Below are 55466 nucleotides of genomic sequence, written 5' to 3'. Positions count from 1 at the left end.
GGCGACCGCACCATAGTCATTTGACACAGTCGGTCCGCATTCAGAGACTCGCTGTATGGACATGGGGGATACTCGTTCGACCCTGCACGGGATGCGCGCTCTCGCGCACCCGCTGCGGATGCGCATCCTGTCCCTGGTGACCGACCGCGCGATGAGCGCGGCCGAGGTCGCCAGGGAGCTCGGCGACAGCCAACCCAACATCAGCTACCACCTGCGCAAGCTCGCCGACGCGGACTTGGTGGGGATCGTGGAGGAGGTGCCGATCCGGGGTGGCATCGCCAAGCGGTACCGGCACATCCCGCCCGCGGTCGCCGCACCCCGCGACCCCGGCGACGACCACCTGCTCGCCTCGGCGCTGGCGGCGGGGCTCGGCGCCCGGACCGCGCGGCGGGCACCGGGCACCGAGACGGCCACCGACGCCGAGCTGTGGGTGGACCCGCAGGTGTGGCGGGACACGGTGGCGCACGTGCGGGAGATGAGCCTGCGGCTGCAGCACGCCGCGCAGCCGCCGCGGACACCGGGCACGGTCCGGGTCAGCACCACGATCTCCATGTTCGAGATGGACCGCTGTTGACCGCGTCGGCCGGGATGCTCGCCCCGCTGCGCGTGCCGATGTTCCGCAGGCTGGCCATCGGCCGGGTGACCACCTACATCGGCAACGCCGTCGCGCCCGTCGCGCTGGCGTTCGCCGTGCTCGACCTGACCGGGTCGGTGGTGGCGCTCGGCATCGTGGTCGGCGCGCGGTCCATCGCGAACGTGCTGCTGCTGCTCATGGGCGGCGTCCTGGCCGACCGGCTGCCCCGCGGGGTCATCCTGCAGGGCGCCAGCCTCGCCGCCGCCGTCTCCCAGGCGGCGACGGCGCTGGCCGTGCTGCTCGACTTCGCCTCGGTCCCGCTGCTGGTCGTGCTCAGCGTGCTCAACGGCGCCGTCGCCGCCGCGTCGCTGCCCGCGGCCTCGGCGCTGACCCCGCAGACGGTGCCGCCGGGCATGATCCGGCAGGCGAACGCGGTGGTCCGGATGGGGATCAACACCGCGCTGATCACCGGCGCCTCGCTCGGCGGCATGCTGGCCGCGCTGACCAGCCCAGGCTGGGCGATGGCCGCGACCGCCCTGGTGTTCCTGGTGGCCTCGTTCTGCTACGCGCGGGTCAGGGCCCCGGAGATCGCCGCGAGCGAGCCGACCCGGCCGCTGGCCGACCTGCGCGCGGGCTGGGCCGAGTTCACCGCCCGCACCTGGGTCTGGGCGATCGTGCTGGCCTTCATGGTGGTCAACGCGGCGGTCACCGGCGGGATGCAGGTGCTGGGCCCGTCCATCGCCAACTCGACCTTCGGCCGCCTCGCGTGGGGCTTCATCCTGGGCGCGCAAACCGTCGGCGCCCTCGTCGGCGGCATCGTCGCCAGCCGCTGGCAACCCCGCCGCGCCCTGCTGTTCGGCACCGCCCTCATCGCCGTCGAGGCCGTGCCCCTGCTCGTCCTGGCGCACGCCCCGGCCGTGATCCCCATGCTCATCGCCATGTTCGTCGGCGGCATCGCGATCGAGCAGTTCGGCATCGCCTGGGACGTGTCGCTGCAGGAGAACGTCCCCCAAGACCGCCTGGCCCGCGTCTACTCCTACGACGCCGTCGGCTCCTTCGTGGCCATCCCCCTGGGCGAGATAGCCGTGGGCCCCCTCGCCAACCACTTCGGCACCTCAGCGACCCTGACCGGCCTCGCGATCCTCGTCCTCCTGGCCATCCTGGCCGCCTCGGTGACCCCCAGCATCCGCGGCCTCATCCGGCAACCGAACCCCGCACCTTCGGTTTAGCGGCTCGCCCCAGGGCGTTGGCCTGTATCGGGGTGCTGGCGGTGACGGCCGCCCTGGTGGCGAAGTTCCGAGGCGCGCCACTAGCAGGGTCTGGGCTCGGCTTCCGCGCAGGGATCCACGGGGTTGTCCTGGCGGGTGGCGAGTTTGCGCAGGAGGTCGCGCAGGAGGTCGCGTTCGGGGGCGGCCAGCGGGGCCAGGACCTGCTCCTCGACGCCGCGGAGGGACTCGGTGGTCTCGGCGAGGCGGGCCTTGCCCACGTCGGTGGCCGAGAGCAGGCGCGCGCGCCGGTCGGCGGGGTCCGGGCGGCGTTCGACCAGGCCGGAGCGCTCGAGGTCGTCGATCAGGTAGGTCATCACGGTCTTGTCCAGGCCGAGGCGGTGGGCCAGGGTCTGCTGGCTGCACGCCTCGCCCGCGGTGGCGCTGGTGAGGACCTGGTAGCCGCGCGGCCCACCGGGCAGATCGGCGAGCACCCCCTCGGCGGCGCGCACGTAGCCGCGGAAGACCACGCCCAGCGCCCATCCCAGATCGGACTCGACGGCGGGTGTGCTCACCATCGCATCGTACCGAGGGGGATGGACAGCAGAGTCACTCTGCGGGCAAGATAGTCTGCAGTACAGACGATCTGCCTTCCGGAGGAATCTCGTGAACCTGTTCCGCCTCGACAGCAGCATCCGCGTGGCAGGCTCGGTCAGCCGCGCCGTCGCCGACACGGTCACCGAGAACTGGCTGGCCGCCCACCCGAACGGCACCGTCACCCGCCGGGACCTGGTGGCCGACGAACTGCCCCCCACGGCCTGGACCGACTCGCTCGCCGCCGCGACCACCCCCGCCGACCAGCGGACCCCGACCCACCTCGGCGCCCTGTCCCTCGCGAGCACCATCGCCGACGAGGTAGCCGCCGCCGACTCCCTGGTCATCGCGACGTCGCTGTACAACTTCGGGATCTCCCAGCACCTGAAGGCGTGGATCGACCTGCTGATCACCGACCCCCGCTTCGCCCCGGGAACCCAACCCCTGGTGGGCAAGCAAGCCGCCCTCATCATCGCCCGCGGCGGCGGCTACGGAGCAGGCACGCCGCGCGAGGGCTGGGACCACGCCACCCCCTGGCTAATCCGAATCTTCCAAGACGTCCTCGGCGCCGAGGTGACCTTCGTGGCAGCCGAACTAACCCTCGCCACCACAGTCCCGTCGATGGCCGAACTGATCCCCTTGGCGCAGGAGTCCGCGACCGCCGCCCACGACCTGGCCGCCACCACAGGCCGAGCCTTCGCCACCAAACTCCCCGTCTGACCACTGCCCCGGGGCGGCGACAACGAGCCGCCGCCCTACGACCCTCCATAGAGGACTACAAGAACAACATCACGACTCGGACACGCCGGTAACGCACCGATACCGACCCCCGACTCTCCGCACAGTGAAATAGGGCAACCGTCCGTGTCGGGACGGACCCCGAACGCACACGAGCGGAAGGCTTTTCGACCATGGACATCGCCGAGCGGGCGCAAGCGTTGGCACTGAAGATCCGCAAGCACAAGGCGTCGATCGAGACCGAGGAAGCGACGAAGAACGCCTTCGTGATGCCGTTCATCAGCCTGGTGCTCGGCTATGACGTGTTCAACCCGGCCGAGGTCATCCCGGAGTTCACCGCCGACGTGGGGACGAAGAAGGGCGAGAAGATCGACTACGCCCTCGTCCACAACGGACAGGTGCAGGTCCTGGTCGAGGCCAAGAAGGTCAACGACCCGCTGCGCGTGGAGCACGCCTCCCAGCTGTTCCGCTACTTCTCGGTGACCAACGCAAGGATCGCCATCCTCACCAACGGCGAGGTCTACCAGTTCTACACCGACCTCGACGCGCCGAACCGGATGGACGCGAAACCCTTCCTGGTCCTGGACTTCAGCGACGTCGACACCACGCTCCTGCCGGAGCTGGCCAAGCTGAGCAAGGAGTCGTTCGACCTGGACTCGGTGATCAGCGCCGCCGGGGAGCTCAAGTACATCGGCCAGATCAAGCGCGTCTTGGCCACGGAATTCCGGGAACCCTCCGAGACCTGGGTCCGCTACTTCACGACCAAGGTCTACGACGGGTCGTTCACCCAGAAGGTGCGCGAACAGTTCACCACCCTCGTCGACAAGGCCATGCGGCAGTTCCTCAACGAACAGGTCAACGACCGCCTCAAGAGCGCCCTGGGCGGCCCGGACTCGTTCGTCAGCGTGTCGAACGCGGTCGAGCCCGCACCCACCGCGGTCGAGGCCGAGGCCCCGGCCGCGGGCGAGTCGGACCTGGTCACGACCGAGGAGGAGCTCGAAGGGTTCCGGGTGGTGCGGGCGATCGTGTGCGGTGAGGTCGCCAGCAACCGAGTGGTCGCACGGGACACCAAGACCTACTTCGGGGTGCTGCTGGACGACAACAACCGCAAACCGATCGCGCGGCTGTGGTTCAACCGGACGAAGAAGTACCTCGGGGTGTTCGACGAGAACAAGGTGGAGACGCGGTACGCGTTGGAACGGGTGGAGGACATCTACCAGTACGCGGACCGACTGCGGGCAACGGTGGCGCGGTACAGGGATGGCGTGGCGATCCCGAGCCCCGCTGGCGAAGTGTTGGTGCCTGCGGTCGCGGAGTAAGTGGACTGTTGACCCCTTGTTGTGGTGAGCCGCTTCTGCTGCGCCGGTTGCATGCAGGGCGGCTTTCCACGACGGTTCTGTTTGTCCACAACGGGTTTGGTTGTCCACAGGCTGCTGCTTGCTGCTCCCGTTGTGTCGGTCTGCCTCGGTAAGCTGTATATCGGGGGCTTTTGGTTGAGTTGATCTTGCGGGGGTGGCTGGTTGTCCACAACGGTTCTGGCTGTCCACAGGGCCTTGCTTGGTGCTGCCGGTTTGTCGGTGCGTCTCGGTAAGCTGTGTATTCGGGGGCCTTCGATCAGGTTGATCTTGGCGTGAGCCGTTGCTGGGGGTGCGGGGCAAGGGATGGGGTCGGCCTCGTCGCCTGGCGGCGACCTCGGCGACCCGGTTCGGACGCCTCGTTGCCTGGCGGCAACATCGGGCCCGATCCGCGATTTTCGAGCTTTGCTCGATGCGGTGGACCTGTTTTGTGCGGGGCCCCTACGACACCCGTGGCAGGACCGCACAGCAGGGGCCGAAAAGACTGGCCCTGCCGCGAGGCGACGCTACGGGTGTCGTCCCCCCACACAAAACAGGTCCACCCCATCGAGCAGTTGGCACCAGCGAGTCCGACTGTCCAGGTGCTGGGAAGGTGGGCTGGGGCGGACCTGACGGGGTGCGGGTTGGCACCGCTGGGTCCGAGTGTCCAGGTGCTGGGTTGGCAGGACTGGCGAGAGCGGGCTGGGATGGCACCGGCTGGTCCGAGTGTCCAGGAGCTGGCACTGTGGGTCGGGGCCGGTCCTGACGGGGGGCAGGTTGGCACCGCTGGGTCCGCGTGTCCGGGGACTGGGCTGGCGGGTGGTTGTCCACAACGTGTTCTGTTGTCCACAGGCCCTGATCGCTGCCCCGGTTCTGTCGGTCTTCCTCAATAGGCTGTATATCGGGGGCTCTTGCGACAGATGATCTTGCGTAGGGTGGTTGGCGCCGCTGGGGCTGGGTGTCCATGGACTGGGTTGGTGACTTGGGTCGAACCTGAGGGCAGCCGGGTTGGCCAGCGGCGGCTTCCGAGTGTCCAGGTGTACCCGGTGGACTGGGGCAGGCCTGACGGCAGCTGGGCTGACACCGTCGGGTCTGGGTGTCCGGGGCTAGCCAGGCGGTTCAAGTCGGGGCAGGTGGGTGGTGGCGCGAGCTTGGGCAATCGGTGGTCGGCAGTGCATGGGAGGCGAGGATTGACGGGGGTGAGGGAGGGGTGCGGTTAGTCAGGGGTGTTGTGACGCGGCAAGAGAAGGGGCGTGGCTAAGAGCAGGGCTCCGGCTAGGGCGATGGCGGTGCGCGGGGTGGTGAGTTCCGCCAGGAAGCCCCACAGCACAGTGGTTGCGGCGGTGGCTATAGCGCTGGTGATGGCCCAAGCCGTGAGGAGGCGGGTGTGGTGGGTGGGGGTGGTGTTGGTCAGGCGGTAGGCCGAGAGGGTGGGGGTGAAGATGCTTATGGAGACGATCAGGGCTAGTTGGGTGGCGATCACTATTGCCAGGCCTGGGATGCCTGGCTGGACGAAGGCGAGGCACAGGGGCCAACAGCTACGGGCGATTCCGGAGGCTCGGAGGACCGCTTGTTGGCCGTAGCGGGAAGTCAGGCGGGGGGCTAGGCGGGAACCTAGTAGGCCGCCGAGGCAAGGGGTGGCGAGGGCTAGGGCGTATTGCCAGGCGGGGAAGTTCAGGTGGGAGAGCATCAGGACGGCCAGTAGGGGTTCGGTGGCCATGATCAGGGCGTTGACCAGGACCGCGTTGAGGAAGTACCGGCGGAGCTGGCGGTGGGTGATGAGGTAGCGCCAGCCCTCGATGAGGTTGGTGCGCTGGCGGGTGGGGGTTTTCGGGGGTTCGGGGGCTTTGATCGCGGCGATGCCGAGGGCGGAGAGGAGATAGCTCGCGGCGTCCAAGGCAACCGTGATCACTGGGCCTAAGAGGCTGACGGCGGCGCCGCCGAGGGGTGGGGCGATTGTGGTGGCTGACCAGGTAGTGGACTCGAGGCGGCTGGTGGCCAGCAGGAGTTTGTCCGGCGGGACAAGGGTTCTGAGGTGCGCGCCGCTGGCGGCGGAGGAGGCGATCTTGGCCGCCGCGGTGACGACGGAGATCAGCAGGAGGTGGGGGTAGGAGAGGGCGTCCAGGGCGTAGGCGAGGGGGATGGACGAGAGGGCCGCGAAGCGGGTCAGGTCCATGGCGATCATGACGGGGCGCTTGGCGCGGCTTTCCATCCAGGGGCCCAAAGGGACCGCCAAGAGGGCTCCGATCACCAGGCCTGCGGACGACAGGGTCGCCACCTCGGCGGAGGTGGCGTTGAGCACGGTGATGGCGACGAACGAGAAGGCGCCGAAGCTGAGGCCGGTGCCGTAGGCGCTGACGGCGTACGCGGCCCACAGCCAACCGAATGAGCGGCCTAACACCCAGCGGCTCCCACTCGTCGATGAACGAAGTCGGTGGAGTCAAACCGGTGGCCAGGGGACAGCACCAACAACGGGGCGAGCGGCGTGTCACAACCGGGAGTTGTGGGCGTAGGTTCTGGCCGTGGATCTGGACGCGGTTCGCACCTTCGTCGCCGTTGCCGGGAGCGGGCAGTTCCAGGCGGCCGCGGACGACCTGGAGATCACCCAGCAGGCGGCCTCGAAGCGGGTGGCCGCGCTGGAGCGGGAGCTCGGGGTGCAGCTGTTCGCGCGGATCGCCCGGGGTGTCCGGCTGACCGTCGACGGGCAGGCGTTGTTGCCACACGCGCGCGAACTCCTGCGCGCCGCCGAACGCGTCAAGACGGCGGTGACGCCGGGGCGCAGGGCGTTGCGGATCGATGTCGTCAGCCGCAGGATCGCGCCGTCGAACGTCTTGCACGCGTTCTACCAGCAGCGCCCCGGCATCGAGCTCCACGTCGTGGCGCTGACCAACGCCGACGCCGCGACGGCGCTGGCGGAGGTCAACGCGGGCACCCTGGACGCCACTTTCCGGTCACTGCGGACCGTCGAAGTCCCCAGTGGACTCCGCTCGGCGCGGGTCATCGATGACCGGCACCAACTGCTGATCGGACCACGGCACCCGTTGGCGGACGCCGCGACCGTGACACCCGCCGAGCTCGCCGACCATCCCGTTTGGATGCCCGGCATGTCCGACGCCGAGCCGGTGGGCTACTACGAGGACCTGGCGAAGGCGTTCGGGCTCACCATCGACACGGTCGGGCCGATGTTCGGCATCGAGGCGCTGCTCGCCGAGATCGCGGACTCCGCCCAGCTCGCCATGCTCGTCGGCGAGGGTTCGCGCTACCTCTGGCCGGAGAGCTACGACCTGCGCCGGATCCCGGTCACCGACCCGACCCCGGTCTACCCGCTGTCGGTCATCTGGCGGGCCGACAACCCGCACCCCCTGCTCGCCGACCTGCTCGAGCACCTCCAAGCCCGGTACCGGACGACGGCGACCGAGGGCACCTGGGCACCGGGCTGGGCGCGCTGAGTCAGCGGATGCCCGCGGCGTCCATCCCCCGCAGTTCCCGTTTGAGGTCGTGGATCTCGTCGCGCAGCCGGGCGGCCAGTTCGAACTGCAGGTCCCGAGCCGCGTTCATCATCTGGTCGGTGAGCTGCTGCACCAGGTCGGCCAATTCCGCGCGCGGCATGGACTTGACGTCGCGGTCGGCGACCAGGCCCGCGGACTTGCCGGAGCCCGCCTCGCCGGTGGCGCGCTTGCCCCGGGAGGTGTTGCGGCCGGAGCCGCCGATGGGGACGGTGTCGGTCTCCTCGGCCTCGGTGTAGACGCGGTCGAGGATGTCGGCGATCTTCTTGCGCAACGGCTGCGGGTCGATGCCGCGCTCGGTGTTGTAGGCGACCTGCTTGGCGCGCCTGCGGTTGGTCTCGTCGATGGCGTGCCGCATCGAGTCGGTGATCTTGTCGGCGTACATGTGGACCTCGCCGGAGACGTTGCGCGCGGCGCGGCCAATGGTCTGGATCAGCGAGGTGCCGCTGCGCAGGAAGCCCTCCTTGTCCGCGTCGAGGATCGCCACCAGGGACACCTCGGGCAGGTCGAGGCCCTCGCGCAGCAGGTTGATGCCGATCAGCACGTCGTACTCGCCGGAGCGCAGTTGGCGCAGCAGCTCGATGCGGCGCAGGGTGTCCACCTCGGAGTGCAGGTAGCGCACCCGGATGCCCAGCTCCAGCAGGTAGTCGGTGAGGTCCTCGGACATCTTCTTGGTCAGCGTGGTGACCAGCACCCGTTCGTCGCGCTCGGCGCGCACCCGAATCTCGTGCACCAGGTCGTCGATCTGCCCCTCGGTCGGCTTGACCACGACCTCCGGGTCGATCAGGCCGGTCGGGCGGATGACCTGCTCGACGAACTCGCCAGCGGCCTGGCCGATCTCGTACGGGCCGGGCGTCGCCGACAGGTACACCGTCTGGCCGATCCGCTGGGTGAACTCCTCCCAGGTCAGCGGCCGGTTGTCCACCGCGCTCGGCAGCCGGAAGCCGTGCTCGACCAGGTTGCGCTTGCGGGACATGTCGCCCTCGTACATGCCGCCGATCTGCGGGACCGTCACGTGCGACTCGTCGATGACCAGCAGGAAGTCGTCCGGGAAGTAGTCGATCAGGGTGGCGGGCGCGGTGCCCGCGGCGCGGCCGTCGACGTGGCGGGAGTAGTTCTCGATGCCCGAGCAGAACCCGACCTGGCGCATCATCTCGATGTCGTAGCTGGTGCGCATGCGCAGCCGCTGGGCCTCCAGCAGCTTGCCCTGGCGCTCGAGCTCGGCGAGCCGCTCCTCGAGCTCCTGCTCGATGCCGCCGATCGCGCGCTCCATCCGCTCCGGACCGGCCACGTAGTGCGTCGCCGGGAAGATCCGCAGCTCCTCGCACTCGCGGACGATGTCACCGGTGAGCGGGTGCAGGTAGTACAGCTTGTCGATCTCGTCGCCGAAGAACTCGACCCGGATGGCCAGCTCCTCGTACGCCGGGATGATCTCCACCGTGTCGCCGCGGACCCGGAAGGTGCCGCGGGCGAAGGCGATGTCGTTGCGGTTGTACTGCACGTCGACCAGGGCGCGCAGGAACGTGTCGCGCTCGACCTCGCCGCCGACGGTCAGCCCGATCGAGCGGTCCAGGTAGGACTGCGGGGTGCCCAGGCCGTAGATGCACGACACCGAGGCGACCACGATCACGTCGCGGCGCGACAGCAGGCTCATCGTCGCCGAGTGCCGCAGCCGCTCGACGTCGTCGTTGATCGAGGAGTCCTTCTCGATGTAGGTGTCGGTCTGCGGGATGTACGCCTCGGGCTGGTAGTAGTCGTAGTAGCTGACGAAGTACTCGACCGCGTTGTCCGGGAAGAACTCCCGCAGCTCGTTGGCCAGCTGCGCGGCCAGCGTCTTGTTCGGCGCCATCACCAGCGTCGGCCGCTGCACCCGCTCGACCAGCCACGCCGTGGTGGCCGACTTGCCGGTACCGGTCGCGCCGAGCAGCACCACGTCCTGCTCGCCCGCGGTGATCCGCCGCTCCAGCTCGTCGATGGCGGCGGGCTGGTCACCGGCGGGCTGGTAGGGCGCGGCCATCCGGAACTTCCCGCCCGAGCGCGGGATGTCGCTGACTGGCCGGTGCTCGGAGTGGGCGAGCACCGGTGCGTTCTGCTGGGATTTCTCGGTCGCGAAAGCCACGGGAACGACAGTACGCCCGCACCCCGACACTCTGGCTATTCCTCCCGCCACCCACCCCCTCGTCCCCGCCCGGCATCGTGCCCGGCTGGGCGAGCGAACCTTCTCCGCGGCGAAGACACGGTTCGCCGCGGAGCTGGCTCGGTCAGTTGCAGTCGCAGCAGCACCCGTCACAGCAACAGCCGTCACAGTTGCAGCAGTCGCAGCCACCGCAGTCACAGTTGGTGCACCACCCCGACTTGGGCTCCCCGGTCCACGGGTCGTGGTACGGGTCGGCACAGCAGTACTGGCAGGTGCAGCACAGCACCAGCGCCACGCCGCAGCCCGGGATCGTGGACCGCCTCTTACCCCACTTCGGCCCTTGGGGGTCGTTAGGCCCGTGGCGGTGCTTCGGCGACGTTGGCGTCAACGGCACGTGCCCGGGCTGTTGGCTGGCTTCAAGGTGACCGAAGGTGCGGTGCACGGCGGCGTCCAGTTCGTGCACAAGAAGGGCGTGCACCAACTTCTGGTCGTCGAACTCTGCTTCGCGTAGAGCCAGCCGGACCCCGAGCACGGCGTCATCGCACAGCCGCCGCGCCTCGGCCAGGCCCGTACCGGTGGCCGTCAGCGGGTTCCACGCCCCGGTCTCGGCGTCGGTGTCGCGGTCCTCGACGGCGTCGAGCAGGTGCGCGACGCGCCCGAACATCCGCCCGGCCTCGGCCAGCGGCGCCGCGTTGCCCGGTCGCCCGGTGAGCACTGCGGTGTGCGCGAACGCGGCGGCCGTCGCCGTCTCGGTCGGCTCGGTCGCCAGCAGCACCGACGACCCGGCGACCAGGCCAGACTCCAGCTCGCCCTGCCTGCCGACGGCGTCGAGCAGCACGGCGGTGGAGAACCCGATCCGCTCCCCCGTCGCCGCGCCCTGCGCGGCCCAGCGGGTGGCGACCCGGCGGGCGACCCCGGCGACCGGGGCACGGCGGAACGCGCCGTCACCGTCGTCGACGTGGTCGCGCATCTTCGCCGACGCGAGCACCAGCGACACCGCGGCGGCCAACCGGGCGCCCGCGCCCTCGGCGACCGGCGCCGGGCGCATCCCGCGCAACGGGCACGGCCCCGCGACCCGGCGCCCGCCGACGCTGGGTGACTGCGCCTCGACCAAGGCGGACACGACGAGCCCGTCGTAGTTGGTGACCGTGCGCGCGAGGTGCCCGTGGTCGTCGCGCAGCGCGAGGCACAGTCCACAAAGGTGGGCCATCCACGAAGTGCGCAGGGTCGGCGACAAGCGGTGCCGACAGGGCCGAAGGATTCCGAACACGCTCACTGACCTCCACGAACTCCCACGACCGATCGGGGCGGGAGCCTAGCGCTCATTCACCCGTACGGGGGGCAAAAATCCTTCGAAAGGTCTGGGCTTCGCCCGGGGGTCGTGGGCACGATGGCGGCATGCGCGCACACGCCGAACCGGTCCTCGGTGATCTGCCCATCCCACCGTCCCGTCGGGACGACACCGCCCACGAGGTCCACCCGCCCAAGGTGGAGCTGTTCGACCCGGTCGCGATGACCAACACGGACCCGAAGGGGTTCGTCCGCGCGGTCGAGGTGTTCCGCGAGAGCCGCCACGGCCTCTACATGTCGCGCCCGGTCGACGGGCACCCGAGGATCGCGCACTTCGAGTCGCTGCTGCTGCCCGCGGCCGGTCTGCGGGTGTCGAAGTGGCGCCCCGCGCCGGGGGTGGACCTCGGCCACGACTTCTACCTCGACGTCGTCGACATCACCCGCGACGGCCGGGTGTGGCGCACCGTCGACCTCTACCTGGACGTGCTGGTGCGCACCGGCCGCGACACCCGGGTGGAGGACTGCGACGAGCTGCTCGCCGCGGTGCGGGCCGGGCTGCTCGACCTGGACACGGCCGAGCGGGCGATGGCGCGCGGGTACGCCGTGGTGGCCGGGATCGCCGAGACCGGGCACCACGTGGACGGCTGGCTCGCCGGGGCGGGCATCCCCGCGCCGTGGCAGACCCGATAGTGGCCAACGCGACGCTGCGTCAACAGTCCGGGACGCCGCGCGACGAAATATCGCCCAACCGATAGCTGAGCGCACACGATCTGTGACATAACGAATCGACCCCGGTAGTCACGGAACGCACGTTCCCGACTACGCTCTGGCCGCGTGGGCACGGCCATCACCCCGCAGCTGGTCGACGTTGTCGACACGGTCACCGCGGTTCGCAGCTACTCCTCCGGGATGACCCGGACCCTCCGCACCTGCCAGGTCGAGCGCTGGGGCCTGCGCATGGAGTGCCCGACCCCGGAGGACCCGTTCTCCGACGCCGAGGTGACCTGGCTGCTGCCGCACCTGAACCTGCGGCTCACCCAGAGCAAACCGCGCTCGCGGCACGCCAAGGGCAGCCCCAGCGTGCTCACCGCGGTCCGGGTGCTGCGCGACGGCCGGACCTGGCGGACCACCGACCTGCTGCTCGGCCTGGCCGCGCCGGGCGGGACGACCGCGCGGATCGTGCGCTCGGAGGAGTTCGCCGCCGCGGTCGCGGGCCGGGTGCTGCGGGTCGGCGACGCGGACCTGGCGCTGTGCACGGTGCACCAGACCCTCGAGGAGCTCAGCCGGTTCCGGCACGACCTGTCGTCGTGGCTGGCCTACAAGCACGTGTTCGAGGTCTGGCCCCCGTTCTAGGCGCCGGACACCGTCTTAGGCACCGGGCACTGCCCTAGCCGCCGAGCACTGTTCTGGTTCTGGGCGTCGGGGCGCGCTGTCGAGCCGGTCCTCAGTCCGCGGTCCAGCCGGTGGCCGCCGCCCACGCCTCGGCCCGCGGGATCGCCTGGTCGAACCACGATTCCTTCGCCTCGGCGTAGGCCGGGACGTCGCTGTGGCTCGACGCCAGTCCGCGCTTGAGCTGCTCGTACTCCGCGCGCGCGGACCCGTCGGCGCGCAACCACGCCGGGAACAGCAAGGAGTACCCGGCGAAGGGCGAGTCCTGGGCCCGGACGTGGACGTTGGCCCACCGGCCCGGGTCGGCGGCGACGTGCGTGCGCTTGGCGGTCGCGGGCCCGCCGGGCGGGTGCGGGGAGTCGAGGTCGAACCCGGGCAGGCGCGGGAACCCGGCCGCGGCCAGGGGTTCGTCGAGGCCGTCGTCGAGGGTCGCGACGACGACCTGGAAGTCGAGAACGTCCTTGGCGGCCAGCCCGGGGACCGAGGTGGAGCCCACGTGGTCGACCCGCAGCGCGGCACCGCCGACGGCGAGGCGGAGCCGGGCGAGCAGCCGTTGCGCCTGCGCGGGCCAGGTCAGGTCGTGGTCGAGGATCCGCGGCGCGCCCCGGTCGGCGTGTCGGCGCTCGCGCAGGTTGGTCTCGTAGGGCGCTAGGCGCTCAGCCCACAACGCGTCAACAGCGGCCCTGGTCTGATCGGGGGTCCCCGCGTTGGACAGCCAGATGTCCGCGGCCGCGCGGCGGGCGTCGTCGTCGGCCTGCGCGGCGATCCGGGCCCGGGCGTCCGACTCGGCAAGACCGCGGTGCTCGACCAGCCTGCGCACCCGCACCTCGACCGGGGTGTCCACCACGATCACCAGGTGGTAGAGCGCGCCCATGCCGTTCTCCACCAGCAGCGGCACGTCCTGCACGACGACCGCGTCCGGTGGAGCGGCGGTGACGAGTTCGGTGGCGCGGTCGCGGACCAGGGGGTGCACGATCGCGTTGAGCCGCTGGCGCGCGGCGTCGTCGCTGAACACGATGCCCGCCAGCTTGGGCCGGTCCAGCGCGCCGTCGGCGGTCAGGACGTCCGCGCCGAACTCCGCCGCGACCGCGGCGAGGCCCGGGGTGCCCGGGGCGACGACCTCCCTGGCGACCCGGTCGGAGTCGACGACGACAGCGCCGTGGTCGGCCAGCCTGGCCGCCACGGTGGATTTCCCGGACCCGATCCCACCGGTGAGGCCGACGCGCAGCATGGGGTGGGATTCTTCCACCACCGAGTGGTTGGCGGGTGAACTGGTGACAGGAGTGGGCGCGGACACGCCGGTCGGTTGCCCGGTTTTGCCACCCCCGCCGGCTACGGTGTCGCCAGGGCGATCACCCAAGCGGAGGAACCAATGCGCGACACGAGACGCCGGGGACGGCACCGGCTCGGCACGCCGGGCCTGGTGCACTGCACCGAGCACGTCACCGTGCCCGTGCACCGCTCGTGGTGGTCGATGCTCGCGGCCCCCGCCCGGCACAGCCTCGCCGGACTCCGCCGCCGGGCCGCCGCGGCCGCGGTGGAGCGGGCGTGGGCGCCGCAGGTCCGGACCGCTTAGCGCGCGGTGAGCGCCAGGTCGGCCAACGCGGCGACCTGCTCCCCCGTGGCGAGCTCGGGCTTGACGCTCACCGCCACGGTGATCTTCCCGTGCGCGACGACCACCGTGCGGGTCGCGCCGTCGAGCAGGAACCCCTTGTCCAGCCCCACCTGGATCTCCCGGGGCGCGATCCCGTTGTCCCGCTCGGTGTTGACGGTGTCCTGGATCCGCTGCGCCGCTGACGCGCTGTCGGTGTAGGCGGCCATCCCCACGGTGAGCACCGCGGCGGTCGTCGGCTGCCCCTGCGGGATGCCGTAGTAGCAGTCGATCCGGCCGGTCCGCCCGATCTTGGGCAGCGCGACCCCGGCCACGACCTCGGTGCGCCCGGTGATGACAGTGGCGACGGTGGCGTCGAGGTCCTCGCGGGTGAGGACCTTCGCGCAGGAATCGGGCAGGGTGCGCTCGGCGCGCGGCTTGGGGGTCGTGGTGGAGAACTGCGGGATCTCGGGGGCCCTGGGGGTGGTGGGCGGCGCGGACGTGCAGGCCGCCAGGCTCAAGACCAGGGACACCAGCAGGATCCGCATCGGCTGACGGTAGACCGCGTTGCGGCGCCGCGAAAGTGGGAGCTCACCGGGGGCGGGCCTGCTGAGAAAGCCGAGAGCCCCGCACCTGGAACAGGTGCGGGGCTCTCGAGGACTTCAGCTAGCTCACACGCCGCCGGAGAGCTTCTCGCGCAGTGCCGCGAGCTGCTCGTCGGAGGCGAGGGTGCCGCCGCTCTGGGCGGGCTTCTCACCGCCGCCGGTGGAGGAGTAGTTCTGCTCGCCGCCGCCGGTGGCGGCCGCGATGACACCCTCGGCCTCGGCGGCCGCGTCGGCCTCCGCTGCCTTGGCGATCTGCTTCATGTGCTGCTCGTAGCGGGCGTGCGCGTCGGCGTACTGGCGCTCCCACTCCTCGCGCTGCTTCTCGAAGCCTTCCTGCCACTCCTGGGTGTCCGGGTCGAAGCCCTCGGGGTAGATGTAGTTGCCCTCGGGGTCGTACTCGGCGGCCATGCCGTACTGGGTCGGGTCGAACTCGGTCTCGGTCGTGAAGCCCTCGTTCGCCTGCTTGAGCGACAGCGAGATGCGGCGGCGCTCCAGGTCGATGTCGATGACCTTGACCATGACGTCGTTGCCGACCTGCACGACCTGCTCCGGGATCTCCACGTGGCGCTCGGCCAGCTCGGAGATGTGGACCAGGCCCTCGATGCCCTCGTCCACGCGGACGAACGCACCGAACGGAACCAGCTTCGTGACCTTGCCCGGCACGATCTGACCGATCGCGTGGGTGCGGGCGAACTGGCGCCACGGGTCTTCCTGGGTCGCCTTCAGCGACAGGGAGACGCGCTCGCGCTCCATGTCGACGTCGAGGACCTCGACGGTGACCTCCTGGCCGACCTCGACCACCTCGGAGGGGTGGTCGATGTGCTTCCAGGACAGCTCCGAGACGTGCACCAGGCCGTCGACGCCACCGAGGTCCACGAAGGCACCGAAGTTGACGATCGAGGACACGACGCCCTTGCGGACCTGGCCCTTCTGCAGCTGGTTGAGGAACTCGCTGCGCACCTCGGACTGGGTCTGCTCCAGCCACGCACGCCGCGAGAGCACGACGTTGTTGCGGTTCTTGTCCAGCTCTATGATCTTCGCCTCGAGCTCGCGGCCCACGTACGGCTGCAGGTCGCGCACGCGGCGCATCTCCACCAGCGAGGCGGGGAGGAAGCCGCGAAGACCGATGTCGAGGATGAGACCACCCTTGACGACCTCGATGACCGTGCCCTTGACCGGCTCGTCCGACTCCTTGAGTGCCTCGATCGTGCCCCAAGCCCGCTCGTACTGAGCGCGCTTCTTGGACAGGATCAGGCGGCCCTCCTTGTCCTCCTTCTGGAGGACGAGGGCCTCGACCTCGTCACCGACGCTGACCACGTCGGCGGGGTCGACATCGTGCTTGATCGACAGCTCGCGCGAGGGGATGACGCCCTCGGTCTTGTAGCCGATGTCGAGCAGGACCTCGTCCCGGTCGACCTTGACGATCGTGCCCTCAACGATGTCACCGTCGTTGAAGTACTTGATCGTCGCGTCGATCGCGGCGAGGAACTCCTCCTCCGTCCCGATGTCGTTGATGGCGACCTGCTGCTTCGGCGCTGCTGCAGCCGGGACAATGGTGGTGTCGGTGGACATTAGGTAGGTGGCTCCGGTACGGATTGGGGTCGCTGGGTTCAGTTCTTGGGGCGCCGCGGGATCGTGCCGCCGACGGGCACCCGGAGAACAGGAACGAACACCGCCAACACCGCGCCACCCCGGACCATTCCCGCCAGGGCTTCCCAGCGGTCGGAAACCCGGGGCAGCGCGTTACCACCGCGCGGATGTATCCTACGCGGCCCCCGGAGAGCCGGGCAAACCCGGGGTACCCTCCTGCCGCCCCGCACCCGCGCACGGCAGGATGGCCTGGTGGCGAGCGAGACCAGCGCGGAGCGGGCACTGGGTACCACCGGCGTTGCGCGGATGAGCGTGGGGTCGGCCGAGTCGGTGGCGGCGAACATCGCCTGGTGGGACGCCGACGCCGACGACTACCACCGCGAGCACGGCGAGTTCCTCGGGGTCAGCGACTTCATGTGGTGCCCGGAGCGGGTGCGCGAGGCGGAGGCGGGCCTGCTCGGGCCGGTCGTGGGCAAGGACGTGCTGGAGATCGGCTGCGGGTCGGCGCCGTGCGCGCGCTGGCTGGCCGACCAGGGCGCCCGGGTCGTCGGCCTGGACCTGTCGAGCGGGATGCTGCGCTACGCCGCGGCCGCCAACACCGCGACCGGGACGCGGGTGCCGCTGGTGCGGGCCAACGCCGAGCGGCTGCCGTTCGGGTCCGGCACGTTCGACCTGGCGTGCTCGGCCTTCGGCGCGGTGCCCTTCGTCGCCGACGTCCAGGCGGTGTTCACCGAGGTCGCGCGGGTGCTGCGGCCGGGCGGCACGTGGACCTTCGCGGTCACCCACCCGATGCGGTGGATCTTCCCCGACGACCCCGGCCCGAACGGGCTGCTGGTGACCGGGTCGTACTTCGACCGCACCCCCTACGTGGAGGTCGACGCCGACGGGGTGCCCACCTACGTCGAGCACCACCGCACGCTGGGCGACTACGTGCGGGCGCTGGGCGCGGCCGGGTTCGAGCTGTTCGACCTGGTGGAGCCGGAGTGGCCGGAGGGGCACACGCAGCAGTGGGGCCAGTGGAGCCCGTTGCGCGGTGAACTCTTCCCGGGGACCGCGATCTTCCGCTGCCGCCGGTGACCGCCCCGCTGGTGCGCGCGCAGTCCGCCCGCTTCGCCGCGCTCGACCCGCTGCTGCCCGCGGCCGTCGACCCGCCGCCGGGCGAGGTGATCACCGCGGCGCTGGCCGACGGCGAGCGGGTGGCCGGGGTGATCACGAAGACCTCGGCCGACCCGGGCACGCCGCAGACGCTGTGGTCGGCGGCGCAGGTGTGGGAGTTGCACCCGCTGGTCGGGGCGGCGGGTGGCCCCGGTGTCGACGCGCTGCTGCGGCGGTGGCCCTCGATCGTGGCGCGGGTGTCCCCCGGTCGGGACTCGGCGTGCGTGGTGACCTGGCCGAGCCGCGACGTCGAGGCGACGGCGGCGCTGCTCGCGCACGGGTTCGTCCCGCTGGCCGTGCTCGCCGTGCGGACCGGCGGGGCTCGGCCGGGCGGGGAGCCCGCCGGGGCGGTGGTCCGGCGGGCGACCGCGGCCGACCTGGACGCGCTGGTGGTCTCCGCGATGGCCGAGGTGGCGTACTCGTCGCTGGTGGGCGGCGCGGTGCTGCGGCCGGGGGCGGCGAACATCAAGCGGGAGACGCTGCGCCGCCACCTCGCCCAGGGCGACCCGGTGTGGATCGCCGAGGTCGACGGGGTCCCGGTCGGGCACGTCGAGGGCTGGCACACGAGCTCGACGCCGGGTTCTTGGGCGGAGACGCGGGTGAAGCACGGCCGCTGGGGCTATGTGAACTGCCTGTCGGTGCTGCCGTCCGCGCGCGGTACCGGGGTGGGTCGGGCGTTGATGGACGTTGCCCACGCCGCGCTGCTAGGGCCGGGCACCGTCGGTTCGTTCCTCTATTACAACCCGCCCAACCCGGTGTCCCCGGTGTTCTGGGCGCGGCAGGGCTATCGGCCCCTGTGGACGGTGTGGGAGACCCGGCCCGCGGGCGCGGTGCGCTGAGGCTCAGCCGATCAGGTCGAGGCTGATCACGATCTGCGCGGCACCGAGCAGGGCGATCACGGCGGCGGCGATCCGCCAGTGCGGCGCCTTGTCGGCCTCGGTCTCCCACTTCATCGCCATGGCCCAGGCGATGGCGATGGCCGCGATGCCCGCGATGACCCCACCGATGTTGAGCGATTCCTCGACGACCACTTGGCCGTTGACCTTCTTCGTCTGGGAGATGCCCACGAAGAACAGGTACGGGACGAGCGCGCAGGCCAGGCCCGCGACGAGCAGTTTGAGCTGTCTTGTCACGCGGGCTCGGATGGTCCGGTTCGCTGGTCGGTTCCCCCGATCGGGTAGCCGGGATCACCCACTACCCGGTTGCGGTCCGGCCCGCGCGGGCGCACTATTTGAACTGACTGGTCAGTTCAAAGGAGGCGTCATGGAGGTCCACGCGGACCACGTCGTGGTCACCGGCGCGCACGGGCGGCTGCTGGAGCCGACCTCGCTGCGGGTGCGACCGGGCGAGCTGGCGGTGGTCGCGGGCGAACCCAATGCCGGGCATACCGCGTTCGGCCTGGCGCTGACCGGGCGGATCACCCCGTCGGCAGGATCTGTCACCCCATCGGCGGGTGAACTGCGCGCGCACGCGGTGCTGGTCGACGCCCCCGAGGTGACCGCGCCGGAACCGAACCTGCGGGTCGCCGACGTGATCGCCGAGGAGTTGGCGCTGGCGGGCGCCCGCGGCCGCCGGGCGACGACCGCGGAGCTGCTCGCCGAACACGGCCTGGCGGCCGGGACGCGGTTCGAGGACGTCCCCGGCGCGGCCAGGGTCGCGCTGCTGACCAGGCTCGCGGCCCTGCGGCCCGGCGCCGAACTGCTGGTGCTCGACACCCCCGACCGGCACTCCAGCAATCCCGCCGACTGGTTGCCGACCGCGATGGCGCAAGCGCGCGATGGCCGCGCCGTCGTCGTGCTCTGCGGTACCTCCACCGCGCTGCGCCTGCCCATCAACCCCGCCCGGCTCGGCGAGTCGGATCAGCCCGCCCCCTTGGAGTCGACCCTGTGAGCGTCTTCCGCCTCGCCCGCAATGAGCTGCGCCGGGTCAGCTCGGGCACCTTGCCGAAGTTGGCTGTCTTGGCGCTAGTACTGGTTCCGCTCCTCTACGGCTCGCTGTACCTCTATGCCAACGCCGACCCGTACAACCGGTTGGACAAGATCCCGGCGGCACTGGTGGTGAGCGATAAGGGGCTGGTACAGGCGGACGGCAGTCGGGTCGACGCGGGTCGCAAGGTCGCCGACGAGTTGAAGGCGTCCGGCAAGTTCGACTGGCGCGAGGTGGACGGCAAGGCCGCCGAGGACGGGGTCCGCACCGGCGAGTACACGTTCTCGATCACCCTGCCGGAAGACTTCTCCGCGTCGCTGGCGTCCTCCTCGGACTTCGCGCCCCGCCAGGGGATGATCACGGTGACCACCAACGACGCCAACAACTACCTCGTCGGCACGATCGCCGACCGGGTGGTCAGCGCGGTGCGCGAGTCGGTGGCGGCGTCGGTGGGCACGCAGGCGGCGGAGAAGTTCCTCGTCGGGTTCGGCACCGTCTACGAGCGCACCCAGCAGGCGGCCGACGGCGCCGCGCGGTTGGCCGACGGCGCCGCCCAGGCCAACTCGGGCGCGACCCAACTGGCGTCCGGGCAGCGCGAACTGGCCGACGGCGCGACCCGGCTCGCCGACGGCGCGACCACGGCGGCCACCGGCGCGAAGAAGCTGTCGACCGGGCTGGACACGTTGCAGGCCAAGACGAAGGACCTGCCCGCGCAGGCGACGGAGTTGGCCACCGGCGCGCGCAAGGTCGCGACCGGGGACGACCAGGTGGCGCGCACGGCGGAGAACCTGTCCGGCGCGGCGCAGAAGGCGGTGGACCACCTCGACGAGCTCGACACCGCGATCGAGGCGAAGCTGCGCGACGCGGGGCTGCCCGCGGCCGACGTCGACCAGGTGCTGGCGCAGCTGCGGAGCCTGCGCACCCCGGTCGAGCAGGCGAACACGCAGGTGAAGTCCGCGAGCGGGCAGCTGCGGGCGCTGGCGACCGGCGCCGACCAGGTCGCCGACGGGGCCGAGGCGTTGGCTGGCGCGGCGCCCGCGCTCGCGGGCGGGATCTCCGACGCCGCCGGGGGCGGCCGCGAACTGGCGGCGGGCACGGCCAAGCTGCGCGACGGCGCGGTGGCGTTGCGCGACGGCGAGGGCAAGGCGGTGACCGGTGTCGACCAGTTGGCCGCGGGCACCAAGTCGCTGTCGGACGGCTCGGTCCAGCTGCGCGACGGGCTGACCGCCGGGCTCGGCCAGATCCCGCACCCGGACGACGCGACCCGCGACGCCACGGCCAAGACCATCGGCGACCCGGTGTCGGTGCACACCGTCGGCGAGAACAGCGCGGGCAGCTACGGCGCCGGGCTCGCCCCGTTCTTCCTCGGCCTCGCCATGTGGATCGGCGCGTTCGTGCTGTTCCTGCTGGTCCGGCCGCTGTCGGCGCGCGCGCTGGCCGCGGGCCACTCGGCGGTGCGCACGGCGCTGGCGGGCTGGCTGACCCCCGCCGCGCTCGGGGTGGCCCAGGTGGTGCTGATGTTCACCGTGGTGACCACGGTGATCGGCATCGACCCCGCGCGCCCGGTCGCCACGCTCGGTTTCCTGATGCTGACGTCGCTGACGTTCGTCTCGGTGGTGCACGCGCTGAACGCGGCGCTGGGCCCGGTCGGCAAGTTCGTCGCGCTGGTGGTGCTGATCTTGCAGCTGATCAGCGCGGGTGGGACGTTCCCGTGGCAGACGCTGCCGGACGCGCTGATCCCGCTGCACCAGGTGCTGCCGATGGGGTACGTCGTCGACGGGCTGCGGCACCTGCTCTACGGTGGCGCCGCGGGCAGCATCGGTGTGGACGTGGGGGTGCTGCTGGCCTACCTGATCGGAGGACTCGTGGTGTCGACCCTCGCCGCGCGCAGGCAGCGGGTTTGGACCCCGGCGCGGCTGAAGCCGGAGCTGGTTTTGTGACCAGGCCAGCGCGGACCGGCGCAACGAAGCGCAAGCTGTTCGACGCGACGCTGCGGTTGGCCGGTACCCGGGGCATGGTCGGGTTGACCGTGGACGAGATCGCCGCCGAGGCAGGCGTCGCGAAGGGGACGGTCTACTACAACTTCGGCAGCAAGGACGGCCTGATCGACGCCCTGCTGCGCTACGGGGTCGACCTGCTCGCGGCCCGGCTGCGCGCGGCGGCAGGCCCGGCGCCGGACACGCTGACGGCGCTGATCGACGGGATGGTCGGGTTCTTCGCCGAGTACCCGACCTTCGCGCAGCTGCTGGTGAGCGAGCTGTGGCGGACGCCGGGCCAGTGGCGGGAGACGTTGGCGCTGCTGCGCGCGGAGGTCACCTCGATCATCCGCGGCCACCTGGAGCGGCTGGCGGAGGCGGGCGAACTGCCCGCGGGGGTCGAGGTGGCGACGGCGTCGGCGGCGCTGTTCGGCACGGTGCTGGTGGTGACCCTGGACTGGCAGGTGTTCACCCCGGAGCGCACGGCGGTGCAGGTGCGCGACTCGGTGCTGACGCTGGTCCGCGGCCTGCGCGCCGGGTGAGCACGCGCCCACCCGGCGGGCGATCGGGTCAGTGCGGGCAACTGGGTCTGTGCGGGTGACTGGGTCTGTGCGGGTGACTGGGTCTGTGCGGGTGACTGGGTCTGTGCGGGCGATTGGGTCTGTAGTGCGGCCGCCGGGTCAGTGGCTGATAAGAGCGCGACGGGTGGCGCGCAGGATGCCCTCGGTGATCTCCGCGCTCGACGGCCTGCGGGTGCGTCCGGCGTAGCCGATGGGGCTTAGCACGACGTGCTGGGTGGGGTGGTCGGGTAGCGCCGTTGTGGATGGACGGTCGTGGGCCTCGACGACTGGGGCACCTGGGGCGAGAAGTGGCTCTACCGCACGAAGGGCAGGGTCAAGGGTGTCGTCGGGGAGCCAGGTGATGAGGAGCTCGGCGGGGTGGTCAAGGATGCGGGCGGTTCGAGTCGCCAAGAGCTGGGGCTTGGACCAGTCGACCTCCACCCAGGTAGCCCTACCGCAGCCACTGTGGTGATCGGCAGCCAATGGGGCGTAGTGCCTGCACGGCAGCACTACGTGCCAACCGTTGGCCACTAGTCGTTCCGCGCACCCGGTGAGCATGCCGCTCCCGCCCAGTACCAATGCCGTTCTCATCCGCCACGCCGCCTCTCCGTGTCAGGCGGTGCTGTCCCCGGGTGTAGCGCTCGACCAGGTGACCTGCTCGCTCCGCCAGCCGTGTCGTTCCCGATCCGGCACCTCCTGGAGCCGCTCGACCGGGCGCACCGACGCGGGGCAGTCCAGGAGGGACCGGAGGTGGTCCTCCTGGTAAAAACTAACCCACCCCATCCTCAAATTCTCCGCCGTCGCGGCCGGCCACAGGTTCTGGATCGCCGGGCGCACGGAGTAGAGCCCCGGTCACCGGGTCGCGGACCACCGCGAAGTCCCAGGGCCTGCTCGTCCCCCCACTCGGCGCGGTGAACTCGGCCCGCACATCCCGGCGCTGGTACACGTCCACCCGGCTGGCCTAGGCCACCGCAACGGGTGAACCCCAACCCTCCGATGTGGACAGTCAGGCCACCGGCCGTGCCTGCCCGACTAGCCACGCACCCGGATCCGGTGCCGCCGCGAGCCGGGCCGCCCTGCGGTCCCGCCAACCGGTGACGCCCCGCGTCACCGCACCTCCCGCCCGGCTTCCACCCGCCCGCCCCAGCAGAACATGATCACCGCGGCGCGCCCGGAGCCGCCCAGCAGCACCGGGCCCTTGCGCAGTGGGGTGGGGCCGCGCCCGCCCAACAGGAGGCAGGTCAGCACGGTGACATCATCGACATCATCGACCTCGTCGGAATCCGAGTGGACCCGGATGCGCCGGGGTGCCCCGGGAGTGGCGGTGGCGTGACCGCGCCGCCACCCGTGTTTGCGGACCGACCGCAGCCGCAGGGCCCAGCGGAGCACCAGGAGAGTCCTGGTCGGGACGAGCCAGAGCGCCAGGGCGGCGAGCGCCGCGGCACCCGCGAACAGCACGTCCGGCACCCCACCCACCCCGGCGGGGCTGATACCGGCGGCGACCGCGTCGGCGTCCTCGATGGAGGCAACGGCTGCGCACACGACGAGGGAGACGACCCCGGCCACGAGGGCGAGCGCCGACCGCAGTAGTGCGCGGCGCACCGCCGCTGTCGCATCCTCGGCCGTCACCCCCCGGTGCGGGTCAGCCACTGATCGCTCAGCCACGGGCCAACTCCCGACCGGGCACGACCCGCCCGTCGGCACCGACGAGGACCACTGCGCCGCCCGCGCCGCCGAGGAGGACTCGGCCGTTGTGGGTGCGGGAGCGGCCGGTGTCGATGCGGACCTCGCTGTGCGGGGCGACGTCCAGGCAGACGTGGACCAGGGCAGCGTCAGCGGTCGCGGTGCCGGGGCGCCAGCCGTGGCGGCGGGTGGCCAGTAGTCGGCGCCACCAGCGGGCGATGAGGATGACACCGGCGGCGGTGAGGCCGACGGCGGCCATGGTGGTGCCGAGGTGCGCCGCAGACAGAGCCAACGGCGGGTCGGTGCCCGCACGCGCGCTCGCCAGACGCTCGGGGTCGGCGGGGTCGTAGGCGAGGGTGATCGGGTCGTCGACCCGGATCGGGGGGTCGGGCACCAGCAGGGTGAGGGTGCGGACCCGGTCCTGCCCGTCCACGGCGAAGCGGACGTCGATCGACCCGGCGGTGTGCCGGGTGCGGTCCACGACGGCGACCACCACACCGGACACCCGGACGCCCTCGGTGAGCAGTTTGGCCCGCCGCTCCTCGATGGTGCTGTCGGTCAGCCCGGCAGCGGCGAACAGCAGCACCCCGGCGGCGAACAGCGCCACCGACCGCAGGAGGGCCCGGCGCACCGCGGCCGTCGCCGTCGCCGCGCCGAGTGACCGTTGGCTGTCCATGCGTCCCCTCCGCCCACTGGGAGGATCATGGACTAGTGCGCGGCCTGGTTCCAGGATCGACCGAACCCGACCGACACGTCCAGCGGGACGCGCAGGTGGAACGCGGCGGCCATCTGGGCCCGGACCAGGGTTTCGGCCCGCTCCCGCTCCCCCTCGGCGACCTCGAGGACGAGTTCGTCGTGGACCTGCAGCAGCATCCGGGTGCGCAGGTCCGCGGCGCCGAGTTCGCGGTGGACGTTGAGCATGGCGACCTTGATGATGTCGGCGGCGCTGCCCTGGATGGGGGCGTTGAGCGCCATCCGCTCGGCCATCTCGCGGCGCTGGCGGTTGTCGCTGGTGAGGTCGGGCAGGTAGCGGCGGCGACCGAAGATGGTCTCGGTGTAGCCGTCCTTGCGCGCCTTGGCGACGACCTCGTGCAGGTAGTCGCGGACCCCGCCGAAGCCCTGGAAGTAGTCGTCCATCAGCCCCCGGGCCTCCTCGGTGGAGATCCGCAGCTGCTGCGACAGGCCGTAGGCGGAGAGCCCGTACGCCAGGCCGTAGTTCATCGCCTTGATCTTGGCGCGCTGCTCCTGCGACACCGCGGTCGGCTCGACGCTGAACACGCGGGCGGCGGTGGCGGCGTGGAAGTCGAACCCGGAGTTGAACGCCTCGATCAGCGCCGCGTCCTCGGACAGGTGCGCCATGATCCGCATCTCGATCTGGCTGTAGTCCGCGGTGAGCAGCTCGGCGGAGTCGGCGCCGACCACGAACGCGTCGCGGATGGTGCGGCCCGCCTCGGTGCGGATCGGGATGTTCTGCAGGTTCGGCTCGGTGGAGGACAACCGGCCGGTGGCGGCGATGGTCTGGTTGAACGTGGTGTGGATGCGCCCGTCCTCCGACACCGACTTGATCAGGCCCTCGACGGTGACCCGCAGCCTGGTCGCGTCCCGGTGCTCGAGCATGTGCGCCAGGAACGGGTGCTCGGTCTGCTCGTAGAGGGTGGTCAGCGCCTCGGCGTCGGTGGTGTAACCGGTCTTGGTGCGCTTGGTCTTGGGCATCTGCAGCTCGTCGAACAGCACGACCTGCAGCTGCTTGGGCGACCCGAGGTTGATCTCCTTGCCGATCACGTCGAACGCGGCCCGCTCGGCGTCGCGCACCCGGGCGGCGAACTGCGACTCGAGGATGTCCAGCCGCTCGGTGTCGACCGCGATGCCGACCGCCTCGAGCTCGGCGAGCACCCGCAGCAGCGGCAGCTCCATGTCGGCCAGCAGCGGCGCCTGCCCGGTCTCGGCGAGCGCCTCGTCCAGCGCGTCGGCGAGCTCGGCGATGGCCCTGGCGCGCAGGATCTCCCCCGCGGCGAGCTTGCGCTCGTCCTCGCCCTCGTCGTCGAGCAGGGACAGCTGCTGCTCGCCGTCGCCGTCCTCGACGCGCAGTTCCCGCTGCAGGTAGCGCAAGACGAGGTCGTCGAGGTTGAAGGTGCGCTGGCCCGGTCGGACCAGGTACGCCGCGAGTGCGGTGTCGGTGATCAGGCCACCGACGACCCAGCCCCGGTGGCGCACGGCGTGCAGCGAGCGCTTGACGTCGTGCGCGAGCTTGGGCGCGGCCGGGTCGGCGAGCCAGTCGCGGAAGGCCTTCTCGTCGTCCTCACTGAGCGTGGTGACGTCGATGTAGACACCCTCGCCCGCCGCCGTGGCCAACGCGACCGACCGCAGTTCCACGGCCTGGCCGGACACCCCGGTCGCGGTCTCGCGGAAGGACAGTCCGATCCGGGTCCCCTGCGGCGCGTGCTCAGCGAGCCACCCGGGCAACTCCCCCGCCGCGACGGCGCCGCCGCTGACCTCGAAGCCCTCCTCGGCCTCGGGCTCGGCGGTCGACAGGGTCGCGAACAGCCGGTCCCGCAACACCCGGAACTCCAGCTCGTCGAACAACCGGTGCACCGCGTCGCGGTCCCAGTCGCGCACTTCGAGGTCTTCGGGGGCGACCTCGAGGTGCACGTCGCGCACCAGCTCGGTGAGCTGCCGGTTGAGCAGCACGCTGGACAGGTTCGCCCGCAGCAACTCCCCCGCCTTGCCCTTGACCTCGTCGACCCGGTCGACCAGCTCGCCGAGCGAGCCGAACTGCTGGATCCACTTGGTGATGGTCTTCTCGCCGACGCCCTTGATGTTGGGCAGGTTGTCGCTGGGGTCCCCGCGCAGCGCGGCGAAGTCCGGGTACTGCGCCGGGGTCAGCCCGTACTTGTCCTGCACCAGCGCGGGCGTGTAGCGGGCCAGCTCGGAGACGCCCTTCACCGGGTAGAGCACGGTGACCTCGTCGGTGACCAGCTGCAGCGCGTCGCGGTCGCCGGTGCAGATCGACACGTGGTAGCCGGCGGCGGTCGCCTGGGTGGTGAGGGTGGCGATGAGGTCGTCGGCCTCGTAGTTGTCCTTGGCGAGCTTCGGGATGTTCAGCGTGGCGAGGACGTCCTCGATCAGGCTGACCTGCCCCTTGAACTCGTCCGGGCTGGCGCTGCGGTTCGCCTTGTACTCGGGGTAGTGCTCGGTGCGGAAGGTCTTGCGGGAGACGTCGAAGCAGACCGCGAGGTGGGTGGGCGCCTCGTCGCGCAGCAGGTTGATCAGCATGGAGGTGAAGCCGTAGACGGCGTTGGTGTGCTGACCGGTGCCGGTCTGGAAGTTCTCCTTGGGCAGCGCGAAGAACGCCCGGTACGCCATGGAGTGGCCGTCGATGAGCAGCAGCCGGGGGGTGGTACGGGTCTCAGTCTTCGCAGGCACGGTCCGAGTCTAGGGTGGGGCACCGACACCCTTCGGAGGACCCATGAGCGGGATCGACCGCGACAAGCTGCCCGGGCTGCGCGCAGAGGTGGCCGACCAGTTCCTGCCGGACAAACTGGGCATCGACGTCACCGACTGGACCCCCACCCGGCTCGTCGGGACCATGCCGGTGAAGGGCAACCTGCAGCCCTACGGCCTCCTGCACGGCGGCGCGAACGCGGTGCTGGCCGAAACCCTCGGCTCGATCGCCGCCGTCCTCAACGCCCCCACCGGCAAACTGGCCGTCGGCCTGGAACTCTCCTGCACCCACCACCGAGCCGTCCGCACCGGACAGGTCACCGCGGTCTGCACCCCCCTGCACATCGGCCGCACCACCTCGACCTTCGAGATCGTCATCACCGACGACCAAGACCGCCGAACCTGCACCGCGCGCCTTACGTGCGTGATCATCGCAAAGGCCCCCGGCGACCCTTCGTGACCTCTTAGCCGTTCTCTCGCGCGGGGAACGCCCCACCCGCTGCGCCTTACACCCCTACCCGCCCCTCGGCAGCCCTGCCGCCCTCCCGGCGACCCCGCCGCCCTCCTCTTCGCGCGCGCCCACCGAGTCGAGCCCGGCCCCCACCCTCTCCGGGGGGCGACCCCGGTGCCAGTCTACCGGGTGGGGGTGACAGTCGATCTTGAACGAGGCCGGTGAAGATCGACATGTGGATGACTTTTGTCGCTGGGACGGGTGAATATCTGGACGAGCGGGGGGCTGTGACCTGCGGGAACGCGCCGGAGGTCGCCTAGACGGGGCTTGGCGGGCCAAGTCGTGCGAGGGTGATCAACTCGGGTGTCCGGATCCAGGTCGCAGCGGACGCGTGTCCCGATTGGACCGGAGCGCAGGCGGACCACCCACCGGCAAGCCACCCGCCCAAACCAGGCCGACGTCAACCATCCCAAGGCAGGCCACCGGTCAGACATCGGCACATCAAGCCACAGTCCACGCGCTCACTGCGACACCAACACCGCTCCCCCCACGCGCGCGGGTCGGGGGCGCAGCCCCCACCCTCACCGGGGGGCGGCCCCAGGGCCAGTCTACTAGGCCCCACCGACAGTGGATCTTGAAACAGGGGCAACCAAGATCCAGATGTGGATAACTTTTGTCGCTGAGACGGGTGAACATCACCGCCAGAGGGCGCGCACGCGGCGGCCCGCCGAGGCGGGTACCGGCGGATCAGCACCGCCGCTAGGCAAGCACGACCGGGCCAAGCACCACCGGGTTCACGCGCTGGCCAGGCAAGCGTCCAGGTCGGGGACCACCAAGCAGGCAGCCCCAGAGTCAAGCGCTAGCAGCAAGTACCCGGGACCAAACGCCGCCGGGCAAGCAACAGGGGCAGGCACTGCCCGGACACGCAAACCGGAGTCCAGCACCACCAGCAAGCACCCGGGACCAAACGCCGCCAGGCAAGCAACAGGGGTCAGGCAACGGGGGCCAGGCACCGCCTGGTCGTCCTCGCGCTCGCCGAGTAGGTGACCGAGCGGGCCGGTCGCCACGGCAGCGCGGGCAACGCGCAGGCGGCCGCTCCCGGCGTGCCCGTGGACACGCAACCCGGAGTCAAGCACCACCAAGCAAGCATCCCGGGGCCAAGCGCCACCGAACAACCAGCCCGGGGTCAAGCGCCACTAAACAGCCAGCACAGCCAGCCAGCCCAACGCCAAGCAACTCAGGGTCAACGAAGCACCCTGAAGCCAACCAAGCACCACCAGCCTGCCCGTAGCCAACCAAACCCAGGAACACCACCAGGCAACCCGGCCCCAAGCAACCCGCAGCCAAGCACTACCAACCAGCCAGGGTCACCCAAGTCCACACCGGACAACGCAAAGGGGCCGCACCCGCCGGGTGCGGCCCCTCCACAAGCGACAGATCAGCCCTCGCCGAGGTAAGCGGCGCGTACCCGCTCGTCCGCGAGGAGGTCGTGACCCGGGCCCTCCAGCGTCGTCCGGCCGAGGTCCACGACGTAGCCGCGGTCGGACAGGGCAAGTGCCGCCAGGGCGTTCTGCTCGACCAGCAGGATCGTGGTGCCCTGCGCCTGCAGGTCCTTGATCGTGTCGAAGATCCGCTGCGTCATGATCGGGGAGAGGCCCATCGAGGGCTCGTCGAGCATGAGCAGGCGGGGGCGCGACATCATGGCGCGGCCGATGGCGAGCATCTGCTGCTCGCCGCCGGAGAACAGGCCCGCCTTCTGGGTCTTGCGCTGGCCCAGCACCGGGAACAGTTCGTACACCCGCTGCATGTCGGCCGCGACGCCGCTGTCCTTGCGGACGTAGGCGCCCAGTTGCAGGTTCTCCTCGACCGTCATCCGGCCGAAGAGCCTGCGGCCCTCGGGGCAGTGCGCGACACCGCGTTCGAGGATGGTGTGCGCGGCCAGGGCGTCGATCGGCTTGCCCTCGAGCAGGATCTGGCCCGACTTCGGCCGCAACAGGCCCGAGATCGTGCGCAGCGTGGTCGTCTTGCCCGCACCGTTGCTGCCGATGAGGCTGACGATCTGGCCCTCGCCGACGGAGAAGGACACGTCACGGACCGCCTCGATGGCGCCGTAGGCGACGCTGAGGTTGCGCACCTCTAGCAGTGCGGTCACCGGTTGCCTCCCTCGCTGCCGCCGTCCACGTCGCGGACCGGCTCCATCACCTGAGTCGCGTCGGGCCCACCGTGGCCGACTTCCTCGGCGTACCCGCGGACCTCGGCCTGGACCTCGTCCGGGGGCTTGCCCAGGTAGGCCTCGATGACCCGGGGGTCGCCGCGCACCACCTCCGGCGTGCCCTCGACCAGCAGCTGGCCCTGGACCAGCACCGAGACGTGGTCGCACAGCGAGAAGATGAACTTCGTGTCGTGCTCGATGACCACGACCGCGACGCCGGTCTCGCGGATCGCGAAGATCAGCTGCCGGGTCGCCTCGGTCTCCTGCGGGTTCATGCCCGCGGTCGGCTCGTCGAGCAGCAGCACCGACGGGTCGGTCGCCAGCGCCCTGGCGATCTCCAGCCTGCGCTGGTCGCCGTAGGGCAGGTTGCGGGCCAGCTCGTCGTGCACGCTGGCCAGGCCGACGAACTCCAGCAGCTCCAGCGACCGGTCCCGCGCGTCCTGCTCGCCCTTGCGGTAGGCCGGGCCGTGGAACAGCGAGGCGATCGGGCCCTGCTTCATCCGCGAGTGCCGACCGACCAGGACGTTCTCCAGCGAGGTCATGCTGGGGAACAGCCGGATGTTCTGGAACGTGCGTGCCACCCCGGCCACGGTCACCGCGGCCGGGTCCTTGGGCAGCACCCGCCCGCGCAGCTCCACGTTGCCCGTGGTGGGCGAGTAGAGGCCGGTGAGGCAGTTGAAGAACGTGGTCTTGCCCGCGCCGTTGGGCCCGATCAGCCCGAGGATCTGGCCCTCCTGCAACCGCAGGCTGACGTTGGACAGCGCGGTGAGGCCACCGAACACCATCGACACGCTGTTCGCCGCGAGCACCGGCGGCCTGCTGGCGGTCATCGGGTCACCGCCTTCGAGTCACCGGGGGTGTCGTCGTGCACGTTGAGCTCCTCGATGGGTACGCCCTCGGCGCCCTCGTTGGCCAGTTCGGCCCTGCGGTGCCGGTCCGGGACCAGCCCCTGCGGGCGGAACCGCATGATCAGCACCAGCGCCAGGCCGAAGAGCATGAGCCGGTAGTCGGCGAACTCGCGCAGCTTCTCCGGCAGCACCAGCAGCAGCGCGGCACCGAGCACGGCGCCGGGGATGGACCCCATGCCGCCGAGGATGACCGCCGCGAGCAGCGTCACCGACTCGATGAACTGGAAGCTGTCGTAAGCCACGGTGGAGGTCTTGTGCGCGAACACCGCGCCCGCGAGACCGGCCAGCATCGCGCCGATGAGGAAGGCGAGGATCTTCGCCTGCCCGGTCTTGATGCCCATGGCCCGCGCGGCGTCCTCGTCCTCGCGGATCGCGATCCACGCCCGGCCGATGCGCGCGTTCTTCAGGTTCGCGAACACGACCATGACCAGGGCGACGAGCACGATGATCAACACGTAGTAGAGGACGCCCGAGGGCAGCTCCACCGAACCGATCGTCAGCGGCTGGTCGAAGGGTTGACCGAACGCGCTCACCGGAGGCACGTTGGGGATGGCGTTAGCGCCACCGGTGAGCCCACCGATGTTGTTCTGCGCGGCCTTCTTGAAGATCTCACCGAAGGCGAGCGTGACGATGGCCAGGTAGTCGCCGCGCACGCGCAGCGTCGGGGACCCGACCACGGCACCGAAGATGCCCGCCACGACCGCGGCGATGAGCGCCGCGACCACGAACGGCAACTCGATGCCGACCGCGGCCGCCGCGGCACCGGAGAAGTTCGCCGCGACGAACGCGCCGATGCCCAGGAACGCCACGTACCCGAGGTCGAGCAGGCCGGCGAGGCCGACGACGATGTTGAGGCCGATGGCGGTCGCGGCGTACACGCCGATGTTGGCCGCCGTGGTCATCCAGTAGTCCGTGCCCGCCTCGGTGAACGGCAGCGCGAGCGCCACCACCAGCAGGACGATCACGCTGAACCACTTGTGCTTGTCCGACAGCGCCGAGATCCAGGTGGTGAGCCCGATCGCGTGCAGCGCGCCGAGCACACCGGCCAGGAACGCCAGCAGGGACAGGAAGATCGGGCCCGCGTACGGGTTGCCGACACCGCCCTGGCCGCCGGAGTTGAGCAGCATCGCGACCACGAGCAGCAGCACGACGAAGGAGACGACCAGCACCGCGTAGGCGACGAGCGTGGGGACCGCGCTCTTCCAGTGCGGGATCGGCTCCAGCACACCGCCCGCCTTCGCGGCGAAGACCAGCAGGACCGCGGCGATCAGGGTGGCGATGCCGCCGAAGGCGAACGACTCGCCGTCGGAGGTGATCGCGCCGAAGCCGCCGCCGTCGATGATCGGGAAGAGGATGTTCACCAGCGCGATGCCGATGGAGCCCCAGCCGAGCGCGCGCAGCACCCGGCGCCGGGGCAGCGGGAGGAAGACCACCGCGATGGCCAGGACGCCGATGATCAGCGTGTGCAGGCGGAACCCGCTCAACGCCCACGGGGAGTCGAAGAACTGCAGGGTCGCCTTGTCCGGGTAGGGGCCGTCGTTGAGGACGAAGGTCACCCAGGGGAGCAGAGCGCCGATGATGGCGACCACGCCACCAGCGATGCCGAGCGGGCGGTCGAGCGCGGGGCGCTCGGCCAGGTACGGGGTCGCGACCCGCCACAGCAGGCGCACCAGCAGCACGACGGCCGCGATGCCCGCGCCAACCAGCAGGATCTGGCCCAGCCAGACCCAGCCGTCCGGGTACTCGTTCCACTCTTTCACGCGCGCACCCTTTCCGGCTCACCGAACAGGCCCTGCGGCCGGAACACGAGCACCACGATCAGCAGGACGAAGATCCACACCAGGTCGTACTGCGTCCCACCGGGGAAGTACTGCCCGGACAGGGTCTTGATGAGGCCGATGGCGAAGCCGCCGATGACGGCGCCCTTGATGCTGCCGACACCGCCGAGCACGGCCGCGGTGAAGGCGAAGATGCCGTACAGGAAGCCGACCTCGGTGTCGACGTTGGTGATGTGGATGCCGTAGAGCACACCGGCGAGACCGGCCAGCGCGCCACCGATGGTGAAGGTGAGCACGATGGTGCGGTTGGGGTTGACCCCCATCAGGCGAGCGGTGTCCGGGTCCTGGGCGGTCGCGCGCATCGCGCGTCCCATCCGGGACCGGGAGATGTAGGTCTGCAGGACGATGGCGCCGATGATGGACACCACGATCATCAGGATGGCCGTCGAGCCGATGCTGACGGTGCCGTCGAAGAACTCGAACCGGTACTGCTGGTCGACGAAGGCACGGGGGAAGGGGACCGGGGCGGTCGCGCCGGGGTAGCCCAGGCGCACGACCTCCTTGAGGATGACCGAGACGCCGAGCGCCGTGATCAACGGCGCCAGGCGGGGTGCGTTGCGCAGGGGCCGGTAGGCGAAGCGCTCCATGACCACCGCGAGGACCACGGCGACCACGGCACCCCCGATGGCCATCAACGGCAGTGCCAGCCACCAGTCGCTGCGCCAGCTCGGCGGGAGGAAGTACCGATACGTGGCCAGCGACGCGAAGCCGCCGACCATGAAGACCTCGCCGTGCGCGAAGTTGATCAACTGGATGATGCCGTACACCATCGTGTAGCCCAGTGCGATGAGCGCGATCAAGCCACCCAGCACAAGGCCGTTAATGAGCTGCTGTAGCAGCGTGGCCACGTCTACCTCCAAGAGCGGCGGGGGCAGGCCAGAAGCGCCCGCCCCCGCCGCGTGCGGTTGGACAAGAAGTTACGGCTCAGCCGCCGAAGGTGCCGGTCTCGTCGGCAACCCACTTGCCGCCGGAGACCTTGTAGACGGTCAGCAGCTTGTTGGTGCTGTCGCCGTACTCGTCGAACTTGACCTCGCCGGTCGCACCCTCCGCGGAGTACGACTGGACGTTCTTGATCAGGTCAGCCCGCTTGGCGTCGCTCCAGTCGCCACCGGAGAGGGTCTTGGCGAGCGCGCCGATGATGGCGTTGGTGGCGTCGTAGGAGAAGGCGCCGTACGCGCTGAAGTCGTCCTTGTAAGCCTTGGCCTTGTAGGCCGAGACGAACGCCTTCGCGGTCTCGAGGGTGTCGGTGGGGGCGCCGACCGAGGTGGCCAGGTCACCCTCCTTGCCGCCCAGCTCGATGTACTTGCCGTCGTAGATGCCGTCGCCACCCATGACCGGGATGTCGAGGCCCGCGTCCTTGAGCTGCTTGGACAGCGGACCCGCCTGCGGGTACTCGCCGCCGTAGTAGACCGCGTCCGGCTTCGAGCCGCTGATGGTGCCGATGACACCGCTGAAGTCGGTGTCCTTCTCGCCGACCTTGGCGGTGGCGACGATCTTGGCGCCGTCCTTCTCGGCCTGCTTCTTGAACTCCGCCGCCAGGCCCTCACCGTAGGTCTTGCCGTCGGTGATGATGGCGATGGACTTCTTGCCCGCCTTGCCGACCAGGTACTTGGCCGCGAACGGGCCCTGCAGGTCGTCGGTGGCGCAGACGCGGAAGTAGGTCTCGAACTGCCGCTTGGGGGCGGTGCCGTACTCGGCGCCCCTGGTCAGCGACGGGTTGGTGTTGGCGGGCGACACCTGAACGATGTTCTTGCCCTTGAGGATCGGCTGCACGCTCTGCGCGACCGACGAGTTCAGCGTGCCGACCACGCCGACGACGTTCGCGTTGGAGGACAGGCGGGTCGCCGCCTGGGCGCCGACCTGGGCGGTCGCCTGGTCGTCCTCGGTCTGCACCTGGAGCTTGTAGCCGGGCACGACGCACTTCTCGTTGGCCTGGTCGGCCGCGAGCGACGCGGAGTTCTTGATCCCGAGGCCGAGCGCGGACAGACCACCGGACTGCGGCGCGATGACGCCGATGACCAGGGTGCCCTTGCTCTGGTCACAACTCTGGTTGTTGTTTCCCCCGCCCGAGCCTGACTCGGTCTTGTTCGTGCCACAGGCTGCGAGCAACAACGCGCCAGCGACCAGCACCGCGGCCTTCACCGTCTGGTTTCGCACGTGATGTCCCTTCTCCGCTTTCGTCCGGACAATGCGTGTAAGCATGCCGAACCTCGCCCTCATACCTGTTGGAGGGTTGCGCCGGAAAGTAGTGACCGAATGCGACGTAGTCACGCACCTGGGCTCCTCGTGACCAGACTGCAACGAAAGTCCACCACCGTGTCCGCAGTCCGGACATCCGGGCATGAACGGCGCGACACCGACCCGGTCTCAACTTCACAACAACGTGTCACAGACGGTCACCGGCGGGCCTAGGGTTCGGGGTGTGCGCCCGCGGAACCGGCTCCTGGCCTGGGGTTCCGCCGCGATCTTCATCGGTGCGGCCGTGCTCGTTCTGCGCGCTCCGCAACCGCCACCGGGGCCAGGACCTGCGCCGATCCCGCCACCGGAACGGGTGAGCCGGTTCGCCGCCGATGACGTAGTGCTCCCGGATCCCGGTGCGCCGCCGGACACTCCGCGTGATCTCAAGGTTCGACCGTCCCCCGGCCGGTTGGTCGTGTCCTGGGCGGGAGCGGCCCGGGCCACCGGGTACCAGGTGCGCTGGAGCGGAGCGGGCCACCCGGGCGGGATCCGGCTGGTGGCAACCCGTGACACGCAGCTCGACGGGCTCAGCGATGGACAGGAATACCGGATCGAGGTACGGGCGGTCGACGGGTTCGGCCAGCTTTCGGCGCCAGAAGTGGCAAAGGGGAATCCCGGACCGGGTGACACTTCCTGGCGGGGCGGGTTGAGCGGGCTGCTCGACGATTTCCCGGACGATTCCACGCTGCGCGCGGACACGGTCGGGTCACTGTGGCACCTGTCCGGTTACCGCGGGTGCGTTGACCTGGGCGCGCGGGCCACCGGCGAGGTAGGACTGCCGATCGATCTCGGCTGCGGGGCCGACGAAGCGGTGCTGCGGGCGCGGCGGCCTATAGTGCTCGACGAGTCCACACGGGACGGCGTGCTCGGCAGGGTCGCCGTGCTCGCGGACGCGGCGGGGCCGGGTGGGCGGCTCAAGGTGGACTTGGTACCGGGGCCCGCAGACCGGGTGGGATCGCTGGACGGGACCGGGACGCTGCCGCCAGGCACGGTGCGGGCGGTCGTGGACGACTCCGGCGCGTCGGTGGGTGAGCGAGGCGCGTTCGTCGCCACGCCTGGTCCGCGCGGTGCTGGGGCGCTGCACTTGTTCGAGGTACGGGTTACCAGGACCGAGGTGACGCTGTCGCAGGACGGCAGGGTCGTCGCGTCCTCGCCGGTGGTGCCGTCGTGGCGAACGGCGTGGGTGTTGGTGGGGGTTCGCGGGCCTGAGGGGCGACGCGCCCGGGTGCATATAGCGTCGGCGGGGTTCACGGGGGCTGCAACGCCGATACCGCAGGTAGTAGAGACGCCGGTCAACCTGGCTACGCGGCAGGTGTTGGACCCATCGACGTCGGCTCCCTCTGCAGGCATCTTGCGCCGCCCACTGGTGAATGCACTGTCGGCTCGGATGGTTGTCACGCTGGTTGTGTCGGCGGGGATGGACGTCAGCCGAGTTCAGATCCAGCTGGGCACTGCTCTATTGCCCGCGCCACCGGTAGTGCCAACTCCCCCGACAGCGCCGGGATCCGTCCTGACGGTGGCAGCGGAGATCCCGCAGGCGTTGTTGGGCGGCAACGGGTCTGACTCGCTAAGTCCTCTGGTGGTGCGCGCACCCGGGGCCGGACCTGGGGCGTTGGTGCAGGAGAGCTACTTGGAGCTGGTGCCAGGTCCTGTCGCGACCGTGCGTACGACAACGCAACCCGCCCGAACCGATCGACAACGCCCAACGGTGGACGCGTTGCCCGCAGCTCGCCTTGTCCTCGGCGACTCCGCCGGGCGCCCGTTGCCGTCACCGGTCGTCCCAGCTCAGGGGCGGCTGGTGTTGACGGTGGCGCTAAGCGGGGCGGCGGCGCAGTGGGACACGGGTGGGCTGGAGGGTGTGCAGGGGTTTCAGTTGTGGGTGGACGGCCGGATGACGGCGAGCCTGCCGACCGCGACGAACACGGGCGCCCCTGGCGGGCAGTACGCGATCCCGGTGGGGCTGACCGGTCGTGCGGTCGGTGAACACACCGTGGAGGTGCGGGTCATCGGGACGAGCGGAGCCCGGGGGTCGGTGCTCAGCCAGTTCACCGTCGCCTAGTGGCGCCTTACGTGATGTTGTCCACTACGGCCTCAGCGACGGCCTTCATGGTCGTCCGCCGGTCCATGGCGGTCCGCTGGATCCAGCGGAAGGCCTCGGGCTCGGAAAGGCCCTGCGCGGCCATCAGCAGCCCCTTGGCCCGCTCGATGACCTTGCGGGTCTCCAACCGCTCGGTCAGCCCCGCGACCTCGTTCTCCAGCGCCTGCAACTCGGCGAACCGGCTCACCGCCAACTCGATCGCGGGCACCAAGTCGTGCTTGGCGAACGGCTTCACCAGGTACGCCATCGCCCCCGCGTCCCGCGCCCGCTCCACCAACTCCCGCTGCGAGAACGCCGTCAACATCACCACCGGCGCGATCCGCTCCCCCGCGATCATGGTCGCCGCGTCGATCCCGTCCATCCGCGGCATCTTGACGTCGAGGATCACCAGGTCGGGCCGGAGCTCCCCAGCCAACCGAACGGCCTCCTCGCCGTCCCCGGCCTCCCCGGCGACCTCATAGCCCTCTTCCCGCAACATCTCGACGAGGTCGAGCCGGATCAGGGCCTCGTCCTCAGCCACCAGCACGCGACGCGGGGCGGGCTGGGCCTCGGCAGCCACATCGGTCACCGGGGTCCTCCTCAGGTAGGCAGAAGACGGAGCCCCCAGCGTACCGCCAGGTACACCGCCCACCCGCCCCCACCACGCGTGATCGCGCCAACACCCCCCAAACGCCCCGCACCACCCAACCCGTGGAACACCCCCCACCCCCCATCCCGTAGAGTCACCCCGCGACGCCCCCGTAGCCCAACCGGCAGAGGCAGCGGACTCAAAATCCGTCCAGTGTGCGTTCGAATCGCACCGGGGGCACTCCCATGACCACCCGAAACAGGCCCTGACCAGCACGATCGCTGGCAGGGCCTGTTTCATCGATGTTCGGCTGTGTCCGGTCAGATTCGGGGTTGTACGGCTGTTCTCCCCCTATTCACCCCCTCGGTCCAGTCCGAGTAGTGCCTGGTCGATGCGTTGGCGGGCCTGGTGTTCCAGGCCCGCAATGACGGAGGCGTAGATCTGGAGCAATACCCAGAGCGAGTGCCCGGCCCACTCCGCGATCTGCGCCGGCTGCACGCCCGCCGCGAGCCAGGTCGACACACACGCGTGCCGCAGGTCGTAGGGTCTGGCGGCCGTCGGTGAGGCGTACTCCTCTTCGGTGAGCGCGGCTTTCCTGGCGTTGTCCCAGACCCGTGCCGCGGTCGACTCCGCCACCGGTCCCCCGGTCAGGCTGCGAAACAGCCTCCCGTCGGCCCCGAACCCGAACTGCTCGACATGCTGGTTCAGGATCGCGGTCAGCGGAGGCGGAGACGGGACGACCCGTACCTGCTGTCGTGCGCGGTGCTTGAGTCCCCGCCTGTCTCGGCGTTCACCTGTGTCGGTCCATGCCGCGCCTGCGATCGGGGCGGTGTCGGACAGGTGGAGCTCGCCCCACCCGCTACCGGGCAACCCGCGTATCGACGTACGGCCCAGCATCGCCGCTTCCGCTGGCCTCAGTGCGGCGTAGAACATCGAGGCGAAGTAGCCCCGCAGCATCGGTCCCGCCGACCGCCGGGGCTGTCCGTCCACAACCTGTGCCCCTACCGCCGCGATCAAGCCGGCTCCCTGCCGAGGGTTGACCACGACTCGCTTGTCAATGGCAGTGACAGTCTTCGGAACCTTCCACTTGACCGCACTCAATCGGTTGACACCCAACACTTCCAACTCCAGGGCATACTCCAGAGCGTTGTGGAAGACGGCCCGCTTACGCAACACCGTCTTGGCACCAGCGTGCTCACCGTCCATCTTCACCGATATCGCGTCCAGAACGCGGCGAAGCAAGGCGACATCGTCCAAGGCGGACACCTCGACGGTATTGGACGCGAGCCACTTCAACGCCTCCGCGACCTCGGCAGGCATGTCCTGGTCTCTGCGACTGGAGTTGTAGGCCCACCCGACAAGGGCGCGCCGTATGACCTTGGGATCAGGTCGCCCGCGCTGGCCTGTGATCAAGGCAGGCATCGCAGTTGCGAGCGTGTCAGCAACCCCAGCCCGCGACTTGGCGGCGGATTGACCCCACTTCATGTCGGCGTACCGGATCGCGAAGTCGTACCAACTCAAGGCGGAAGCCTTGCGCGCCAGCGATGTCGGCAGGCCCGATTCAGTGTCAAACGCCTCTCCCTTCCGGGTGGCCGAGACCAGACTGGACCGGAAGCCATCGGCAAGAGTCCGCGTCGAGAAGGTTTCTTGAAACCGTTCCCCGTCGACAAGCCATGCGACGCGATAGGTATTCGACTTCTTACCTTGGCGAGCCTCGATTGCCCAGATCTTGACCTTGTAAGACTTGACCATCTACGCCGCCTCCTTGCCTTCGTCTTCGTCGAGCGAAGCCAGCCATTCCTCGTAGTCTGCAATCCGGATGCGGATCGCACCGTTGGGCAGCCGCTTCACCTTTGGCCCTCGGTTGGTCACACGCCATTCGTAGAATGTCGACCTGGCGATTCCCAGATCCTCAAGGACGTCGTCGATACTCAAGCTGCCTATAACGATCCTGTAGACGTTTCCTTTCTTCACGCGACATCACCTTCCAGCGGGAGAAGTTGCAGCAGCGTTCCGGCAGCGGGAGTGTTGGTGTTGAGAGTCGGGCAATAGCGCTGCCACGCGTCGCCGAAGTGGACACGCTTGTACCCCTTCGCCTGGGATCCATCGGAGAATCGGACGTTTCCCGAGCGAATGTCGTACTCGCGTAGGTAGTCGGCGAGCTTGGCCGGGGTCATGCCGACGGGTCCGTGCGCGGCCCAGGGCCCTTCAGGGTCACGCTTGAGCCGGTCTAGCAGGGACGTGGTGGAGACAGCCGCGTCGTCGCCGAACGCAGCGCGGCAGTCCGTCAACAGGCGGACACCCAGGGAGGTCTCCTGGTCCGCGTCATGCTCCGCGGTGAGAGCCAACACGGCTGCCCTGGCCCGGTCGGGCCAGTCCCCGCCGGCATGGTCAGCGATGATCACGAGTGGTTCCCAGGTGTCCGCCGCACGGTCCTCAACCGGCATGTCGGGAACGGCCAGTTCCAGCGCGTCCAGGCTCGTGCGCACCCATTTGTTGAGCTGCGTGGCCAACTCACGCAACGCAGGCCGGTCACGGCGGTGTCGAAATGGCGCCGTGGACTCATTCGGCAGGCGTCGCCGCATCCGGACGATGACCGCCCGATCCTCGATCGTCCCCGGCATGGCGCCGATGCCTGCGAGTGCCGCCATGGCGAAGGTGGGCAGCGACTCGACTTGTTTTGTCTCGGCGTTGTAGCGTTTGATGGGGCGGTTGCGCTGGTGTCCCGCGTTCAGCAGGCCCCGTAGGTCCTCGTGCTGACCGGCACGTGGGCCGAAGATGGTGTCCGCTTCGTCCACCAAGAGGGTGGGAGGGTCGTCGGTGACGGACCTGTAGATGGACGACGTGCTGGCGTTGACGGTGATGAACGGGTCGTGGCACATGGCCTCGATGAGGTCCAGGAGCCTGGATTTCCCGCATCGCTTCTCAGGGGCCCGGATCACCAGGCGCGGGGCGTGCGCCCACGCCGGTTGTGCGTGCGTGGCCGCGATCCACAAGGTGATCGCATAGCTGGCGTCCAGGGTCGGCAACACCACGTACCGTGCAAGCGCGCTGTTGACCGAGTCGAGCAACTCAGCGGCCGATTGGCCAGCCTCTACGGGTGCTGTTGAAGTCATGGCGGTGTCCTGTTCAGGCCGCTGCGGCTGCTGTTTTTGCGGGCCAGGCGTTGTGGGTGGCGGTGAGCAAGCGGTTGCGCCATTGCTGGGCGTAGGGGAGGCAGTTGGCGCAGTTCTTGGCGCCGTTGGGGTGGGTGGTGCCGCACAGGGTGAGTCGGTTTCCGGGGTGTTCGCGGGCGGCTTTGCGGGCGTCGTCGGACCAGGCCATGGAGTCGCCGGAGGTGATGAGGTCGGCGTGGCGGATGTAGGCCAGGGTTTTGAATCCGAAGCCGTGCAGGCGGGTCAGGCCGCGTGCGTGCAGGCGACGCAGTAGGTGTCCGGCGTCGTGGGTGCCTTGGCGGCGGCAGACGCTGCCCACGCCGATGAGGGGGAATCGGGTGGTGTCGGTGAGGTCGATGCGGTGCCGCGTCCAGTACAGGTCGGCGCAGCGTTCGTGTTCGCCGATGTCCCAGCCCTGCACGACGGGGATGATGTTCAGGTCCGGGGCCAGGTTGTTGAGGGTGACCCAGTTGTCGACGGTGCGTTCCTGGTGCGCGGTGACGGAGAGTCGGGTTCCGGCGTAGTGCTGGCCGTGGTGCCAGCCGCCGGAGAGGATCCACGGCTCGCACATCCAGTCCTGCGGGGCGGCCCAGCCCATGTGGCCGATTTCGTCGCGGTAGCGGTAGAGCCGGGCCACGTACTCGGCTGGGGACACGGTCCAGGTGCCGTGTTTCTTCAGCTCGGAGAACCCGCCGGAGTCGTAGCAGACCCGGGCGATGGCGCGGGGGAAGTTCTTGCGGTCGCGTAGCCGGGTGTCGGACACGAACGCGGGCACCCCGGCCACCTGCAGGTGCGCGGGCTGGTGCAGCCCTAACAGGAACTCCGGCAGCTGCCGGATCCCGGTGACGGCGGCGACCCCGAGACCGGATCGCCCGGCCCCACAGAACAAATCAGTCGTGGTGATCACGCGGCCTCCCTTGTGAAGTGGACAGTTCCGATCGGTCGGCGTGGGTCACGTCCCTGCCATGACCTGGGCGACCTAGTCGACAGGGCGACCGTTGCGGTACCGGCGGGTGCGGCCCATGACGATGCCGATCTGCTGCTCCACCCGTTCGCCGTCGCCGATGGTGTTGTGGACCTCTGCGGTGTCCCCGGAGCGGCGTGTCCGGTGGGGCGGCGCGGGGCGCTGGCTCTTGTCGGGCGTGCCGGGGGCCGGTGAGGGTCGGTGCTGCTGGGTGGCGTCGTCGATGAACTCGCCGTTGACGATGGTCACGTCGCCGTAGACCACGTCGTGTTGACTGCCGACCTGGACGTTCCCGGTGACGATGTTGGTGACGTGGACGGTGTCGCCGGGCCGGTCTCGGTCACCACCGACGCGGTATGTCGATGTCCTGGTGTACGACTGCCCGCCGGGTGTCTCGTGCGGTCGCGGTCGGGGCTTCTCCGGCTGTGGTGTCGGGTCGGGGCGGGTGTGGGGCTGGTCGGTCACGTCCCCGCCCTGGCCTGGGATGGCGATGGGACGGACAAGCCCGACTTGCACCAACGGGTGCGCGTTCCACTCGCGGGCGCGGTCTTCCAGCGTCATCGCGCCACTTCGGATCAGCGGGTCGCGTAGCCACTGCCGAACCTGGGGGTGGGCGTAGAACGCCGCACGCTCACGGTTGCGGTCGTCGTCGCGGTCGCGGTCGGGCGGGTCGGTCACGTCCCCGCCACTACCTGCCGCTTCCTCGTCCTGGCTTGCCGGTTCTTCGTGCTGGTGGTCCACGGCGATGTCCTTGACCTGTTGGTGGGCCGACTGGGCGGTGACCAGCCGGGCGCGGGCGTTGTCGATGGCCTCGACGTCACCGGCGGCGGTCGCGGCCTTGAGCGCGGCACGGGCGCGGGAGACGGCTTTGCGGGTGGTCTGGGTGGCGCGGCCGTTGCTGTGGCTTCCGGAGCAGCGCGGCCCGCCAGCTCGACACATGTCACGTCCCCTTTGTGGTCTGGGGGTTTCGGATGGCGTAGGTGGTGACGGTGTCCCAGTCGGACACGACGAACCACCCCTGCCCCAAGCACTCTGCGAGCGCGGTGGGCAGATGCGCGGGCTGGTACGGCCCCAACAGGAACTCCGGCAGCTGCCGGGCGGCGGCGGTCATGCCGCCGCACCGCCGCCCCACAATGCGGACTGCGCCTGCCCGGTGGTGGGTAGCGTGCGGGGGCGGGTGGTGCCTGCTCGTAGGCCGTTGGTGATGGTGCGTCGGACTTCGCGGTCGGTGCACGTGCACTTCCCGGTGATCATGTGGGCGGCGGCGGTGTGCAGCGCGTTCTCGGCTTGAGCCAGGGGGAGGGCTCCCGCGCCGACCAGGCCCCCGAGTACCACGGCGGCGGCGAACAGGGTTTTGCCGTGGTTGCCGGGTTGGGCGGCGGTGACGTGGTCGCACTCGCCCCGGACGGCGGCGTCCACATAGGCGGGCAGCCGGGTAGACCCCGGTGTGGGGGCCGCGGTGGCCGGGACCGGCGGCGGGGGTGGGGTGAGTCGGGTGGTGAGCCAGTTCGGCAGGGGCGCGACCGTGGTGTCCTCGATCAGCCGGTAGATCCCGGCGGGGGTTGTCGAGCCGGGGCCGACGACGTAGCCGCCGTGGGCGCGGGTGTCGACCTTCCAGCCCAACCCGGTGCCGGTGGTGCCCTCGGTGTTGCGCAGCTCGATCCCGGCCGGGGCGGCGAAGTAGAGGTGAGTGCCACCCGAGGGGGTCCGCACGGTCAGGGTGTCCCACGGCACCGGGTGCCCCAGGTCGGTGCACACGGCCGCGAACACGTCGGCCCCATCGGTGATCCCCGCCTGGTTCCAGCCGTCCGGGGCCGTCTCGCCCGCCGCTTTCGGGACGTCGAGGTCGACCACCACCAGGCCGCTGGGGCCGGTGGCGACACCGATGTTGAACGGCCTGATCGACCAGGCGGCGCAGATCCGGTCGGGGTCGGTGGTGGCCCGCTGCTCCCATCCCCGGTGCCCATCCCGGCAAGGGCCGGTGCGGGGGCAGCCGCGGTGACCGTGCAGCGCGGGGATCTTGCTGCCCGCGCGCAGCGGGAACACATGCCACCCCCGCGCGGCCGCGTCCAGGGCGGCGGTGAGCAGGCTGTCGGCATGACCGTTCATCGCCCACCGACCCCGGTGGTCAGGTGCACGGCGGCGAATCCCTCGGTGTGGACGGTGGCGATCCCGTCCATGAGGTTGCTGAACTGGCGTGTCACGGTATCGGCGGGCACCGGCCGGGCACGGCTGTCCTGACGGGCCAGGCACACCCGCAGTGGCGTCAACACCGCCACCAACACGACCGGGACCTGGTGCCGGGTGGCGATGTCGAGGACAGCGGCCCGTTCGGTGGGGGTGCTGTGGGTACCGTCCACCACCATCGACAACCGCCCCGACAGACACGCCGCGTCCAGGATCGTATGGACGGCCCCGACAGCACCGGGGGTGGCCGACTGCTCGTGCGGGTCGCCGGTCAGCAGCTGCCGCCAACGATCGTAGGACTCGATCACCGTCTCAGGGACCGCGGTGCGGGCGATGCCCCGGGCCAGGGTGGACTTACCCGCCCCGCTGGCCCCGGCCATGAGCACGACACAGTGATCAGGCAGGTCGATGTGCATGGTGGTACCCCTCCGTATGTCGTCCACGGCAACCTCCAAGAGCGGGAAAGGGGGGCCCGTGCGGGCGGGCGAGGTACCCGCCCGCACGGAGATGAGCCAGACTTCGCCTAGTGGCGGGTGTAGCCGCGTGGCGGACTCAGGCGGGGGTGGTGAAGCTGCCGACCATGTCGACCTTGGACTTGCAGGTGGGGCAGTCGGTCGTGGCGTCGGCGAAGCCACGACTGCCCGAAGGGACATTGATGATCAGGTTGTGGGAGACCAAGTGGTTGTTGCCGCAGCGGCCCTCCACTCGGACGGTGATGCGCACGGCCTTGTTGCCGGCCTGATTGCTGGTGCTCATGGGATCTCCTGTGATTGGCGGGGTGATCACTGGTGGTAGTCCCAGGCGACGATGTGGCAGGGCTCGCCACCGACGGTCACGGCGGCTTCGTGGTGCCTGTCGCGCAGTGCCTTGCGGTTGGACTCCGGCGCGAGGTGCAGTTTGCGGGCGGCGGACAGTCGCTTGAGGTGGCTGTCCTGTGCGGCGCGGGAAGTGCCTCGGCCGTCGAGGATGCGGCGCAGATCGACCATGCCGACCCAGTCACCCTGTTTGCGGGCGAGGCTCTCGATCGCATCCTTGATGGCCTTTTCCCATCGGGTGTCTACTGACATGCGCTTCTCCTGTCGGTGTTGCGGGTGTGGGATGAACTCTCGAGAATCGACTACTCTCCGTGAGAGTCGATGGGCGCGTGAGGACGCGAGGGAGGCTGTGCAGGTGCGTCCAGTCCTGTATTTGTCAGGTTTTCGCAGGTCCGTGCGTTGCCTGTCGACTGCCTCCCCGAGGGGCGGTCGCGCAGCTCAGACGAGGGAGGCGGGCTGGGGAGGGCGTTAGGGAGAACTCCCTGCCTCCCTAGTCGTCTCCCTGGTCGTCGGGGTCGATGTCGCCGATTTCGTCACGTTCGGTGACGGCTTCGTCGATGCGTGCGGCGCTGATTTGCATGTGTCCGGCGGTCTTGTAGGGCTTGGCCGTCTCGGGGAGTGCGTTGGTGAGGTCGGCGAAGGTCCAGGTGCGGTAGCGCGGGTCATGGACGGTGAGGGCTGCCAGGACTTCCTGGGTGCGCATCCGCCGGTGTCCGTTGAGGACGGTGGCGACGTCGGTGAGCAGGTCCAGCGGGGCTGCCGGTTCGGTGGTGCCGTCGGTGGTGGTGAGGCCATCGCGCAGTGCCCGGGCGCGGTCGGCGAGGGCGGCACTGTCCTTGCCGTCGATGAAGTGGGTTCGCACGATGATCGAGGACTGTCCCTGTGGGACGGTGAAGCCGGGGCCGGTGGCCACGACGGTGCCCTTGTCCAGTCCGGCGCGCAGGTGGTGCGGTGCCGCGCCGCTGTCGATGGCCTTGTCTCCCAGGGCCATGCGGCCTTGTTCCTCGGTGCCCAGGGCCAGGGAGATGCGCAGGTGGGCGCCTTCACGGACCAGTTTGGGCAGGTTCCGGTCGGTTGGGTCCTGGGTGCCTTGCCAGAGCCCGATGTTGACCGCGCGGCCCTGGTTCTGGATCTTGCGGGTGGCCATGAAGTAGCGGCTGGTGGCCTTGGACCCGCCGTAGGGGCGCTTGTCGTCGCCGATGGCCGGGCACATGAACGCCACCTGGGCTTCGTCCACGAGCAGCACGAGCGGGTGGAAACCGCTGCCGGGGCGGTAGGCCATGTCCCGGGTGATGCCGTCGGTGGCACCCGATGCCTCCAAGGCTGCGATGCGGCGGTCCATCTCCGCCACTGCGGCTTCGAGCATCTCGGTGGCGGCGATGACGTGGTCGTCGGTGGGGCCCTGGATGAGGGTGGTGGCGATGCCGTCGAACATGCGCCAGTCACCGACGCCCTTGAGGTCGGCCACGCGGAACTCGACGTGCTTGCACTGCGCCAACCACAGTGCCAGAGCACGCAGGGCGGCGGTTTTGCCCTGATTGGACAGTCCGGTGATCAGCAGGTGCATCTGGAACAGCGACACCGAGGCCGCGTCGCCGCGCAGGTCCTGGCCCCAGGGGGCGCGGCCGGTGTAGTAGTCGGCGGTCAGGCTCTCGTCGATCACCAGCGGGGACGGCCCGATCGGTTCGTCGAGGGCACCGGAATCGGCGATCCACAGCCGCACGGTGCGGGCCGCGGTGGGGATGGTGATGAACACCTCGTGCTGGTGGCGGTCGAGGTTCTCGGCCAGCTTGCGGTGTCGGCCCTGCACTTCGTTGGTGGACACGCCTTTGGGGAGCAGGACGTCGACCTCGACACCGCACCCGGCGAGGGTGATCGGGCCCAGCATGGCCGCCCCGGCGTCGGGCATCGCTGTGATGGCCTTGCGCAGCGGGCCGATCCCGAGGTCGCGCAGCGCAGTGACCACGACCGAAGGGGTGATCATCTCTCCGTCGCGGGTGCGGCGCCGCTCGGGAGGACGGACCCACTGGGGTGGCTCCGCGCGGCGGGAACCTTCGCGGTAGGCGCCGTAGAGCACCGCCACCGGGGCGCCGAGCAGCACCGGGGTCCACGCGACGGCGATCAGCCAGAACAGGAACCCGACGAAGTCCAGCACGCCGGCGATGACCCCGGCGAAGGTGCCCGCACCCGAGAGCTGTGCCATGCCCGCGATGACGAGGACGAACACGACCACGCCGAGGGCGCCGCCGAGCACGACCTTGAGCAGCCCGACCGCGAGCTTCGGCAGGTTCATCAGACGCGCGTGGCGCCGCTCGACGGCCTCTTCACGGGCCTGGACCCAGTTGCGTACCAAGTCCTGGTCGCCGAGGGCTTCCGCCGCTCGGATCTGGCGGCGGTACACCCCGTGGGTGCCCGCGTCCCAGGCGCGAACCGCCCACGACCTGCCGCCCTGCAACGTCACCACGCTCACTCGGATCACCGCCAGGACTCGGGGGGAGCGCCGCGCCGTGCCCAGCGCGGCCAGGGTGCGTGCGGGCAGCAGTCGCACCGTGCCCGCGTGTCGAGCGCCTGCCGGGAGACGGCGGGTGACCGCGTCCGACTCGGCGGGGGTGAGCAGTTCGGCGGCGATCTCGGCGCGTTCGACCGCCGTGCCCGGCGGCGGGGTGACGTCCGGGGAGGAGACCGGTTCAGGGCGCAGCGGGATCACCCTGCCCCCCGGCTCATCGTGGGTGCCGTGGGTGTCTTCGCGTGGGGTGCTCATGCCGCGTCCCTGATGGTGTCGACGCTGCTCAACCCGCTTTCGGGGTTCGAGGCGTCACGCTCGGCGCGCAGGGCGGCGGCGACCTTGGTGGAGACGCTGCGCGAGCAGCCGGTGGTCGCTCGAACCCATGCGGGGGTCAGGTGCGTGTCCGCCGTGAGGGCGGCCCGGGCCTGGTCGGTGAAGTCCGACAGCAGGCGCCTACGACCGGTCTCCACCGGGGCCTGGCGTCGGGGGCTGCGCGCCTGCGAACGAGGGGCGGACACGATAGTGGGAGGCTGCTCCACTCCCCCGCCGGTTCCAGCCTCGGGTGCTGTGAGGGCCGCCTGCGAGACGTCCACCGGCGACGGGGCGGAGACATCCGCCGGGCCGCTCACGGTCTCTGGGGCGTGAGGGGAGGCTGGAACCACGGGGGGCGTGGACTGGCTGGGCAGCGGGGACCGCGCCGCGAGCAGCACCGCCTCGGTCAGCCGGTCACGCAGGTACGGTCCCGCCTCGGCGGCCGCCAGCACCAGAACCGGGGGCACCGAGTGCAGCACGATCCCCGCCGCGTGCAGCTGCGCCCAGGACGACCACGTGTTCATCGTGTAGGTGCCGGCGAACGCGAACACCTTGGTGCGCCACGCCCACGGTCCGGTGACCGGGACCTGCCACCGGGCGGTGATCTGCTCGGCACGCAGCACCGCGATCAACACCAGCGACACCATCGGGTCCAACAGCCACGCCGCGCACCACGCCAGCGAGAACAGCGCGGCACCGGCGGCGGCGAACACCTGCACATTGACCATCGTGAACGCCAACCCGAGCCCGATCCCCAGCCACATCAACACGTCAACCTGGGCCCGGACTTTCTCCACTCGCAACGCGACCACATCCGGGTGCGTGGTCAACGCCCGAACCTGCGCCGCCTCAGCAGCCTGCGTGGCAAGTCGGTCTACAACGGACCCACTGGATTCGGAGTCGCGCATGGGGGTTCCACTCCCTTGGTTGGTGGTTGGGAACCCTGGTCCGGCGTGCAGTCTTGCCGGAGTGAACGCCGGACCAGGGGACTTTCGCTACTGGTAGTTGGTGGCAATGAAGGCGGCCTCACCGGGCCTGCCGTGGCGGCGTAGCCAAGCGATCAGGGCGTCGACGGCGCGAGAGCTGTCCTTGCCCTTGGCCGTTAGACGGTTGACCTTGGCCACATGCGCTTCCAGTGACACGGGCGCCCTACCGATGATCTCGATGCTCTGGTACCCAGCCCACATCCGCACTTTGAGCGTGAATCTGCCCGGCATCCGAGATCTCTGTCCGTTCTGGGTTGGCGGTCGGGAGCCCTGGTCCGGCGGGCAGTCTTTGCCGGAGTGACCGCCGGACCAGGGCAGGACTGTGGCTACTGGTACTCGGGCCTGAACATGTCGGCCACGTCGTGCGCACCAGCACGGCGGAGCGCGGCGACGAACTTCCGGACTGCGCCGGAGGGGTCTTTGCCCTTGGCCTTCAGGCGGTCGTATTCGTCCCCGGCCGCTCGCAGTGCCGCAGGCACGTTGTCGCTGAGGGTGACGTGCACGTTCCCGTTGTCGTTCCTGCCGGTGATCGAGTACTTGGCCATCACTTTCCCTTCGTCATTGCGAGCATTGGCCCGCGGTGTGAGTGCCGGGCAGCCGCTCACAGCGGCATTCGCACAGGTCGTCGTAGTCGTCGTCGGTGGTGATCGGTGGCGTCATCGCCTGCCTCGCGAGGTGCGCGGCGGCCCAGCCAGGGCCCGGACCTTGTCGCCGGGCACCCGGCCGTGGGCGAGGATCTCCATAGCGACGGCCTTGATGTGGCGCCACTCCCCCGCGACCTGGCCCTGCGCGGCCCGAGTCGCTTGGGGCATCGAGAGCGTGGCGTTCTTCCTGTGCAGGTAGTCGCGGGCGTCGGCGACGTCGCCCCGCCCGGTGCGGGCTGTGGCGATCCTGGCGGCGCCGAGGCTCATGCCGAGTGCCTCGGTGGCCCACAGTGCGCTGCCCTCGGGACCGGCGAGCGCGCTGATCGCCCACTCATCCGGGCCCAGCAGGGATCTCCCCGCCCGCTCGGTGCGGCCGCGGTACGACCCGCCGAGCGACCGCCTGACCCAGACGGAGCGGACCTGGTCGCCCGCGCGCACCATGATCACCGCGTGTGCGGCCTCGTGGTGCGCCAGCACCGCCCTGATCTGCTCATCGGTCAGGTCAAGCATCCTCACCACCCACCCTGCACGGAGGGCTTGCGCGGTATCGCTAGCATTGATGTCTCCACTGGTCCTTGGTGACTGGTGGTTGGGAACCCTGGCCAGGCGGGCAGTCTTTGCCGGAGTGACCGCCTGGCCAGGGGAAATCAGGTACGGATGCCGAGTCGGCGCATGGCGTCAGCCACGATCCGGCTGTGGTCGAACGCCAGCGAGGAAGCGGTGACCTTGCTCAGCGGCTCCCATCGGGCCGCCTTGGCGTCGTCCGCCGCGACCGGGGCCGGCATGGTGTTCAACTTCGCCGCGTACGCATGGGTCTCGTAGCGGCCACGTGGGTCACGCCCGGGCGCGTTGTACACGCCGACCCGCACCGCGGTGCGAGGCAGGATGATCCCGGTCTCCTCCTTCAGCTCTCGTTCTGCCGCGATTCGCGTGTCCTCCCCCGGCTCGATGTGGCCGCCGGGCAGGGCCCAGAGACCCGCGAACGGCTTCCAACGCCGCTGGATCAGCAGGAGGTTCCATTCGCCGCCCTTCTGGGCGAACACGACCGCGTCGGCGGTCAGCTTGACGTCGTCGCTCTTGCTCGCCATTGTTTGTTGCTCCTCTGGTTGGAGTGGTGGTTGGGAACCCTGGCCAGGCGGGCAGTCTTTGCCGGAGTGACCGCCTGACCAGGGGGAATCAGTCGCCGTCGCGCTGCAACACCCACGCCGCGCACGCGGGCCTGCCGCAGCTACCGCCCGCCCGCCGGTGCTTCTTCCGGCGGCACTGCCGACCCCCGGGCTGGGCCTCGCACTGGGAATCCTCGCGCCGCTGCTCACGCTCCACCTGCGCCGTCGGAGTCAACGCGCGGGCCGCGCTCTTCAAGAGACTCATCGGTTCACCTTCCGTGTGATGTGATCGGTCTGTTGTGCCAGGGCTGCGGCCGGAAACGCCGAGGCTGGGCCTGGTCAGGCCGCCATCGGCTCCGGAGTGGACTGTTCAGCGAGCCAGCAGTCGGTGCACTGGCGGGTTTCGAGCGGCACGACATAACCCGCGTCGCGCCCACAGGTCCGGCAGATGCGCTTGGCGAGGTTGGCCTTGGCGATCGCGGTGTGTTGGGCCGGTGTCGCCGGACGGTGCGGCGCTGATTTGCTGATCAGGAACAGCTCGGCGAACACCTTCTTGCCCGCCCGACGGCAGTAGAAGTACAGATAGGCCACCGGTTCCTGGCCGTTGGGACGCAACCCCATCGCCCGCAGCTGCCGGCGCGTGGCCACCAGGTCCCGGGGCGCGATCCCCCATGACACCAACGGCAAACCCAGATGCGTACCCCGGGTGAACGCCGTGGCATCCGACCACGGCACCGAGGCCAACACCCACGGATACTGGCGGCCGCCCATCACAACCCCGCCGTCAACAACGCCGCCACGAACAACCACGCCTGATGCCACGACTGATCCAGCGCATACGCCCCAGTGCCGAGACACGGGTTGTCGTCGCACCCCACACGAGGCGTGCCCATCCCCGCGAACCGAGCCCGGCCGGTGACCCGAATCAACCACGCCAGCGTGAACCGACGGTCGGCCCAGTAGTGCGTCACCGCACTCACCAACTGACCCAACACAAACCCGAGCACCGACACCGGCAACCCCAGCCGCCACCACAACAGCGCCACCGTCACCGCGGTGACACCGGTGTACGACGCCACATGCGCCAGACACGCCACCCGACCCCGACGATCCCGACGACCCTTGTTCGCCGCCTGATAATCGGTCTGCACCCAGTGATCACCGACGTGATGCGCCACCAACAAACCCGGCAACACCACCGCGAACGTCACCGCCGCCGCGCTCACCGGTGCACCACCTTCGCCAGACGCATCCTGCGGCGCTGAGCAGGTGACGTCCCGCCCCACACGCCCTCGGACTGCCCCGTGGCCAGCGCGTACGCCAGGCAAGCTGCCTGCACGTCACAGCGCTGACACACCCGCCGCGCAGCCCCGTCGGGATTCGCGCGCTCCGGGTGAAACGCGTCCGGATCCGTCTCGGCACACAGCGCATCAGCCATCCACCCCGAGTCGGCCGCGCTCACGACGCAGCCCGCCCCGAGAACCAAGGCCGATCCGCGGCAGCTGCCGCAGCTGCCTCCACCGCCACGTGAGCCTCGATCTCCACCCACGAACCGACGTCAACGCCCGCCTTGAACACCAATCCGGCAACCACTGCCAACGCCCTCAACTCGACGTCATCCAAGTGGCTCCACACCCGCACGGGCGCCAAGAACCCGTCCCTGCGCAACATCGCCCTGGCCGACACCTCGACAAACTGTTCAGCGACCCGCATCGCGACCGGAGAGCCCAATAGACGCGCCCACTCGGCAACGTCCGCCAACGAGTCCCCTACCTGCAGAAGCACCTCAGCCCTGTCTACCGCCATCGACGACTGCACGATCACACCGACCAGAGGCGGCGCGTTCACATGCTCATCGAGCAACGCAGACACAGCGGCGACACCAGCAACCATGGACCTGTAACTCACGCCGCCACCCCCGACCCGCCACGCGGGCAGCTCGGGGCATGACCACCAGGGCACTGACAGAACGGGCACCGCGTGGTCCTAGACACTCGCGCCAACACCCGCTGCTGCTGACGACGCTGCCGCCGCAGTGCGGCTTCCCGATCCACATACAGCGGCGGCACATACCGAGTCGGCACCACATGCCTGTCCACCTCCTCCACCAACGCATCCACGACCGCCTCAGAGAGGCCGTCGGGGAAGTGAGCCGAGTGATCCACTTCACACCTCTTCCCTGTTTTGCACGCTGCGTCAGCTCGACCAGCTGAAGCTAACAGTTGTTAGCTCTTCAGGTCAACTGTTAGGTCCAACTTTGCGCAAAACAGGCCTCTACCTGCGGTGATGCATCCATCAAGCCTGTTAGGCAACTGGTAGGATGTCTGAGCAGACCGACCCGGCGGACAAGCATCGGAGTCTCATGGCAGACGACCAGCCCCGACTCTCGCGCTCGGAGTCACTCCACCAGCAGGTGGCGCGCAATATTCAGAACGACATTGAGGCTGGCAGACTTCGCCACGACGAGACCTTGAAAACTACTCGGGAATTGGCGAAACAGTGGGGGGTAAGCGTCTTTACAATCAACGAGGCGATGAAAATACTAATCGCGAACGGCCTAGTTGAAAGTCGCCCCCGATCTGGACGCAAAGTAGTGGCGCCACAGCAAGAGCAGCACTCCATATTGCGCATGCCAAATCCGAATGTTCTGATGATCGGCGGCTATGCCGGAAGTGGAAAAACCGAGCTTGGTCGCATCCTCGCACGACGTATCGGATGGCCAATACTAGACAAGGACACTCTAACACGCCCCGTTGTCGAGGCAGCACTACAAGTTATGGGATGCTCCCCCAACGATCGAGAGTCGAAGAGCTATCTTACACAAATTCGACCGCGCGAATACGAGGCGCTTCGAAGTGCCGTAACCGAGAACGTCCAGTGTGGAAACTCGGCTATCGTGACAGCGCCATTCATACGCGAACTTAAAGACGATGCCTGGGTAAACCGGATGCGCACGCTATACGATTCACTAGGTGCAAAGGTCACAGTTGTGTGGGTGTACTGCGACATTGACACAATGCATACATACATTAGACATCGCAGCGCAGCGCGGGACGCGTCGAAACTTGACAACTGGCCAGAATATGCCGCCTCTATTGATGTAGACTTCCGGCCGAATATTGCCCACTTCTTGGTCGACAACAGCGCATCGGGAAATCCTCTACGGGAGCAAGCCAGCACACTGGTCTCGTACGTCCTAGGTGAGGCAAAGTGACTGAGAAGCTACGCGTGCTGGTGAGCTCCGAGGAGGACGACCAAGTCGGAAGTGAGATGCTGGTCGCCATAGCTGGGGTCGAAGTGATCCGGTACGACCCAGGTTCGTCGGACCTGACGCCCGAGCAGCGCACAGCCAGTGTCTTGATACCTCCATATCGAGGCAGTCATCGCCCGATAAGACTGCTACCCAAACTACCCTTACTTCAACTCGTGCAGCTATTGACCGCCGGAACGGACGAATGGGCGCCTCATGTCAGCGCAGGAATTGAGGTAAGCAATGCTGGCGACGCGCATGCAGGCCCGGTCTCAGAGTGGATCTTGTCCGCCATCCTGACACAGCTTCGCCAATGGCCATCGCTTGTACGATTTCAAGACCAGCAGGTTTGGGCACACCGCAAGTTCAGTGCTGACACTCTCGCCGAGAATCGAGTCCTTCTGGTTGGAGCAGGAAACATCGGTAGAGCGACAGCAACTAAACTTGCCGCGTTCGGTGCGCACACAACGCTCGTGGGCAGGTCCGCCAGACAAGGTGTACATGGCACGAGTGAACTTACGAGCCTAATTCCCGGACATCGTGTAGTGGTAATCACGACGCCGCTTACTGAAGCAACCCTAGGACTTGTTGACAGCAAGTTCCTCGCTAGGATGGACGACGGCGCGCTGCTCGTTAACGCAAGCAGAGGGCAGGTAGTCGAGACCAGCGCACTCCTAGCAGAGTTGCAACAGGGCCGCCTAACTGCCGCACTTGACGTTACCGACCCTGAGCCCCTGCCACCTGAACATCCACTGTGGAAGGCGTCTGGTGTCATAATTAGCCCACATTCCGCCCGGACCGTACCTGGCACCAATAGTTTGTGCTACGCAGTCGCCACCAGTCGAGTTAGGCAATTCCTATCGAAGAATCTGGAGACGGGATAAAGCGGGCTGGCATTATAAGAGATCGCGTGTCACCGTAGATGGCGTGAAGACCTGCCCAACCTGCCACGGATCGGGGCTTGATGACCCACCAGAGGACGAGAGCGATGACGACGGCAGCCCGCGCGGTGCCTGTGGGCGGTGCGGGGGGATCGGGGAGGTTCCGGGATGAGTCAGCCTGACGCCAGTCCACCAGCCGCCGCTGGTTCGGCCTGTCGTGTCTGTCGAGACACTGGGGTGATGACATGGACACAGCCCACACAGCTACCTGGAGGGCAGTGGGAAACGCGCGAAGTTAGCCACCCGTGCACATGTGAGGCTGCCCGGGCTGCGGGGATATGGCGCCACCCAGCTGCCGAGCGCGGGCACGTATTCGACAACGTCGAGGGAAGCCAGTTACCGGAAGGGCAACCGGCGACCACAGGTGGCGTGCCGCCTTGGCTGCAAGGTCCTTGAACGAAGGGCGCGAGCTGATTCCTAGTCTTCACGCTCGATGAGCCTGGTCAGCAGGCTTGTGATCTGCTCTTGGCCTGCCGATAAGGCGTCGAGTTTGCCGCGCAGCGCGGCCATACTGTCGTCTGCGTTGGAATGAAGGTCGTGCAGATCTTCGCGCATGGCGTTGAAGCTGCTGGTGGTGGCTTGGCGAAGGTCGCGGATGTCGGTTCGGATCTCGGAGACGTCGCGGTCGGCGCCGCCTGCAAGCACTCTCGCAGCTGCCGCGTCTCGCTCGCTGGCACGGACGCGCTCATCTAGGGCCCTGAGGCGGTCCTCCAGGGCTGCGACACGCGATTCCAGGTCCTCCGCCACGCGTCGACGGTACCGCAACGGGCGGCAGGTTCCTGGGGCGCGGGCAGCCCCCCGGCTCCAGCCCTGTCTAGGCACCCCGAGCACGGCAGACAGCACCCCATCCGACACCGGCTGGAACCACCAGGGGACCCACTAGCCGTCCCAAGCCCCGCGGCTGCAGGGATGACGTCGCGGCGGTTTCCGCCGTGAGGTTGGTGGCGGGACAGCCCCGCGTATGCGGGGATGACCACCCCGAGACCCTGTTGC

The 55466-nt window shown here is 69.5% G+C and carries 57 protein-coding genes, 1 tRNA gene and 1 pseudogene; 18 read left to right on the top strand and 41 right to left on the bottom strand.

Annotated features, from left to right (window positions below; all coding sequences use genetic code 11):
* The first annotated feature begins 91 nt into the window (after positions 1-91).
* Together LV75_RS03485 and LV75_RS03480 are read left to right on the top strand one after the other, a co-directional pair.
* Complete coding sequence (locus tag LV75_RS03485) at positions 92-574, top strand: ArsR/SmtB family transcription factor (RefSeq protein ID WP_253885152.1); 483 nt, start codon at positions 92-94, stop codon at positions 572-574.
* Positions 575-588: 14 nt separating this feature from the next.
* Positions 589-1803 carry an MFS transporter gene (locus tag LV75_RS03480; protein WP_372504136.1) on the top strand — a complete coding sequence of 405 codons (1215 nt, stop codon included), beginning with the start codon at positions 589-591 and terminating at the stop codon, positions 1801-1803.
* Between the two features lie 80 nt (positions 1804-1883).
* Here the strand turns inward: LV75_RS03480 and LV75_RS03475 are convergent, their stop codons facing one another.
* Positions 1884-2357 (bottom strand): MarR family winged helix-turn-helix transcriptional regulator, encoded by a 474-nt coding sequence (locus LV75_RS03475; protein ID WP_253885150.1) that lies wholly within the window; start codon positions 2355-2357, stop codon positions 1884-1886.
* 88 nt (positions 2358-2445) lie between these two features.
* Between LV75_RS03475 and LV75_RS03470 the strand changes: the two genes are divergently transcribed.
* Together LV75_RS03470 and LV75_RS03465 are read left to right on the top strand one after the other, a co-directional pair.
* Positions 2446-3093: an FMN-dependent NADH-azoreductase gene (locus tag LV75_RS03470; protein ID WP_253885149.1), complete on the top strand. Its 648-nt coding sequence runs from the start codon at positions 2446-2448 to the stop codon at positions 3091-3093.
* A 191-nt stretch (positions 3094-3284) separates the two neighbouring features.
* Complete coding sequence (locus LV75_RS03465) at positions 3285-4430, top strand: type I restriction endonuclease (RefSeq protein WP_253885148.1); 1146 nt, start codon at positions 3285-3287, stop codon at positions 4428-4430.
* A 1231-nt stretch (positions 4431-5661) separates the two neighbouring features.
* On the opposite strand, the gene LV75_RS03460 is transcribed toward LV75_RS03465, so the two are convergent.
* Positions 5662-6846 carry an MFS transporter gene (locus LV75_RS03460; protein ID WP_253885147.1) on the bottom strand — a complete coding sequence of 395 codons (1185 nt, stop codon included), beginning with the start codon at positions 6844-6846 and terminating at the stop codon, positions 5662-5664.
* A 121-nt stretch (positions 6847-6967) separates the two neighbouring features.
* On the opposite strand from LV75_RS03460, the gene LV75_RS03455 reads away from it, so the two are divergent.
* On the top strand, positions 6968-7894 hold the full coding sequence (locus LV75_RS03455) for a LysR family transcriptional regulator (protein ID WP_253885146.1): 927 nt from the start codon (positions 6968-6970) through the stop codon (positions 7892-7894).
* Between the two features lies 1 nt (position 7895).
* Here LV75_RS03455 and uvrB read toward each other — a convergent pair whose 3' ends face one another.
* Both uvrB and LV75_RS03445 read right to left on the bottom strand, forming a co-directional pair.
* Positions 7896-10070, bottom strand: coding sequence for an excinuclease ABC subunit UvrB (gene uvrB, locus LV75_RS03450; RefSeq protein ID WP_308210844.1), 2175 nt, complete (start codon positions 10068-10070; stop codon positions 7896-7898).
* 142 nt (positions 10071-10212) lie between these two features.
* The gene (locus LV75_RS03445) at positions 10213-11358 is read right to left on the bottom strand and encodes a DUF5685 family protein (protein WP_253885456.1); all 1146 of its coding nucleotides are present in this window, start codon (positions 11356-11358) and stop codon (positions 10213-10215) included.
* Positions 11359-11486: 128 nt separating this feature from the next.
* On the opposite strand from LV75_RS03445, the gene LV75_RS03440 reads away from it, so the two are divergent.
* Both LV75_RS03440 and LV75_RS03435 read left to right on the top strand, forming a co-directional pair.
* Positions 11487-12068 carry a ribonuclease FAU-1 family protein gene (locus LV75_RS03440; RefSeq protein WP_253885145.1) on the top strand — a complete coding sequence of 194 codons (582 nt, stop codon included), beginning with the start codon at positions 11487-11489 and terminating at the stop codon, positions 12066-12068.
* A 144-nt stretch (positions 12069-12212) separates the two neighbouring features.
* Positions 12213-12731: a ribonuclease FAU-1 family protein gene (locus LV75_RS03435; RefSeq protein WP_253885144.1), complete on the top strand. Its 519-nt coding sequence runs from the start codon at positions 12213-12215 to the stop codon at positions 12729-12731.
* Positions 12732-12822: 91 nt separating this feature from the next.
* Here the strand turns inward: LV75_RS03435 and coaE are convergent, their stop codons facing one another.
* Positions 12823-13998 carry a dephospho-CoA kinase gene (gene coaE, locus LV75_RS03430; protein ID WP_253885143.1) on the bottom strand — a complete coding sequence of 392 codons (1176 nt, stop codon included), beginning with the start codon at positions 13996-13998 and terminating at the stop codon, positions 12823-12825.
* Positions 13999-14139: 141 nt separating this feature from the next.
* On the opposite strand from coaE, the gene LV75_RS03425 reads away from it, so the two are divergent.
* Positions 14140-14343: a hypothetical protein gene (locus LV75_RS03425; RefSeq protein ID WP_253885142.1), complete on the top strand. Its 204-nt coding sequence runs from the start codon at positions 14140-14142 to the stop codon at positions 14341-14343.
* On the opposite strand, the gene LV75_RS03420 is transcribed toward LV75_RS03425, so the two are convergent.
* The gene (locus tag LV75_RS03420; RefSeq protein ID WP_253885141.1) at positions 14340-14906 is read right to left on the bottom strand and encodes a hypothetical protein; all 567 of its coding nucleotides are present in this window, start codon (positions 14904-14906) and stop codon (positions 14340-14342) included. The genes LV75_RS03425 and LV75_RS03420 overlap by 4 nt on opposite strands.
* A gap of 123 nt (positions 14907-15029) precedes the next feature.
* Positions 15030-16535 carry a 30S ribosomal protein S1 gene (gene rpsA, locus LV75_RS03415; protein WP_253885140.1) on the bottom strand — a complete coding sequence of 502 codons (1506 nt, stop codon included), beginning with the start codon at positions 16533-16535 and terminating at the stop codon, positions 15030-15032.
* Between the two features lie 324 nt (positions 16536-16859).
* On the opposite strand from rpsA, the gene LV75_RS03410 reads away from it, so the two are divergent.
* Entirely contained in the window at positions 16860-17630 is a 771-nt protein-coding gene (locus LV75_RS03410; RefSeq protein ID WP_253885455.1) for a class I SAM-dependent methyltransferase, read from the top strand.
* A complete protein-coding gene (locus LV75_RS03405; RefSeq protein WP_253885139.1) occupies positions 17627-18547 on the top strand; it encodes a GNAT family N-acetyltransferase in 921 nt (306 codons plus the stop codon). Before LV75_RS03410 ends, LV75_RS03405 begins: the two co-directional genes overlap by 4 nt.
* Before the next feature lie 3 nt (positions 18548-18550).
* On the opposite strand, the gene LV75_RS03400 is transcribed toward LV75_RS03405, so the two are convergent.
* Positions 18551-18841, bottom strand: a complete 291-nt coding sequence (locus tag LV75_RS03400; protein ID WP_253885138.1) for a hypothetical protein — start codon at positions 18839-18841, stop codon at positions 18551-18553.
* A 130-nt stretch (positions 18842-18971) separates the two neighbouring features.
* Here LV75_RS03400 and LV75_RS03395 point away from each other — a divergent pair, with 130 nt between their 5' ends.
* The 3 genes from LV75_RS03395 to LV75_RS03385 are packed head-to-tail and all read left to right on the top strand — an operon-like array spanning position 18972 to position 22152.
* Positions 18972-19598 carry an ATP-binding cassette domain-containing protein gene (locus LV75_RS03395; RefSeq protein WP_253885137.1) on the top strand — a complete coding sequence of 209 codons (627 nt, stop codon included), beginning with the start codon at positions 18972-18974 and terminating at the stop codon, positions 19596-19598.
* The gene (locus tag LV75_RS03390; protein WP_253885136.1) at positions 19595-21574 is read left to right on the top strand and encodes a YhgE/Pip family protein; all 1980 of its coding nucleotides are present in this window, start codon (positions 19595-19597) and stop codon (positions 21572-21574) included. Before LV75_RS03395 ends, LV75_RS03390 begins: the two co-directional genes overlap by 4 nt.
* Positions 21571-22152 (top strand): TetR/AcrR family transcriptional regulator, encoded by a 582-nt coding sequence (locus LV75_RS03385; RefSeq protein ID WP_253885135.1) that lies wholly within the window; start codon positions 21571-21573, stop codon positions 22150-22152. The genes LV75_RS03390 and LV75_RS03385 overlap by 4 nt, the downstream gene beginning before the upstream one ends.
* Positions 22153-22290: 138 nt before the next feature.
* On the opposite strand, the gene LV75_RS03380 is transcribed toward LV75_RS03385, so the two are convergent.
* From LV75_RS03380 to polA, 5 genes and pseudogenes are all read right to left on the bottom strand, one after another.
* Positions 22291-22761 (bottom strand): Rossmann-fold NAD(P)-binding domain-containing protein, encoded by a 471-nt coding sequence (locus LV75_RS03380; protein WP_253885134.1) that lies wholly within the window; start codon positions 22759-22761, stop codon positions 22291-22293.
* Positions 22762-22782: 21 nt separating this feature from the next.
* Positions 22783-23019 (bottom strand): annotated as a pseudogene (locus LV75_RS35790) (hypothetical protein); the annotation flags it as partial.
* Between the two features lie 258 nt (positions 23020-23277).
* Entirely contained in the window at positions 23278-23835 is a 558-nt protein-coding gene (locus LV75_RS03375) for a hypothetical protein (RefSeq protein WP_253885133.1), read from the bottom strand.
* Positions 23828-24529 (bottom strand): DUF3592 domain-containing protein, encoded by a 702-nt coding sequence (locus tag LV75_RS03370; RefSeq protein WP_253885132.1) that lies wholly within the window; start codon positions 24527-24529, stop codon positions 23828-23830. The genes LV75_RS03375 and LV75_RS03370 overlap by 8 nt, the downstream gene beginning before the upstream one ends.
* A gap of 32 nt (positions 24530-24561) precedes the next feature.
* The gene (gene polA, locus LV75_RS03365; protein WP_308210843.1) at positions 24562-27276 is read right to left on the bottom strand and encodes a DNA polymerase I; all 2715 of its coding nucleotides are present in this window, start codon (positions 27274-27276) and stop codon (positions 24562-24564) included.
* 43 nt (positions 27277-27319) lie between these two features.
* On the opposite strand from polA, the gene LV75_RS03360 reads away from it, so the two are divergent.
* On the top strand, positions 27320-27754 hold the full coding sequence (locus LV75_RS03360) for a hotdog fold thioesterase (RefSeq protein WP_253885131.1): 435 nt from the start codon (positions 27320-27322) through the stop codon (positions 27752-27754).
* A 1429-nt stretch (positions 27755-29183) separates the two neighbouring features.
* Here the strand turns inward: LV75_RS03360 and LV75_RS03355 are convergent.
* From LV75_RS03355 to LV75_RS03335, 5 genes are all read right to left on the bottom strand, one after another.
* Positions 29184-29897, bottom strand: a complete 714-nt coding sequence (locus LV75_RS03355) for an ABC transporter ATP-binding protein (RefSeq protein WP_253885130.1) — start codon at positions 29895-29897, stop codon at positions 29184-29186.
* On the bottom strand, positions 29894-30787 hold the full coding sequence (locus tag LV75_RS03350; RefSeq protein ID WP_253885129.1) for an ABC transporter ATP-binding protein: 894 nt from the start codon (positions 30785-30787) through the stop codon (positions 29894-29896). Before LV75_RS03350 ends, LV75_RS03355 begins: the two co-directional genes overlap by 4 nt.
* On the bottom strand, positions 30784-32625 hold the full coding sequence (locus LV75_RS35380) for a branched-chain amino acid ABC transporter permease (RefSeq protein WP_253885128.1): 1842 nt from the start codon (positions 32623-32625) through the stop codon (positions 30784-30786). The genes LV75_RS03350 and LV75_RS35380 overlap by 4 nt, the downstream gene beginning before the upstream one ends.
* On the bottom strand, positions 32622-33551 hold the full coding sequence (locus LV75_RS03340; protein WP_253885127.1) for a branched-chain amino acid ABC transporter permease: 930 nt from the start codon (positions 33549-33551) through the stop codon (positions 32622-32624). The genes LV75_RS35380 and LV75_RS03340 overlap by 4 nt, the downstream gene beginning before the upstream one ends.
* 76 nt (positions 33552-33627) lie before the next feature.
* The gene (locus LV75_RS03335) at positions 33628-34860 is read right to left on the bottom strand and encodes a branched-chain amino acid ABC transporter substrate-binding protein (protein ID WP_253885126.1); all 1233 of its coding nucleotides are present in this window, start codon (positions 34858-34860) and stop codon (positions 33628-33630) included.
* 265 nt (positions 34861-35125) lie between these two features.
* Here LV75_RS03335 and LV75_RS03330 point away from each other — a divergent pair, with 265 nt between their 5' ends.
* Positions 35126-37000 carry a fibronectin type III domain-containing protein gene (locus LV75_RS03330; RefSeq protein ID WP_253885125.1) on the top strand — a complete coding sequence of 625 codons (1875 nt, stop codon included), beginning with the start codon at positions 35126-35128 and terminating at the stop codon, positions 36998-37000.
* A 7-nt stretch (positions 37001-37007) separates the two neighbouring features.
* On the opposite strand, the gene LV75_RS03325 is transcribed toward LV75_RS03330, so the two are convergent.
* Positions 37008-37607, bottom strand: coding sequence for an ANTAR domain-containing response regulator (locus tag LV75_RS03325; RefSeq protein WP_253885124.1), 600 nt, complete (start codon positions 37605-37607; stop codon positions 37008-37010).
* A gap of 166 nt (positions 37608-37773) precedes the next feature.
* Between LV75_RS03325 and LV75_RS03320 the strand changes: the two genes are divergently transcribed.
* A tRNA-Leu gene (locus tag LV75_RS03320) sits at positions 37774-37847 on the top strand.
* 111 nt (positions 37848-37958) lie between these two features.
* Here LV75_RS03320 and LV75_RS03315 read toward each other — a convergent pair.
* The 21 genes from LV75_RS03315 to LV75_RS03215 form a co-directional block, all read right to left on the bottom strand.
* On the bottom strand, positions 37959-39359 hold the full coding sequence (locus LV75_RS03315) for a site-specific integrase (RefSeq protein ID WP_253885123.1): 1401 nt from the start codon (positions 39357-39359) through the stop codon (positions 37959-37961).
* Positions 39360-39581 (bottom strand): helix-turn-helix transcriptional regulator, encoded by a 222-nt coding sequence (locus LV75_RS03310; protein WP_253885122.1) that lies wholly within the window; start codon positions 39579-39581, stop codon positions 39360-39362.
* Complete coding sequence (locus tag LV75_RS03305) at positions 39578-40723, bottom strand: DUF3631 domain-containing protein (RefSeq protein ID WP_253885121.1); 1146 nt, start codon at positions 40721-40723, stop codon at positions 39578-39580. Before LV75_RS03305 ends, LV75_RS03310 begins: the two co-directional genes overlap by 4 nt.
* A 13-nt stretch (positions 40724-40736) precedes the next feature.
* Complete coding sequence (locus LV75_RS03300) at positions 40737-41669, bottom strand: deazapurine DNA modification protein DpdA family protein (protein ID WP_253885120.1); 933 nt, start codon at positions 41667-41669, stop codon at positions 40737-40739.
* Between the two features lie 72 nt (positions 41670-41741).
* Positions 41742-42665 (bottom strand): hypothetical protein, encoded by a 924-nt coding sequence (locus LV75_RS03295; protein WP_253885119.1) that lies wholly within the window; start codon positions 42663-42665, stop codon positions 41742-41744.
* Position 42666: 1 nt separating this feature from the next.
* Complete coding sequence (locus tag LV75_RS03290) at positions 42667-42837, bottom strand: hypothetical protein (RefSeq protein ID WP_253885118.1); 171 nt, start codon at positions 42835-42837, stop codon at positions 42667-42669.
* On the bottom strand, positions 42834-43835 hold the full coding sequence (locus tag LV75_RS03285) for a bifunctional DNA primase/polymerase (protein WP_253885117.1): 1002 nt from the start codon (positions 43833-43835) through the stop codon (positions 42834-42836). Before LV75_RS03285 ends, LV75_RS03290 begins: the two co-directional genes overlap by 4 nt.
* Positions 43832-44356 carry an AAA family ATPase gene (locus LV75_RS03280; protein WP_253885116.1) on the bottom strand — a complete coding sequence of 175 codons (525 nt, stop codon included), beginning with the start codon at positions 44354-44356 and terminating at the stop codon, positions 43832-43834. Before LV75_RS03280 ends, LV75_RS03285 begins: the two co-directional genes overlap by 4 nt.
* Before the next feature lie 109 nt (positions 44357-44465).
* Positions 44466-44669, bottom strand: a complete 204-nt coding sequence (locus tag LV75_RS03275; protein WP_253885115.1) for a hypothetical protein — start codon at positions 44667-44669, stop codon at positions 44466-44468.
* Between the two features lie 26 nt (positions 44670-44695).
* Positions 44696-44980 carry a hypothetical protein gene (locus LV75_RS03270; protein WP_253885114.1) on the bottom strand — a complete coding sequence of 95 codons (285 nt, stop codon included), beginning with the start codon at positions 44978-44980 and terminating at the stop codon, positions 44696-44698.
* A gap of 238 nt (positions 44981-45218) precedes the next feature.
* Complete coding sequence (locus LV75_RS03265; protein ID WP_253885113.1) at positions 45219-47489, bottom strand: FtsK/SpoIIIE domain-containing protein; 2271 nt, start codon at positions 47487-47489, stop codon at positions 45219-45221.
* Positions 47486-48454 carry a hypothetical protein gene (locus LV75_RS03260; protein WP_253885112.1) on the bottom strand — a complete coding sequence of 323 codons (969 nt, stop codon included), beginning with the start codon at positions 48452-48454 and terminating at the stop codon, positions 47486-47488. Before LV75_RS03260 ends, LV75_RS03265 begins: the two co-directional genes overlap by 4 nt.
* A gap of 87 nt (positions 48455-48541) precedes the next feature.
* The gene (locus tag LV75_RS03255) at positions 48542-48763 is read right to left on the bottom strand and encodes a hypothetical protein (protein ID WP_253885111.1); all 222 of its coding nucleotides are present in this window, start codon (positions 48761-48763) and stop codon (positions 48542-48544) included.
* 95 nt (positions 48764-48858) lie between these two features.
* Complete coding sequence (locus LV75_RS03250) at positions 48859-49077, bottom strand: hypothetical protein (protein ID WP_253885110.1); 219 nt, start codon at positions 49075-49077, stop codon at positions 48859-48861.
* A 111-nt stretch (positions 49078-49188) separates the two neighbouring features.
* Entirely contained in the window at positions 49189-49692 is a 504-nt protein-coding gene (locus tag LV75_RS03245; protein WP_253885109.1) for a zinc metalloprotease, read from the bottom strand.
* A 131-nt stretch (positions 49693-49823) separates the two neighbouring features.
* Positions 49824-50264, bottom strand: a complete 441-nt coding sequence (locus LV75_RS03240; RefSeq protein WP_253885108.1) for an NUDIX domain-containing protein — start codon at positions 50262-50264, stop codon at positions 49824-49826.
* A gap of 88 nt (positions 50265-50352) precedes the next feature.
* On the bottom strand, positions 50353-50547 hold the full coding sequence (locus tag LV75_RS03235) for a hypothetical protein (protein ID WP_253885107.1): 195 nt from the start codon (positions 50545-50547) through the stop codon (positions 50353-50355).
* 74 nt (positions 50548-50621) lie between these two features.
* Complete coding sequence (locus tag LV75_RS03230) at positions 50622-51029, bottom strand: RRQRL motif-containing zinc-binding protein (RefSeq protein WP_253885106.1); 408 nt, start codon at positions 51027-51029, stop codon at positions 50622-50624.
* 23 nt (positions 51030-51052) lie between these two features.
* A complete protein-coding gene (locus LV75_RS03225) occupies positions 51053-51568 on the bottom strand; it encodes a DUF3307 domain-containing protein (protein ID WP_253885105.1) in 516 nt (171 codons plus the stop codon).
* Positions 51505-51720, bottom strand: coding sequence for a WhiB family transcriptional regulator (locus LV75_RS03220; protein WP_253885453.1), 216 nt, complete (start codon positions 51718-51720; stop codon positions 51505-51507). The genes LV75_RS03225 and LV75_RS03220 overlap by 64 nt, the downstream gene beginning before the upstream one ends.
* Before the next feature lie 20 nt (positions 51721-51740).
* On the bottom strand, positions 51741-52190 hold the full coding sequence (locus LV75_RS03215) for a hypothetical protein (RefSeq protein ID WP_253885104.1): 450 nt from the start codon (positions 52188-52190) through the stop codon (positions 51741-51743).
* 412 nt (positions 52191-52602) lie between these two features.
* Here LV75_RS03215 and LV75_RS03210 point away from each other — a divergent pair, with 412 nt between their 5' ends.
* Both LV75_RS03210 and LV75_RS03205 read left to right on the top strand, forming a co-directional pair.
* The gene (locus LV75_RS03210; protein WP_253885103.1) at positions 52603-53496 is read left to right on the top strand and encodes an AAA family ATPase; all 894 of its coding nucleotides are present in this window, start codon (positions 52603-52605) and stop codon (positions 53494-53496) included.
* Between the two features lie 56 nt (positions 53497-53552).
* On the top strand, positions 53553-54416 hold the full coding sequence (locus LV75_RS03205) for an NAD(P)-dependent oxidoreductase (protein WP_253885452.1): 864 nt from the start codon (positions 53553-53555) through the stop codon (positions 54414-54416).
* 474 nt (positions 54417-54890) lie between these two features.
* Here the strand turns inward: LV75_RS03205 and LV75_RS03200 are convergent, their stop codons facing one another.
* Positions 54891-55220, bottom strand: coding sequence for a permease (locus LV75_RS03200; protein ID WP_253885102.1), 330 nt, complete (start codon positions 55218-55220; stop codon positions 54891-54893).
* Positions 55221-55466 lie beyond the last annotated feature (246 nt).

The sequence above is a fragment of the Actinokineospora diospyrosa genome (genome assembly GCF_024171925.1).
In the GTDB taxonomy this organism is placed as follows: Bacteria; Actinomycetota; Actinomycetes; order Mycobacteriales; family Pseudonocardiaceae; genus Actinokineospora; species Actinokineospora diospyrosa.
The sequence above is the reverse complement of the archived record's forward strand: the minus strand, read 5'-3'. Positions and strand labels throughout refer to the sequence as shown.

What these genes read in the sequence shown, in the direction of transcription:
- LV75_RS03265 (WP_253885113.1), bottom strand. Translation starts at nt 47,489, where the DNA reads ATGAGCACCCCACGCGAAGACACCCACGGCACCCACGATGAGCCGGGG.
- coaE (WP_253885143.1), bottom strand. Translation starts at nt 13,998, where the DNA reads ATGCTGCGCGTCGGCCTCACCGGTGGGATCGGGTCCGGGAAATCCACC.
- LV75_RS03275 (WP_253885115.1), bottom strand. Translation starts at nt 44,669, where the DNA reads ATGAGCACCAGCAATCAGGCCGGCAACAAGGCCGTGCGCATCACCGTC.
- LV75_RS03295 (WP_253885119.1), bottom strand. Translation starts at nt 42,665, where the DNA reads ATGTGTCGAGCTGGCGGGCCGCGCTGCTCCGGAAGCCACAGCAACGGC.
- LV75_RS03285 (WP_253885117.1), bottom strand. Translation starts at nt 43,835, where the DNA reads ATGAACGGTCATGCCGACAGCCTGCTCACCGCCGCCCTGGACGCGGCC.
- LV75_RS03465 (WP_253885148.1), top strand. Translation starts at nt 3,285, where the DNA reads ATGGACATCGCCGAGCGGGCGCAAGCGTTGGCACTGAAGATCCGCAAG.
- LV75_RS03420 (WP_253885141.1), bottom strand. Translation starts at nt 14,906, where the DNA reads ATGCGGATCCTGCTGGTGTCCCTGGTCTTGAGCCTGGCGGCCTGCACG.
- LV75_RS03475 (WP_253885150.1), bottom strand. Translation starts at nt 2,357, where the DNA reads ATGGTGAGCACACCCGCCGTCGAGTCCGATCTGGGATGGGCGCTGGGC.
- LV75_RS03210 (WP_253885103.1), top strand. Translation starts at nt 52,603, where the DNA reads ATGTCTGAGCAGACCGACCCGGCGGACAAGCATCGGAGTCTCATGGCA.
- LV75_RS03290 (WP_253885118.1), bottom strand. Translation starts at nt 42,837, where the DNA reads ATGACCGCCGCCGCCCGGCAGCTGCCGGAGTTCCTGTTGGGGCCGTAC.
- LV75_RS03395 (WP_253885137.1), top strand. Translation starts at nt 18,972, where the DNA reads ATGGAGGTCCACGCGGACCACGTCGTGGTCACCGGCGCGCACGGGCGG.
- LV75_RS03370 (WP_253885132.1), bottom strand. Translation starts at nt 24,529, where the DNA reads ATGGACAGCCAACGGTCACTCGGCGCGGCGACGGCGACGGCCGCGGTG.
- LV75_RS03220 (WP_253885453.1), bottom strand. Translation starts at nt 51,720, where the DNA reads ATGGCTGATGCGCTGTGTGCCGAGACGGATCCGGACGCGTTTCACCCG.
- LV75_RS03360 (WP_253885131.1), top strand. Translation starts at nt 27,320, where the DNA reads ATGAGCGGGATCGACCGCGACAAGCTGCCCGGGCTGCGCGCAGAGGTG.
- LV75_RS03380 (WP_253885134.1), bottom strand. Translation starts at nt 22,761, where the DNA reads ATGAGAACGGCATTGGTACTGGGCGGGAGCGGCATGCTCACCGGGTGC.
- LV75_RS03255 (WP_253885111.1), bottom strand. Translation starts at nt 48,763, where the DNA reads ATGCCGGGCAGATTCACGCTCAAAGTGCGGATGTGGGCTGGGTACCAG.
- LV75_RS03240 (WP_253885108.1), bottom strand. Translation starts at nt 50,264, where the DNA reads ATGGCGAGCAAGAGCGACGACGTCAAGCTGACCGCCGACGCGGTCGTG.
- LV75_RS03425 (WP_253885142.1), top strand. Translation starts at nt 14,140, where the DNA reads ATGCGCGACACGAGACGCCGGGGACGGCACCGGCTCGGCACGCCGGGC.
- LV75_RS03440 (WP_253885145.1), top strand. Translation starts at nt 11,487, where the DNA reads ATGCGCGCACACGCCGAACCGGTCCTCGGTGATCTGCCCATCCCACCG.
- LV75_RS03350 (WP_253885129.1), bottom strand. Translation starts at nt 30,787, where the DNA reads ATGACCGCCAGCAGGCCGCCGGTGCTCGCGGCGAACAGCGTGTCGATG.
- LV75_RS03235 (WP_253885107.1), bottom strand. Translation starts at nt 50,547, where the DNA reads ATGAGTCTCTTGAAGAGCGCGGCCCGCGCGTTGACTCCGACGGCGCAG.
- LV75_RS03260 (WP_253885112.1), bottom strand. Translation starts at nt 48,454, where the DNA reads ATGCGCGACTCCGAATCCAGTGGGTCCGTTGTAGACCGACTTGCCACG.
- LV75_RS03305 (WP_253885121.1), bottom strand. Translation starts at nt 40,723, where the DNA reads ATGACTTCAACAGCACCCGTAGAGGCTGGCCAATCGGCCGCTGAGTTG.
- LV75_RS03250 (WP_253885110.1), bottom strand. Translation starts at nt 49,077, where the DNA reads ATGGCCAAGTACTCGATCACCGGCAGGAACGACAACGGGAACGTGCAC.
- LV75_RS03410 (WP_253885455.1), top strand. Translation starts at nt 16,860, where the DNA reads ATGAGCGTGGGGTCGGCCGAGTCGGTGGCGGCGAACATCGCCTGGTGG.
- LV75_RS03315 (WP_253885123.1), bottom strand. Translation starts at nt 39,359, where the DNA reads ATGGTCAAGTCTTACAAGGTCAAGATCTGGGCAATCGAGGCTCGCCAA.
- rpsA (WP_253885140.1), bottom strand. Translation starts at nt 16,535, where the DNA reads ATGTCCACCGACACCACCATTGTCCCGGCTGCAGCAGCGCCGAAGCAG.
- LV75_RS03270 (WP_253885114.1), bottom strand. Translation starts at nt 44,980, where the DNA reads ATGTCAGTAGACACCCGATGGGAAAAGGCCATCAAGGATGCGATCGAG.
- LV75_RS03205 (WP_253885452.1), top strand. Translation starts at nt 53,553, where the DNA reads ATGCTGGTCGCCATAGCTGGGGTCGAAGTGATCCGGTACGACCCAGGT.
- LV75_RS03485 (WP_253885152.1), top strand. Translation starts at nt 92, where the DNA reads ATGCGCGCTCTCGCGCACCCGCTGCGGATGCGCATCCTGTCCCTGGTG.
- LV75_RS03480 (WP_372504136.1), top strand. Translation starts at nt 589, where the DNA reads ATGCTCGCCCCGCTGCGCGTGCCGATGTTCCGCAGGCTGGCCATCGGC.